Origin of the sequence: Colwellia sp. E2M01 (assembly GCF_018860585.1) — a bacterium.
Taxonomy (GTDB): Bacteria; Pseudomonadota; Gammaproteobacteria; order Enterobacterales; family Alteromonadaceae; genus Colwellia.
Map to the genome: position 1 here is coordinate 73,398 of NZ_JAHKPR010000015.1, position 45,536 is coordinate 118,933.

Here is a 45,536-nt window from a genome sequence, read left to right on the forward strand (position 1 = left end):
ATCGCTTACCTGCTGGTTTAAGATATGTGGTTCAATTCCACGTCGACAAACTTCTACTTCTGGCAACTCAGGCATAATTTCTTCTTATTTCGGTAACGCTAATTCTATTGATGTATATGAATATTGATTGATGTGAATAATGGTTTGAATATTTAAAGCGAAATAGGTAATAACTGTTTAGCTAATGCTGCAGCTAGAGCTAACCATTGGTCTTCTTGGTGTTGATAAATTAATAATTGGTCATTAAGTGGATATAATGTGTAAGTACGTATTTGAGTTTCTCCTGCTAAAGCAATATTAACGGTTAGCCCCTGTTTTTCGTCAATCACAATATCTGCCGCTTGTACTAACCCGATACTTTGCTGCCAAGCAAACATCATTTGTTCAATTTGTTGTTGGCTTTTTTCAAGTGTTAACCCTTGCGTAGTTAATTGCCAACTTCGCCCTACACGCTCTATGAATACTTGTTGGCTTGCAGAGTACTCTACCGACATAGTTAAAATAACAGCGTGTTCAGGTAGAATGAGCTGCTCCGCATGAGTCGAATTTTCATTATCTGGAAACAATTTATCATTAGTCACGTTGATCATTAAAATAATAATCATAACGGAGAAAATAATGACATTATTCCAGCCGGTTTTAGAAAGTTTCATATCAAAAGTCCAAATTACCTAGTACGGATATCATACTGAAATTTTTAAGTAATACCAATTTAGGGTCTGTTGACCTTTCGAGATTACTTTCACAGCAACTTTTACATACAAATACATACGATACCAATAGACTGCTAAATTTTAGATATAAAAAAACCCGGTATAAACCAGGCTTTTTAACAAAACAAAAATTAATTACTTAATTTTAGCTTCTTTGTAGATTACGTGCTTGCGAATGGTTGGATCAAACTTTTTGATTTCCATTTTCTCAGGCATAGTCTTTTTATTCTTATCAGTAGTATAAAAATGACCAGTACCAGCACTAGAAACTAAACGAATTTTATCGCGCATAGTATTTTCCTTTGAATAGTAAAGTAATTAAACTTTTTCGCCACGGGCACGGATGTCAGATAAAACTACATCAATACCTTTCTTATCGATAATACGCATTCCTTTCGGAGTTAAACGTAATTTAACGAAACGATTTTCGCTCTCAACCCAAAAACGGTGAGATTGAAGGTTAGGTAAAAAACGACGACGAGTCGCGTTTCTTGCGTGAGAACGGTTGTTCCCTACGACTGGTTTCTTGCCTGTTACTTGGCAAACTTTAGACATTTGAGTCACTCCAAAATTAATTTCAGCTCGAGCTATATTTCCCCAAGACCGTCGCCTTAGGATCCTAAAAAGGTGGCATATTATAGTGAAACTGGATAATTAATACTAGCTTTAATGAAAAAATACATTAAAAAACAGTCTTTTTTAATGTATTTCAGCAAGTTAAATAGAATAAACAATAGAAAAAACCTGTTGTTTTCTCGACTTTCGATTAAATATTATTACGTTCAAGCGTAAAAAATATTAATTTCACGCGTAAAAACTCAACAAAAACACTGTTGGCAAATAAGAAACTTTGCTTACTTTCCTCATTTTAACAATAAATAACTAAGTCATTTCATTATGCTCTGCAAAAGAGTAACACTGATGTCCGGCGACAATAATATGATCCAATACTCGTACATCAATCAGTTGCAATGCTTGTATTAACTTTTGAGTAATTTGTTTATCGGCAATACTCGGTTGTGCCATACCTGAGGGGTGATTATGGGTTAATATAACGGCCGCCGCGTGATGTTTTAATGCTTGTTCAACCACTACCCTAGGATAAACGGCTGCAGCATCAATGGTACCAAAAAAGAGTCGTTCAAACGTTAACACACGGTGTTGGTTATCTAAGAAAAGTACGGCAAATATTTCTCGGCTCTCTAAACGTAATTCACTTTGCAGAAAGTCCCGTGTAGCTTGTGAGGATGTTAATGAACAATCGGTATTTTTTATTTTTTCAGCTAAGTATCTTTTACTCATTTCTAAACAAGCCTGTAACTGTACATATTTTGCGGTACCAAGCCCATGTTTAGCACAAAAATCTTGCTGATTTGCTGAAAATATAGCCCCTAAACTGCCGAAGCTAGTTAATAACTGCCTTGATAAATCAACTACATTACAGCCTTTTACACCTGTGCGTAAAAAAATAGCTAATAACTCTGCATCACTTAAACTCGCAGATCCTAGCTGTATTAACTTTTCACGAGGACGTTCTGATTCAGGCCAGTCTTTTAATGTATGTTGTGTTATTAACGAGGCATTAATAGTTGGCTCATTAATACTTATTTTATTCGCTACTGATTTTACAGCGACCGAATCACTATTTTTTGAGTTATTTAACATCTGCGCATCCTTGCTTGTCTATTTTATATAATTATGGAGTCCAGCTTAAAGGCTTATTTAGCATCACTATTTCTAAATATTGTGAATAAATGTTATCTTATCCGCCTTATTGCTTACTTTTAAGATTAGCAGCTTATGCAAATTCTTCAGGACAAAAAAATATTACTAGGTATTTCAGGTGGCATCGCTGCTTATAAAACACCAGAATTAGTACGTCGACTTAAAGACCATGGCGCTAATGTACGCGTGGTAATGACCGATGGCGCTAAAGCATTTATAACACCATTAACTTTGCAAGCAGTCTCTGGCAATCACGTTTCCGATAGCTTATTAGACACACAAGCCGAGTTGGCTATGGGCCATATTGAATTAGCAAAATGGGCTGATTTGATTATTATAGCACCGGCGACTGCTGACATTATTGCGCGTATAACCGCAGGCATGGCAAACGACTTATTATCAACATTATGTTTGGCTACTGATGCTCCTATTGCTATAGCTCCGGCAATGAATCAACAAATGTGGCACGCCAAAGCAACCCAAACAAATATCAACACTTTACAGTCTTGGGGTCACCATATTTGGGGACCCGGAGCTGGAGAGCAAGCGTGTGGTGATATAGGTTTAGGTAGAATGCTAGAAGTTGCTGATTTAGTAACACTCACCAGTGATTTTTTTGCCGATAAATATTTACAAAATCAACATTGGGTTATCACTGCAGGTCCTACGCGCGAAGCAATTGACCCTGTGCGTTACATATCTAACCATAGCTCAGGAAAGATGGGCTACGCTATTGCTCATGCTGCGTTACGCGCAGGTGCTAAAGTTACCTTAATTTCAGGCCCAGTAGATATTCAAGCTCCTATTGGTTGTGAACTTATTAAAGTAACAAGTGCCGAGCAAATGCATCAACAAGCATTATCTTATGCCGCACAAGCTACAACCTTTGTTGCTTGTGCCGCTGTCGCAGATTATAGAGTGGCAGATATTGCCAGTGAAAAAATCAAAAAAGATAGCGACGCTATACAAATAGCGTTAGTTAAAAACCCTGACATTGTTGCCGATGTTGCTCAATTACCAGAAAAACCTTTTATTGTCGGCTTTGCTGCAGAAACGCAAAACGTTGAACATTATGCGCGCGGTAAATTAATGCGTAAAAATTTAGATTTAATTGCAGCTAATGATGTAGCTAAAGCAGGGCAAGGCTTTAACAGTAATGATAATGCCTTAACCGTGTTTAGTGCTATTGATAAAATAGAAATTCCGTTAGCCAATAAAAATATTATAGCCAAACAATTGGTGTCGTTAATTAATCAGCATTATTTATTAAAACAGTCAAAAAAATAAGTAACAATAGATTATAGTAATTAGCATTAGCACATAAAAAATTCATTTATTTCAAATGCTCTTATTAATTGCTATAACTATATGTACAGCACAATAGAGAATATTTTATATGGTCGCCCCACAAACTAAAAACCCAAAACCAAATCGTAAACACCAAATATTAGAATGCTTAGCGTTAATGCTACAAAACAGCCCCGGTCAGCGTATTACTACAGCTAAACTTGCTGCAGAAGTCGGTTTTTCAGAAGCCGCTTTATACCGACATTTTCCATCAAAGGCTCGTATGTTCGAGGGGTTAATCGACTTTATTGAAGAATCTATTTTTTCTCGTATCAACTTAATCTTAGCCGACCATAAAGAAACCTTAGTTCGCTGCCACCATATACTACACGTATTATTAGTATTCGCAGAGCGTAATCCAGGTATGTGTCGTATATTAGGTGGTGATGCGTTAATGGGCGAAAATGAACGCTTACGCGATAGAGTACATCAATTTTTTGAGAAATTAGAATCACAATTTAAGCAAGTATTACGCGAACGAAAGTTACGTGAAGGTAAAACATTCAGTATTAGCGAAGCAGCACTGGCTGGTTTATTGGTATCTTTTGCTGAAGGTAAAATGAGTCAATATGTTCGCTCTGGCTACAATAAAAAACCAAGTGCTGATTTTGCTGAACAATGGCAATTTTTAATGGCTGATAAATAAATTCACTAATTATAATCGCTACCAGCATATAAATAGTCACACAGCAACTAAGCTTCTCTATTCGTTATACTTATCGGTAAGTAACAACACTTGTTACTTACCGTCTATTCTTCTAAATTATTGAGAAACCCATGAGTAATATCTCACAATTAGCACCTGCCAACTTGTGGCAATTATTCGATAAAATTTGTAGCATTCCTCGTCCATCAAAACATGAACAAGCTATTTCTTTATGGATCCAAACTTGGGCGAAACAATTAGGCTTAAGCGTTAAAGAAGATACTGTTGGCAATTTAATTATTCAAAAAGCCGCTACCGCAGGGTTAGAAAATCGTAAAGGCATTATTTTACAAGCGCATATGGATATGGTGCCGCAAAAAAACAATGGTGTTGAACATGATTTTTTAACCGATCCTATCAAACCCTATATTATTGATAACGAAGGTAATCCTGCTGATAATAATGACAATGGAATATGGGTTACCGCCCAAGGCACAACATTAGGAGCCGACAATGGCTTAGGGTTAGCCTCTGCTCTTGCGGTTTTAGCTAGTGATGATATTCCCCATGGTCCTATCGAAGTACTGATAACTATCGATGAAGAAGCAGGAATGACAGGCGCTTTTGGTTTAGCATCAGGTTGGCTTGATGGTGATATTTTAATTAATACTGACTCAGAGCAAGAAGGTGAAGTATACGTGGGGTGTGCTGGCGGCATTGACGGTAAAGCCTCTTTCTCTCTAGCTTTTGAAGAAGTCCCTAATAATTATCAAGCGTTTAACTTATCTATTTCAGGTTTGAAAGGCGGCCATTCTGGTGTAGATATTGATACCGGTCGCGCTAACGCAAACAAGTTATTAGTTCGCTTTTTATTAACCGCCTGTAACGAGTTTGATATTAGGTTAACAGAGCTAAATGGCGGTAGTTTACGTAATGCTATCCCTCGTGATGCAGATGCAAGCTTTGTTATTGCTACAGAGAATGTTGCAGCTTTAAAACTCGCGTTAGCTGATTACCTAACCACAATTAAAGCCAATTATAGTGTTGTAGAAAACAACCTAGAGCTGTTATTAATTTCACCTGAAGACTTTGCACAGTGTTGGACAAGAGCCACACAAGCTGCCATTTTACGCGCGCTTAATGCTTGCCCTAATGGTGTTATAAGAATGAGTGATGATATTGCAGGTATTGTTGAAACGTCATTAAACTTAGGGGTAATGCAAACCCGTGGTCGTAAATTTAATGCTATGGTTTTAATTCGTAGTTTACATGATGATGGCCGCTTAGAAACACAACAAATGGTGCAATCGGTATTTGAACTTGCTGGTGCTGATGTTAATTTTTCAGGGGCATACCCTGGCTGGAAACCAGATAATGAGTCTGCCATCATGCAGCTAGTTGTCGATACTTACCAAACATTATTTAATAAGATGCCAGAGATAATGGTAATTCATGCTGGCTTAGAATGTGGTTTATTTAAAGATGCTTATCCACAATGGGATATGGTGTCTATTGGCCCAACAATTAAATACCCGCACTCCCCCGATGAAAAAGTTGAAATTGCGAGTGTTACCAAGTATTGGCAACTGTTAAAAGCGGTATTAGCTAATGCTCCAACTAAATAAATTCAGTAGCGTTTAAATTTTTACAACAACTATTTACCAAAATGGTTTAAGCGCTGAGTAACCTGAACTCGATTTAAAATATTTTAAGTGCTTGAAATAATAGGTAATAGGATGTTTAGTTATTTAGAACTAACAACTACATTTCTTCCTGAATTTTTTGCTTTATAAAGTAATGCATCAGCTAACTCATAAGCTTTTTCTAAAGTTAAATCTTGCTGGGCATGAATAAATAACAAGCCTGCAGAAACCGTTATTTGTCTTTCTAAATCACAATTTTTATCTAAATTAGCTACCGACTTTCTAATATCTTCAATAACTTGTAATGCGTCATTTTCATTTTTAGTTTGATATAGTAAGGCAAACTCTTCGCCACCTATACGAAAAATAGTATCAGTAGAGCGTTTCATTTGTGCTTTTAGTAAATCAGCTAAAGAGATTAATGCAAAATCCCCCGCAGGATGACCAAAAGTATCGTTATAGCTTTTAAAATTGTCAATATCGATAATAACTAAAGCCAACAACTCTTTTCTTCTATTGGCATTACTCATTTTATTAGGGAGCATTTCATCAAAATGACGACGATTAAAAAGTCCCGTTAAGGGATCTGTTTTAGTTAAAGCCACTAACTGAGTCTTTGCATCGATTAATTTTTCGAATGTTCGAGCGATTAAAGCTTCTGTTAAATAAGCAAAAAACACAATAAAAACAGAAACAATCACAAATCGGATTAGCTCCATCATAGTAATGCTTTCATTTACAAATAACGATAATATGTAAAAGAGTATCGATAAAAAAACGATACAAATTCTCACCCCGATTTTATCTCCATATAAAGACATAACGATAAAAATATACAGAAAAGACCAAATAGGCGTGTATTCTTTAGCTTGTTGTATATAAACCACAAACAAGATACCCAAAGCCATGAAATGCAGAATAAAATGAGGGCCATAACGACGTCTATGGCCTGAAATAGACAATAATATTGACATGCCAATAAATAAAACTAAATTGACATAAAAAAGTGCTATATTTCCGTAAATTAAATTTCCGATCATAAAAATTAATGGTATCGAAAAAGACAATAATAGGATAAATTTGCTGGTGACTATTTTTCGATAGGCATTGTTGTCAATACCGTTATCTAACTCTAGATAAGCTTTAAACCACTGCTTCATTAAAAACATCCTTTTACTAATAACACTCGTTCAACTTTATCATAAAACGTACAAAATAAATAAAGTTTAGTACTCAAAAACATTTCATCAAAATAAAAATTAAAAACCTAAAAATACGCTTAGTTAACTAATCTGAGTGCGATTTAATAAACTTTGTTATTCAATTTTTTTCCGTTAGAATGAGTAATCATTTTTTAGGAAATTAGTTATGATTCAGCCAGAAAAAATAATAATAGCTGACGATCACCCTCTATTTAGACAAGCTTTATTAGGGACATTACAAGCTAAACTAATGTCTACTGCTTGGTTAGAGGCTGAAACAATTGAAGAGCTTGAACAGCAACTTAGCACTAATACTGACAGTGATTTACTGTTATTAGATCTCAATATCCCTGGTGCACATGGTTTTAATACACTTATTCATGTACGCAATCATTTTCCGCAAATTCCTGTAGTTATTGTTTCAGCACATGAAGATCACAATACTATTAGTAAAGCTATGTCTTATGGCGCTGCGGGTTTTGTACCTAAATCAACACCTGTTGATGATATTTATTCAGCAATTATTGCTGTGTTATCAGGAGATATTTGGCTACCTCCTTCATTTGATCAATCGCAAAGTGAGCATAATATTGACGATATCGCCGAACGAGTTGCCAGCTTAACTCAGCAACAATATCGTATTTTAATGATGTTTGCTCAAGGCATGCTCAACAAACAAATTGCATATGACTTAAATGTATCAGAAGCAACGATTAAAGCACATGCCACAGCTATTTTTCGTAAACTTGATGTGCGTAATAGAACGCAAGCAGTTATTGCTATTGCACAATTAGATTTAAGCGAAGCAGGCTTTCAGCAAGCCTAAACACTTACATCCTTTAAGTACTCAGAAAGCAAAAAAGCACATCATCGATGTGCTTTTTCATCTAAACAAAATAAATAATATTCTATTTATTTTGTTTATCTACCAACTTTTTATTAGATATATGCAAACGCGTCAGCATACATGTGCTCTAGCTTAGCGCCTCGTTCAACAAAGTCACTACGAATTGCGCCAACCATATCAAAGCGCCCTGCTAAATAAATATCGTATGCTTCAAAGTTTTCAATATCTTGCATAGCAACTTGGTGTACTAAGCCTGTTTTACCTTGCCATGGTGTAGCTGAATCTTTATCTATATTTTCAATAACCGGAATAAATTTAGCATCACCTAACTTTGCCAAGGTTGCTGTAGTTTCAGCAAGTTCATAAACAGCATTCTCTTCACGCAACCCCCAATAAACAACAACAGAACGTTTTGAGTTGGTTTCCGCTAGATACTCAAACATAGATTTAATATAAGAAAAACCTGTTCCGCCTGCTAATAATACTAACGGTCGTTCGCTATCAGTACGTAGTTGAGCTGCACCTAATGGGATCTCTACGGTGATGGCTTCACCCGAAGCTTGGCTTGCTTTAATACGTTCAATAACTTGCATTGGGTAGCTGTCAGCAACAAAAGCGCCTATTTGTAATTCAATTAACTCGCTATTAGGAGAACTAGCAATTGAAAATGGGCGTTTGTCTTGATCTGTCATGATAAAGTTTAAATATTGACCTGCAATAAAATCAATTTTTTCACTCGGCTTTAATAACACTTTATACACATGTGTCGTTAGTGGTGTTAACGACTGTACTTGGCAACTCACTGTTTTCATTGTTCAAACCTTACTTATAAAATATCTAATTCATCCCAAAGTGTATCAACCTGTGATTTAACTTCTTTGGTCATTTCAATGGGCTCGCCCCATTCTCTATTGGTTTCGCCTGGCCATTTGTTGGTAGCATCTAAGCCCATTTTTGAGCCTAAACCTGATACCGGTGAAGCAAAATCAAGATAATCAATTGGCGTGTTTTCTATTAAGACAGTATCACGACTTGGATCCATACGCGTGGTCATCGCCCAAATAACGTCTTCCCAACTGCGCGCATTAACATCATCATCACAGACAATTACAAATTTGGTATACATGAATTGTCGTAAGAATGACCAAACTCCCATCATCACGCGTTTTGCGTGACCCGCATATTGTTTTTTAATGGTAACAACAGCAAGCCGGTATGAACAGCCTTCAGGTGGTAAATAAAAGTCCTGAATTTCAGGAAACTGCTTTTGTAAAATAGGCACAAACACTTCGTTCAAAGCGACACCTAAAATAGCTGGCTCATCTGGCGGACGTCCGGTATAAGTACTGTGGTAAATAGGGTTTTTACGCATAGTAATATGTGTAACGGTCATCACCGGAAAGTTATCAACTTCATTGTAATAACCTGTGTGATCGCCATAAGGACCTTCTGGTGCCATTTCTTCTGGATCTAAATAACCTTCTAAGATTATTTCAGCGGTTGCCGGAACTTCTAAATCATTGCTGATTGATTTAGCTACTTCGGTTTTAGCGCCGCGTAATAAACCTGCAAAAGCATATTCAGATAAAGTATCTGGCACTGGCGTTACCGCGCCTAAAATAGTAGCCGGATCTGCACCTAATGCGACTGAAACAGGATATTTTTCGCCTGGATTTTCTTTTTTAAACTCTTGAAAGTCTAACGCACCACCACGGTGTGATAACCAACGCATGATCACTTTATTTTTACTTAACACTTGTTGGCGATAAATCCCTAAATTTTGACGGGCTTTATGAGGACCTCGAGTGACTGTTAAACCCCAAGTAATAAGTGGCGCAACATCGCCTGGCCAACAGGTTTGAATAGGTAATTTTGTTAAATCAACTTCATCTCCGCTTAATACAATTTGCTGACAAAGTGGCTTTTTAATCACTTTAACTGGCATATTTAGCACTTGCTTGTACACAGGGTATTTATCAAATGCATCACGAAAGCCTGTTGGTGGCTCTGGCTCTTTTAACATAGCCAATAATTTACCCACATCACGCAAAGCGCTAACATTCTCTTGCCCCATAGCTAAAGCAACTCGCTCTGGCGTGCCGAACAAATTAGTAAGCACTGGCGTACCATAGGGTTCACCATTTTCATTAACGGCATTTTCAAATAATAATGCAGGACCTTTAGCGCGCAAAGTTCTATCACTAATTTCAGTCATAGTTAAATGCGTAGAAATAGGTTGGGTGATGCGTTTAAGCTGTCCTATTTTTTCTAGCTGACTGATAAAGTCTCTTAAATCGTTATATTTCATAGTAACTACCTAACATAGGCTAAATAAGGAATTAATAAAGTGGGAGATAAAATAAAAAAACCAGCCGTGTAGACTGGTTTTCATCATGACTTTTTTGACAAATAAAACCTCTATTTATCGAGTAATAAATGATTACTGACGTTTCATCGAGTCAAAAAACTCATCATTAGTTTTGGTCATGGCTAATTTATCAATTAGGAACTCTATCGCGCCTATTTCATCCATTTCGTGAACAACTTTACGTAAAACCCACATTTTTTGTAATTCATCAGGTTTAGTAATTAGCTCTTCGCGACGAGTACCACTGCGGTTAATGTTAATAGCAGGGAAAACTCGTTTTTCAGAAATTTTGCGTGACAGGTGTAATTCCATATTACCTGTACCTTTAAATTCTTCGTAGATAACCTCATCCATTTTAGAACCTGTTTCTACTAACGCGGTAGCGATAATAGTTAAACTACCACCTTCTTCAATGTTACGTGCTGCACCAAAGAAGCGCTTTGGACGATGTAAAGCGTTAGCGTCAACACCACCGGTTAGGATTTTACCTGACGATGGAATTACCGTGTTATAAGCACGTGCTAAACGGGTGATTGAATCAAGCAAAATGACTACGTCTTTTTTGTGTTCAACTAGGCGTTTGGCTTTTTCAATTACCATTTCAGCCACTTGTACGTGACGACTTGCTGGTTCATCAAACGTTGAAGCTATAACTTCACCTTTAACAAGGCGCTGCATTTCTGTTACTTCTTCCGGACGCTCATCAATTAATAACACCATTAATTCAGCGTCTGGTTGGTTGTAAGCAATGCTTTGTGCAATATTTTGCAGTAAAAGTGTTTTACCCGCTTTTGGTGGCGCAACGATTAGACCACGTTGGCCTTTACCAATTGGTGAAGCCAAATCTAAAATACGCGCAGTAATATCTTCGGTAGAGCCATTACCACGTTCCATCGACAAACGATCGGTTGGGTGAATCGGCGTTAAGTTTTCAAATAAGATTTTATTGCGGGCATTTTCTGGACGGTCAAAGTTAACTTCAGTAACTTTTAATAAGGCAAAATAACGTTCGCCTTTTTTCGGTGAACGGATTTTGCCTTGAATGGTATCACCTGTTCGCATACTAAAACGGCGTATTTGGCTTGGTGATACGTAAATATCATCTGGGCCTGCTAAGTATGAAGAGTCTGCAGAGCGTAAAAAGCCAAAACCATCTTGTAGAATTTCTAAAACGCCACCGCCGAAAATATCATTATCGCCTTCAGCATGGGCTTTTAAAATAGCAAAAATTATGTCTTGTTTACGTGTTCTAGCAAGGTTTTCAAGCTTCATTGTTTCGGCAAGCTTAACCAATTCATTAATGGATTTTTCTTTCAGTTCGGTAAGGTTCATAGGGGTTTCTTAAACTATTTTAAGTGATAGTGTCTTTGGGAATTGCAGACACGAGTGTGTTTTCAATATTGTTTGTATTTATTAAATTAATGAGAATAGAGATAAAGCGATGTTATTTTGTACTCAGGAGGTAAATTTAGCACTAAATCTTAGCTAGGTAAAGGCTGAATAATTATGTAACTAAATATTTTATTCAGCTGTTATAAAAAAGCCTGCTAACTTAAGGGTAAGTTCTCAGGCTTTTATGTTCAATTTATAAATTTTTATCTAAAAATTCTTTTAATTGAGTTTTAGATAATGCGCCAACTTTCGTATCAGCAATTTCACCATCTTTAAAAAGTAATAATGTTGGAATACCGCGTACACCATATTTAGGAGGTGTAGCTGAGTTATCGTCTATGTTTAATTTACCAACAGTAACTTTGCCTTCATATTCATTGGCAATATCGTCAAGTACTGGGGCAATCATTTTACAAGGACCACACCATTCAGCCCAAAAATCAACTAATACTAAACCTGATGCTTTTAATACATCTGCTTCAAAACTATCATCAGTTAGCTGAACAATTTTATCGCTCATTATATTCTCCGTTTGTTGTGGCGAAACCGCCTTTAAAAGTAATTATACCGTGATTTTTCACTTTTCCAATACTGTTTTAAGTAACAATTAGTATTACTTATATCGGTTCAGTGAATTATTTATTTAATAAGCAACCATTTCGCAAACAAAAATGTTAAGCTAGCGCCATGAAAAAAACACACTTAACAGAAACGAAATTCGCTGACCTAAATCTTGCTCCGCAAGTTGTTACCGGATTAGAAGCCATGGGCTTCAATTATTGTACCTCTATCCAGGCACAGTCTTTACCAATTTTGTTGCAAGGCACTGATATTGCAGGCCAAGCACAAACAGGTGAAGGTAAAACTATTGCCTTTTTAGCAGCTACTTTCCATCATCTGCTTCAAAAAGAAGCGCCTACCCATAATCAGCCGCGTGCTTTGATTATGGCGCCTACGCGTGAGCTAGCCATTCAAATTGCTCGTGACGCAGAAGAAATGGCAAAAAGTACAGGATTACGCCTTGGTGTAGTTTATGGGGGCGAAGGTTACGAAAGTCAACGCCTAGTACTTGAACAAGGTGTTGATATTCTTATCGGGACTTGTGGTCGTTTAATTGATTACATGAAACAAGGTATATATAACCTTAATAACATTGAAGCGATTGTGCTTGATGAAGCCGATAGAATGTTCGATTTAGGCTTTATTAAAGATATTCGTTATATGTTTAATAAAATGCCACCTGCGACAGAACGCTTAAGCATGCTATTTTCAGCAACCCTATCATTCCGTGTTAAAGAACTTGCGTTTGATCACATGAATGAGCCAACAAGTGTTGAAATAGCGCCTGAGCAAAAAACAAACACTCGCATTAGTGAAGAATTATTTTATCCATCAAACGAAGATAAAATGACTTTACTACAAACGCTAATCGAAGAGGATTGGCCTGAAAAAGCGATTATTTTTGCAAACACAAAACATGTTTGTGAAAAAGTATATGATCATTTAGTAGCTGACAAATTACGTGTTGGTTTATTAACCGGTGATGTTCCACAGAAAAAACGTGTAAAAATACTCGAAGAATTTACCGCAGGTAAAGTTGATATTTTAGTAGCAACTGATGTCGCTGCGCGTGGTTTACATATTCCAAGCGTTACTCATGTATTTAACTATGACTTACCTGATGATTGTCAAGATTACGTACACCGTATTGGTCGTACTGGTCGTGCTGGTGAAACAGGCCATGCTATTAGTTTAGCCTGTGAACAATATGTTTTTAATTTACCTGAAATTGAAACCTATATTGAGCATGAATTACCGGTAACTAAGTATGATCATGATGCATTACTAACTGACTTACCTAAACCAAAACCTCGTCAACGCCGTCCTAGAGGCAATAACTCTAGAACAGGTAACAGACAAGGTGGACGTTCTAATTCTCGCTCACAAGGTAATCGTGGCGGAAATAGTCATAACGGAAACAGAAGTTAAAACTTAACTTTTTATGGGTATTCAGTACATTGAGTGATCTAGCTAGCCTAAACCAAGCCACACCTGAAGCAATAAAAGTGGCAATTCCACAGTATGATGAATCCCATTATGCTGTGGTTGATTTAGGCTCAAATAGCTTTCATCTCCTTATTACTCAATTAGTTAATACACCTACAGGTAAAACAATTCAAACGGTTAATAAAGTTAAGCAAAAAGTACGCTTGGCTGCGGGTTTAGATAGTAACAACCTACTAACCGACGATGCCATTGAACTTGGTCTTGATTGTCTTAGAAATTTCGCCTTATATCTCAACACCATCCCTGTTAACAATATATTAATTGTTGCTACTGCGGCATTACGCATTGCCACAAACAACCAGTTATTTTTTGACGCTGCGGCAAAAATTTTGCCTAAGCCAATTAAGTTACTTTCAGGCGAGCAAGAAGCTGAAACCATTTATGCCGGTGTTGCACATACTGCAAAATGTAATTTACAAGCTGCTCAAAAGCAATTAGTTATTGATATCGGCGGTGCTAGTACCGAAGTTATCGTAGGCGTTGGTTGCAGCGCTAAAAAAGTTGTTAGTTTAAATATCGGCTGTGTGAGTTTTATCGGACAATTTTTTTCTAATAACACTTTATCACAAGAAAATTTTAACTCTTGTATTAGTGCGGCTGAAGCTATTATCACGCCTATTAAAGACGAATTTATTCAACTAGGTTGGCAATATGCGGTAAGTAGCTCTGGTACCATGCAAGCTTGTGTTGAAATTTTACAAGCTCGGCAACAAAACCCCGTTGTTACTCTCGACTTTCTATTAGAAATTAAAGCCGCGCTTATCCAGTGTAAAACCATAAATAATATTAAAATAGAAGGTCTTAGAGACGATCGCGCAGCAGTACTCGCCAGTGGTTTAAGTATATTAATTGCGTTGTTTACTTGTTTAAATATTAAAGAGTTATGCCTGTCTAGTGGCGCATTGCGTGAAGGTTTATTTTTTGAATTAGTGCCTGACGCTAAAATAATATAATCCTACTCGGCTTTAAAATTTCGAACTGAACTCATAAAAAACGCGACATAATTGTCGCGTTTTTTATAGCTAACATTTTAAAATCAATATTCTGAATTAAAGTCTTAAGTTACTTCTCTTCTTTTAACCAGCGCGCTACTTGTTTAGCAAAATACGTTAAAATACCATCTGCACCGGCACGCTTAAAGGCCAATAAACCTTCCATTACGCATGGTTTTTCAGCTAACCAGCCATTTTGAATGGCGGCCACATGCATGGCATATTCACCACTGACTTGATAAGCGTAAGTTGGTACTTGAAAAGTATCTTTAACGCGACGAACAATGTCTAAATATGGCATACCAGGCTTAACCATAACCATATCAGCACCTTCAGCAATATCTTGGGCAACTTCATGTATTGCTTCATTACTATTCGCAGGATCCATTTGGTAAGTGTGTTTGTTGCCACCTTTGATATTACCCGCTGAGCCAACCGCATCACGAAATGGACCATAGTAGTTGGACGCATATTTAGCTGAGTACGCCAATATTTTGGTGTTCACAAAGCCGTTTTGTTCCAAACCTTCTCTAATGGCGCCAACACGTCCATCCATCATATCTGATGGCGCGACAATATCAGCACCCGCTTCAGCGTGAGAAAGTGCTTGTTTCACTAGAATATCTTTAGTTACATCGTTAACAACATAACCGGTTTTACCCGCTTTGTTGTCATCACTTTCACTTAAAATGCCATCTTGCCCGTGCGTAGTAAAAGGGTCTAAGGCAACATCTGTAATAACAGCAAGCTCAGGAAAATTGGCTTTTAGAGCACGAACTGTGCGCTGTGCTAAACCTTCTGGGTTATACGCTTCCTCTGCCATTAATGATTTTTTATCACTCGGTGTTACTGGGAAAATAGCAATAGCAGGAATACCTAAATCCACTAATTCTTGTGCTTCTACTAATAATAGGTCAATACTTTTACGCTCTACACCGGGCATTGAAGTAATAGCTTCTCTTTGATTTTCACCTTCTAAAACAAAGACAGGGTAAATTAAATCATTTACTGTCAGTTGTGACTCTGCCATTAAGCGGCGAGTGTGATCATCTACGCGCATTCTACGCATTCTTCGCGCAGGAAACTGCCCAAAGTTAGAGTTACCATTGTGGTACATAAAAATTCCTAAATTTATTCGGTGAAAAATTGTTTATTCGGTTATCGCCTGTTGTTGCGTTTGGTTCCGTCCATTATGTTTAGCTTGATACAAAGCTTTATCGGCAGCAGCAAAAATTTCTTCTGGGCCAATACCTTTTTGTTTGAAGTAGGTACTAACACCACAACTAATTGTTAATGGGATTTCAGTATCTTGAAATTGAAACGCTTGCTCACATACCTGTAAACGTAATTGTTCAGCCATAAGTAATGCACCATCAGCGTCGGTGTTAGGTAAAATTAAGCAAAATTCTTCTCCGCCGTAACGGAAGGCTTTATCAGTACTGCGCTTTAAGCTTTTAGTAATTATTTTTGCCAGCCAAACCAAGCAGTTATCACCCGCAATATGGCCATGATTATCATTAACCGATTTAAAGTGATCAATATCAATCACCACTAAACTCAGTGGTGTTATATTGCGACGACTGCGACGATGTTCAGCTAATATTTTTTGATCATAAAAGCGGCGATTATGTAAACCAGTTAATTCGTCTAATATATTCTTACGTTCTAGCTCTTGATTCGCACTTTCTAACTCTTGTAGAGCGATATTAAGTTCAATAGTTCGCTCTTGTACACGCTCTTCTAACAAGTCTTGATTGTCTTGTTGTTCTATCGCTAACTTATCCATTGCTTGTTGAATCACTTTAGCGTTTTTTTTTGCTGATTTAAGTTTTTGCATCATTTTTTGATATTTATGACGATTGTGACGGTGCAAATATTTAAAAAATAGACTCGATATAAGTATGCCGATTAAAAACCCTAAGCCTAAGTTTAATGATGTATTGCTTTCAGCGACCATTGCTGTAGCCACAGGTACATAACTCAGCAATAAAGCTGCGCCACTAACTATCCGAAATAAAAACAATAATTTCATTAAAAGGATTCTTTTATGGCTGGTAAATTAAATACATTTTGTGCATTCATACGAGTTTGCCTAGCAATTTCTGCCTGGTCAATACCTGTAATATTAGCTATTTCTTTCAATATATAAGGGAGATAACTAGGCTCATTACGGCTACTTTTAGGTTTAGGGCGAATTGTTCTTGGCGTTAAGTATGGTGCATCGGTTTCAATCAATAGCCTATTTAATGGTATTAAACCTACAATGTCTCGTAATGCTTGCCCACGGCGTTCATCGCAAAGCCAGCCCGTGATACCGACATACATATCGGCGGCTAAACACTGAATTAATTCATCTTTAGTACCGGTAAAACAATGCGTTATCATTGCAGGAATTTTGCCAACATAAGGTGACAAGGTTTTAAACCATGGTTCAAAAGCATCACGTTGATGTAAAAATAACGGCATATTTAACTCAGCCGCTAATACTACTTGCTCAGCAAATACTTTCTGTTGTTGTGCTGGAGCTGAAAAATTTCGATTGAAGTCTAAACCGCACTCACCAATAGCCTTAACTTGTTCATTGTCAGCTAAAGCTTTAAGTTTATCTAAATAATCATCACAAACATGATCAGCATCATGAGGGTGAACACCTGCAGTACAATACAGGTAATTTGGAAAGGTATGCTGATACTGCTTACATAAAGCTAGTGCTTTTTGGCTTTCAAAAACACTAGTGCCAGTAATTAATAAATGACTTAATTTTGCCTGTTGGCTACGTAAAATAACGTCTTCACGATCTTTGTCAAAGCGTTGATTAGTCAAATTAACACCAATATCTATCAAGCTAATATCAGCCTGATCACTCATAGTAGTATCTGCAATGGTATGGCTTAAAATAGTGTTATTCAAAGTAACCTCGCGCTATTGGAGTCTTTTGACTTTTATACGTTTAGTGGTATTTTCTTTTTGCAAATATATAGCACTTAATGCCCCTTTAGTTAGCGTAACACGCTGACCTACTTTCAAGCTTAATTGGTTACTATCTTTTTGCTGCCATTTTTGTTGGTTTTCAAAATAAATAATCCACTTACCGTAAGGATTTTTACTTAAGTCACTAATGGTTAAAGTGACTTTTTTTATTTCGTTAGCTCGCTCTACATCACTTTTTTTTAAGTGCTCTTTGGCAAAATTATCTTTAATTTGATTAGGTTGAATAGCTATCTCGTCAAAACAGGCTAACCGTGCTGAATTCTCTATTACTTTATTACACACCACTAGTTGCTGATTTAAAGAGATTTCATCAGCAACCCCGTTATGTGTATATAAACTTACCAATAAGTAGAAAAAAATACAGCCGACCTTATATCCGCCGCGAGTTAATAATGCTTTTTTACTATTGCTGAGTAGTTTCATTGGTAATTTCTTCATCATCTTTATGATAAAGGGAGGCAATAACAATGCCTATTTCGAATAAAATGAGCATAGGTACAGCAAGCATAGTTTGCGAAATAATATCAGGCGGAGTTAATAACATGCCAATAACAAACGCACCAACAATAACATAAGGACGTTTTTCTCTTAAACTTGCCGGTGTTGTTATACCTGTCCAACACATTAAAATAATGGCAATAGGTATTTCAAACGCAACCCCAAAAGCAAAGAATAATTTTAGAATAAAATCTAAATAACTACTTATATCTGTAGCAATAACCACCCCTTCTGGCGCAACCGAGGTAAAAAAAGCAAATACGACAGGGAACACAATAAAATACGCAAAGGCTATACCTGCGTAAAACAGCATGGTTGAACCAAGCATTAACGGTGCAATTAAACGCTTTTCATTACTATATAATCCTGGCGCTACAAATGCCCACACTTGATATAAAACAAATGGCATAGCAATAAATAATGAGAGCACTAAGGTAAGTTTAAAAGGCGCAAAAAAAGGAGATGCAACATCTGTAGCTATCATTTGGGAGCCTTCAGGCATCACGGATAATAATGGCTGCGCTACGTATTGGTATATGTCTTGTGCAAAGTAAACTAAGCAACAAAAAACAATAAGCACCCCTAAAACAGAACGTAATAGACTATTACGTAATTCTAAAAGATGATCAAACAGACTGGCAGGTTGTGTTGGAGGCGTACTCATAATTGAGGTTTATCACTTACTTCATTTTGCGGTTGATCTACAGGCTTGGTTGTCGTCTTACCGACTGCGCTAATTTTTTTTTCTTCAGGCGAAGGCTCACTTGGGTTAATCTCTGCCTCTTGAGTATCCACTTTTTTAAACGGTTCAGTTACTGAATCTGCAGCTTCGCGCAATGTTTTTAATGACGCTGCAACCTCAGGGCTAAGATTTTGTAAGTTACTTTCTTCTGCTTTTTTCAAGTTAGTATGCAGTTCATGAACACGTAACTCTTCTGTTAATTCTGCTTTTACAGTATCGCTAAATTTACGCGCTCCAGATATCCAACCACGAATGGTGCGAATAGCAACGGGTAAACGTTCTGGACCTAGAATAACTAAGCCCATAATTGCAATGAGTACTAACTCCCAAAAACCAACATCAAACATAAATTAAGCCTGATCGTTTTCTTTAGTTTTATTGGCAGAGGCCGTATTAATATCTTCAGCTGACTTAGTGCTTGTATCTGCAATAGTATCTGCAGGCTTTTCATCGTCACTTTGCTTTTTATCTTCACCTATAGCACTTTTAAAGCCTTTAACAGCTGAGCCTAAATCACCACCTAAGTTACGCAACTTTTTAGTGCCAAATAAAAGTACAATAATAACGGCAATAATAACTAGTTGCCAAATTCCGATTCCACCCATAATAACTCCACTCCTAATATTTGATGTTCACAAGACTAATTTCTGTTTAGCCTATGTTATATGTATTTGCATTATATACCCAAATTGACTTAGGAAACGAGCAAAAGCCTTAATGAATGGCTAACTTATGCGTTAAAAAAAACTTTAACGTATATGTTGCCAACTCTTTATTTAAATTGAACTAAATTTTAGATATAAAAAAACCGACATTGTGTCGGTTTTTTTAATAATAAGATTATAAGCGCTAATCAAAAACCATAGTATTTTTTAATTTAGATAACGCATTTTTTTCTAACTGTCTTACACGCTCTGCTGAAATATCATATTTATTCGCAAGCTCTTGTAATGTTGTTTTATCTTCGGTTAACCAACGCGTTTTGATAATATCTTGGCTACGTTCATCAAGTGCTACAAGCGCTGTTGATAAGCGTTGATTCGCATGATCTTCCCAGTTATTATTTTCAACTTCAACCGCTAAGTCTGACTGCTTGTCTTCAAGGTATTGTGCTGGAGAAAAACTACCCGCTCCAACATTATCGTCATCATCATTTGATAATTCAAATGCTTGGTCATGGCTACTCATACGAGATTCCATTTCTATTACATCTTTAGTCGTTACACCAAGAGTTTCAGCTACTGTACTCACTTCTTCAGCGCTAAACCAACCTAAACGTTTTTTATTTTTACGTAGGTTAAAAAATAATTTACGTTGCGCTTTTGTTGTCGCAACTTTAACTATGCGCCAGTTTTTAAGCACATATTCATGAATTTCAGCTTTGATCCAATGCACAGCAAATGAAACTAAACGTACACCTACTTCTGGATTGAAACGTTTAACGGCTTTCATCAAGCCGACGTTGCCTTCTTGTACTAAGTCAGCATGTGGTAAACCATAACCAGCATAGCCTTTTGCAACATGAATAACAAAACGTAAGTGCGACATGATTAATTCTTGTGCCGCTTGTAAATCATTATTTTCGTATAGGCGAGTAGCCAGATCATGCTCCTTATCAGCTGTTAACATTGGAATGTTATACGCTGATTGCATGTATGCTTCGATACTACCGCTTTTAGGTAAAGTAAGTTGCATTGACTGATCCATAATGACTCTCCTTTATTCTCTTCATTCTTTAATTATTTCTTGAAATCACCCGAGGTAAATAACATGTCGTCAAGAACATATTTTGCCGAACTATCAGCAACGGGGATATGAACATTAGCTCAATAAACAGGGTGGTACAAGGTGATCTTACATTTTTTTAATGAATTAAATGTGACTATTTGTAATCATATTTAATTATTAATATTAAACAGTAGCTTACACTTATTAGTGAGTACTTTTTTATTGCTCATGTTTACATACTAATGTTAAATGTCAGGCTTATTATGAGCAATTCCGGCTAATCTGCATTAGGCTCTATGTCTTTAATATGTTGGTTCACAGAAATATAGCTACCCACTAAAGCTAGTGTAATAGCAAAAACAATTAACATTAACGCTTCACTGCCGTTCAAACCAACTAATTGAAAGTTACTTTGATATAACTCACTTAAATCATTAATTGCATAACCTAAATACCAAGCGAGTATTGTTACGGTAATACATGAAAGAATACCGCCAAAAATCCCATACCAAATACCTGAGTATAAAAATGGACGTTGAATAAAGCTGTCGGTTGCACCGACTAGCTTCATAATAGCAATAGCATCTTTTTCATTTAAAATTGCTAAACGAATGGTATTACCAACAATCAATACAACTGACAAACACAGTAACAAAGCAACACCAATAACAATATCTTCAATTAAACGTGTCATTGCCTCTAAACGTGTTAACCACTCTAAATCAAGCTTACCCTGATCTACTTCTCGTTCATTACTTAGCTTTGCCAATAAATCATTAGCCGCTTCCGCCTGGCTAGCTCTTTGCGTCGGAGTAACAAGCACTGTTGCTGGTAGCGGATTTTTATCTAAATATTCAAGTGATTGGCCAAACCCTGATAATACTTTAAACTCTTTTAATGCTTGCTCTGCAGAAATATACTTTACTTCAGCAACATCATTATCAAGACCAATACGTTTAACCAAATTTTGAGCGCTTTTTTCACTAGTAGACAACTTTAAAAACAAGGTAATTTGTGAAGCGCTGTCCCACTGCTCACTAACCTGCTCAGCATTCTTGATGAAAAGATGTAAAGTTGCCGGTAAGGCTAAACTAATACCCAATACAAAAATGGTCATCACAGTCGTAAAAGGTGTACGCCATAATCCTCCTAAACTGCCTATTGCTTGTTGTGCGTGCCTAATAGGCAAAGTCATTAAACGTCGAAACATACTTGAACGCTGATGTAAGCCACTACGATGTAAATTACTCATCAGCAACACCTCGCGCTTGTAAGCCATCAACAATACCATCGTTGATCATGGTGCCTTCTTTTAAGGTTAAGGTGCGATATCTCATGCGAGCAATCAAACCTAAATCATGAGTAGCAATTAATACGGTTACACCGGCAGCATTAAATTCTTCAAATAAACGAATGATGTCTAAAGATAGTTTTGGATCTAAATTACCAGTAGGCTCATCGGCAAGCAAAATAGGTGGTTTATTAACAATAGCGCGAGCAATACCAACACGTTGTTGTTCACCGCCTGAAAGCATGTGTGGATAACATTTTAATTTAGTCGTTAAATGTACTTTTTCTAACGCTGTTTCAACACGTTTTTTAATTTCTTTACTACTAACACCTTCAATAATAAGCGGTAAAGCAACGTTGTCAAAAACGGTTCGATCTTTAAGTAAGTTATGACTTTGAAATATCATGCCAATACCGCGACGCACATAAGGTACTTGCTTGTATTGAATGTCTGACAATTCAGTATGGTTAACCTGAATACTACCCGAGCTTGGCTTTTCCATTAATGAAATTAATTTTAATAAAGTACTTTTACCTGCGCCAGAATGACCCGTTAAAAACGCCATTTCACCACTTTCAAGACTAAAACTCACTTGTTTTAATGCTAGAAAACCGCCAGGGTAGGTTTTGTTCACCTTATTGAATTCAATCATATTATTTTATTTATTATCCAAGTAAGTAAGCTTAATGAGTAATTTAAGCAAGAGAATAATTTAACACAGTTATTCTAGTATCTCTAATTACTAAAAATAGCATCAATAAACTCTTCACCATTAAATGGCCTTAAATCATCTATTCCTTCACCAACACCTAAGTATCGAATAGGAATATTATGTTTATCGGCAATAGCAAAAACAACGCCACCTTTAGCAGTACCATCAAGCTTAGTAATGGTTAGCCCTGTCAAACCAACAGCATCATCAAATAATTTTGTTTGGCTTAAAGCGTTTTGGCCAGTACCTGCATCAAGGGTAAGCATCACTTCATGTGGCGCATTTACGTCTAACTTTTTCATTACACGCACTACTTTTTTCAACTCTTCCATTAAATGCGCTTTGTTTTGTAAACGCCCTGCCGTATCGGCGATAATCACATCAACTTTACGTGCTTTGGCGGCACTAATAGCATCAAAAATAACAGAAGCGCTATCTGCACCAGTATGTTGAGCAATAACAGGAATGTCATTCCGCTCACCCCAAACTTGCAGCTGCTCAACAGCAGCGGCTCTAAAAGTATCTCCTGCAGCAAGCATTACCGATTTACCTTGTGCTTGAAATTGCTTAGCGAGCTTACCAATGGTGGTAGTTTTACCAACACCGTTCACACCAACCATTAACATAACAAAAGGACCGTCACCTTCGGGAATAACTAACGGCTGGCTTACTTCTTCAATAACTTTTTTCAATTCTATTTTTAATAAATCATATAAAGCTGAAGCATCTTTTAACTGTTTACGACTAGCACTTTGCGTTAATGAGTCGATAATTTTCATGGTGGTTTCTACACCCACATCAGCCATAAGTAAGTGAGTTTCTAACTCTTCAAATAAGTCATCATCTATTTGCTTACCACGAAACAGATCAGCTAAACCACCGCCTAAGTTTTGTCGTGTTTTACTTAAGCCTTGCTTTAAGCGCGCGAAAAACCCTAGTTTTTCCTCAACTTCTTCCGCCTCTGCAATTACAGCTGGCTCGTCAATAGCGTTAACGTTTTCATTTAGCGCTACAGACTCAGTAATGTTATTTTCTTCCTCAACAATTTCTTCAACTGTTTTTTCAGCGTCTTTTTCAAAATGCTCCGCATCTTCAACAGCCTCAACTGCTTTTGCTGTGTCATTAACGTCGGCTGTAACTGTAGTATTGTCCTGCTCAACCGGCTCAACTTCTTGCTCGGTAACAATATCAACTGTTTTATCAGCAGGTTCAATTTCCGTTACAGGTGCTTGCTCCGCAACAACGACTGATTCTTTGTCATTTTCTTCAGTGCTTGATTGCTTTTCTTTCTGACCAAAGCCTAACCAAGACAACATACCTTTTTTCTTCGACACTTTTGACTACCTAACTATATTTCAGTATGAATTTGTTTGGTATAAGAGCCAAACAAGGATAAAATTGCCGTTATATTAGCACTTAAATAGTAAAATTGTCAGTGATATGAAGCATGCAAAGAAACAAGTAACGAAAAATAGTCTATCTCGATCGGGCCAAGGCACTCCTGCTGGTAAAATTCGTATTATTTCAGGAAAATATCGTGGTCGAAAGTTGCCCGTATTGATGGCTGAAGGTTTACGGCCTACGACCGATCGAGTGAAAGAAACTGTTTTTAATTGGTTAATGCCTTATTTACATGACGCAAACTGTTTAGATTGTTTCGCAGGCTCTGGTAGCCTAGGCTTTGAAGCCTTATCACGTGGTGCTAGTGAGGTAACTCTCATTGAATTAAACAGAACAGCAGCAAAACAATTGTCTGCCAATAAAGAATTACTTAAAGCAGAAAACCTCAATGTGATTAATAGTGATGCGCTTTCTTTCCTGAAAGAGAAACAAACCGCTACATCATCGATAATTGATGCAAAACCGTATGACTTAGTTTTTATTGACCCACCATTTAGAAAGCAATTAGTAGAGCAAACAGCGCTATTATTAAATCAAACCTACTTAGCTGACCAAGCACTTATTTATGTAGAAATGGAATCAGAAAGTAGCCAAGTTATTCCCGCTAACTGGCAGTTATTAAAAGAAAAAGTTGCCGGCCAGGTGATATATCAGCTTTACCAATATCAAGCTTAATCCATTTATACTTTTCATAATAACTACTGAGGCCTGCATAATGTTCATTGATTATCTCGACACACCATTAGGTTTATTTGAAATAATGGCGACCGAAAAAGGCATTTGTCAGGCGATATTTTGTGGTGACAAACTTGTTTCTGCACGAACACATGAGACTAAAGTAAATGATATTACTAGGCAGTGTAAGCAGCAATTAGTTGAATATTTTTCGGGTGAACGTCAAACATTTACTGTGCCGTTAGATGCTCAAGGAACCCCTTTTCAACAAACTGTTTGGGACTGTTTACTCAAAATACCTTTTGGCGAGGTGAGGTCCTACGGAGACGTTGCGCAGCAACTCAATAAACCTAAAGCATCACAAGCGGTTGGTGGTGCAAATGGTAGAAATCCTATTGCGTTAATTGTACCTTGCCACCGTGTAATTGGTGGTAATGGCTCATTAACAGGTTATGCAGGAGGAGTTGAACGTAAATTATGGTTGTTACATCATGAGGGTGTTGAATTAAAAGATAACACTGCTAAGTTAGCTTCAGAAAAGCCGCTTAATATTAATAATATTATTCATAAACGCCAAGCAAAAACACAATTCCTACGATAGAAACTCATTATCGTTACAGCCATAAACATAACGATATAACGACACTACCAATTAGTATTAAGTAGAGATGATAGTTATGCTATTTCTATACCTAAGCTAGAAAGCCCTTCAGATAAGCTCATGTTTTTAGCCATACCACAGCTCTTTTTATCTTCGGCGGCAAACTTCAAGAAATCAAAAAGCTCATTTTGCGTATCTTTTTCCCATTGCACTAATGGATGTTCATTCATTTGTACTTCACTAATAACAATCTCTTCGCCATCATTAACAGCTTCTGACTCATAAGCTTCATCAAGTAAAAGTAACTCAACGTAATAGCTAACACTGTTGAATGAAAGACGACTAATGCTTTTGATATCTTCTATATCAATGTCTGCGGGTTTATTCTTTTTAGGGGCTTTTAATTGCATAAGTTGCCATAAAGCCGTTAATGCCATACAAGCATCAAGCGCAGGAAATACACCAAAGGAATCAAATACTTCAGGATCAGGTGTTTGTGGTTCCAGCTTCAATAATTGCGCATCAATATTAATTTTTACCGCATTACGATTAGCAAGCCACTGCCAAATAATATCAAGTTGATTACGTAACACTTTCGCGTCACCAAAATCAGATGCCTCACTAAACATTTGATAATTAGGTAACATGCGCTCAAGCAGTGCGGCAGAAAAGGCAATTTGTTGCCAATGACTTAGTTTGACAAAAGGAAGGTGAAGAGACACTTAGATATACTCTATTGTAGAATTGACACTGTGTATAATTAACACGCTAACAACCAAGCTCATTAAACATTTCAATAAACTTGGTTGTTACCGTTATTACATACTCAAAAACTAATTAGCTAGCTGTTTTTGCGCATATTCGAATTTCAAGCGATACTCTGTTAACTTATGCTCTAACTCATTAAGTTGAGCTGTAAACTCTGCTTTTTGTTCAGCACTAGCCGTAATTAGCTCATGGTTTTCATCACGTAAGAACTTAATAGTATCCCTGACTTTATTGTTTTCTGCTTCTTGTTTATCACGATTATTATTAAAGCGTTGTAAGGTACTTTCTTGGCTATCTTGAGCGACTTTTAATTGCTCATTAAGTACGGTAACTTCTTGCTGATAGTTTTCTATTTCTTTTTGTCCAGCTTCGAGTTTATTGATTAGTTGTTCTTGAGCTTTTTCTAACTCAATAATTTTTTGCTGTGCTGAAGATTGCAAGATCTTAGCTTCTTCACCAGCTTTATTAATGGCACTAATCTCATCCAGGTGTTGCTGTTTAACTTTAGCGGTACCTTCATTAAGTGCTTTAATTTGATCAAGCGACGTTTGCTTGTCTTTAGCTGCTTGCTCTGTAAGCTTTGCAATTTGCGCTTGGTAATCTTTATCGCGCTGCTCTGCTTGTTTGTTTTTATCTTGCTCAGTATCAATTGCTTTTTGCTGCGCAGACAGCTGCTGTTGTAATTCAGCCTTACCGTTTTGCTCTTGCTGAATTTGTTCAGTTAATTGAGCTATTTTTTGATCAAGCTCTTTTACTTTATTATCACTGCTTTGCTGTGCTTCAGCCTTAACTTTCGTAGCTTCGCTTTCAAGTTGTTTAATTTTTTCATTTAATGCATCAACTTGCTGTTTAGCTGATGCTTCTGCTTGAGCCTTACTTTCCGCAATAGCTTCTGTTTTTTGTTTTTCATTGAACTGTGCACTTTCTTTAGCTGCAACGAGTTCTTTATTTAAACTTTGCTCTTGTTCAGTTAACACCATGACACGACCTTTTAAACCATCAATTTGATGATCTTGATCTGTCAGTTTTTTCTCAGCTTCAAGTAGTTTTTCTTGTAACTTATTATCAGCGCTTTGTTTATCAACAACTTTCTTATCATCATTTTGTTTTAACTGATTGAGCTCTTTACGTAGAGCTTCGATTGTCTCAGTATAATTGATGGTTTTTTGTGTCAGCTCTACTTGAAAATTTTGTTTGGCTGTACTTTCATCCGCACTTTTTTCTGCTAATAGCTGTTTAAGTTGTTCAATTTCTTTAGCTTGTAATTGTTGCTGCTCTGCAAAGTTTTTTTGCAATGATTGTTCTTTATCAGACAATCCTTTGCTTTCTTGAGTGGTATTTTTACTCAATTCTACTTTTACAGCCGTAGCGATCAAATGTGTTAATTTTTCTTCTACTTGTATATAAACATCACTTGCTAAACTCTGTATTTGCTCTTCAATATCTTTAGAGAGCTTATTATTATCGACCATATTATTATTCTCACTACTATAATTCATCACGAATAGGATTCATCATTACTGATCCTAAATTAACACAGGCTTATCTTTACAGGTATATTAAAATAGTTTTATTTTAAATAAAGCACAAAAAAGGGGCAAAAGCCCCTTTTATTTACATTTAATTAACTATTATTTACAGCTTAATTAACTCGCTGTAGTTTCAGCTTCTGCTGCCGCTTCTTCTTTCTTAACCGGAACAATTTGAATTGTTGAAATTTTTCTGTCTTCTGTCTCGTTACGAAGTTGAACTAAACGATTAATTTGTGCAAGTGAACTTAACATTGAATAGATTGGAACGAAAATACCACGTTTATGAAAATCTAATACTTTTTCATCAGACAATGCTTTTAATTTAGCTTCATCAATAGTGAAGATACCAGTAAGTTTTTTCTTCTCACCTGAAGCAAAAGCCATATTTAATTCAAGCTCTTGCAATAAGTCATTCTCTACAAGCTCTTTAATTAAATTCTCTGTTCTTTTTTCGTTTTCGTATAAACGACCAAGAGAATTTTGTACATTATTTAATAATTCTGTTTCTTTACCTTCTTCATCAAATAAAGGTAGTTCTTTGTCTTCGCCAACAAACTCACTATCTAAGTTGATATAAGGTACTAAAGTGTTCTCTTGATCAGGATCTAATCCTAATGAAAATGGTGCTAAACCTGCATTTTTAGGTAGCATTAAACCAATCCATTCATCATTTTTGTAATATAAATTTTCACTTGTTTCCAAGCCTAACATCGCAACACTTTGGTGACGTGGTGAATCAGGAGTTTTAACTAACACAATAGGGAAGCTTGAAGAAGCCTGCGCATATTCATCTGCAGTAACTGAAATGATGTGCTGTTTTGCAATATGCCCAAGATGACGTTTACTTGCAATTTTAGTGTTTTGTAATTGTTCTTTTCTAATTGGTACGAAGTTAGCCATAATTATTCTCTTATTAATGCCTCTGTTGGACATATTTATTAATACTGTAATTTATACGATGAAATTACTGCGTTGTTATAAGTTATGGAGACACAAAATTAACTTTCAATGCTAAACTTAATTTTATTTATATAAATTCTTTAAATTTAATAACGGCCTTTTAAAATGACAACAAGATTTCTAACATTTTTCACACTAATATTACTGACCATAATAATGTCAAGCGCCGTATTAGCTATGCCTAAAATAAGTATTAAGCACCAAAGAAATACAAATGGTTTTGCGCAAGTACAAGTTCAAAATGAAACCACAGAAAATTTACTTTGCCACATAGAAATAGACGGTTATAAACTTCGTTTTCGCTTAAAACCTAGGGCATTTTCTAATTGGCATACAGCAACAGATACTCGATTTAATCACACCCATTTTAGTGTTTGGTGTGATTATTTAAGACTATACCCTCAGCACCAATAGCCCTGAATATTTTGCATAAATATTAACCACCAAGATTTAAACGTCATTTTATTGTAAACTAGCGCCGTTTTTAATTATCTTCACGGACGTTTATTTTGCATACTCTTTCTCAACTTCGCTCTGGCGAGCTTAATGGTGTTAAGCGGCTAACATTATCTGAAAACTTATTTTGCTTTCCTTTAGAGATATTAACACTCGCAAACAGCTTAGAGATTCTCGACTTATCAAATAATAACCTTTCTGAGTTGCCTGATGAATTAACTCAGCTAACTAAGCTGAAAATTATTTTTGCTTCTCAAAATAATTTTGATCATTTGCCTGAAGTGTTAGGAAAATTACCTAATTTAGAGATGATTGGTTTTAAATCAAATAAAATTAAAACCGTTGCCGAAGAGTCGTTACCTAAAAAATTACGCTGGTTAATATTAACCGACAATCAAATTGAATTGTTACCAAACAGTTTGGGAGAACGACCAAGATTGCAAAAACTCGCTTTAGCTGGAAACCAGTTAACTGACTTACCGCAAACCTTAGCCAATGCCCACAATCTAGAGCTAGTGCGAATTTCTGCCAACAAACTGACTGAATGTCCTGAGCAATTATTAAACTTACCTAAGTTGGCTTGGTTTGCTTTTGCCGGTAATCCGTTTAGTGCTATTAAAGAGACTCATAATACTAAGTCAGTTCCAAGTCTTTCCTCAGCAAGTTACACCCTAGAAAATGTATTAGGCCAAGGTGCTTCTGGTGTTATTTCAAAGGCTCACTGGAATACGCCGCAAACACAATTTCCTGATGAAATAGCGGTAAAAGTATTTAAAGGGGAAGTCACTAGCGATGGTTACCCGCAAGATGAGTTACAAGCTTGTTTGCAAGTAGGTATTCATCCCAATTTAGTGCAATCATTAGCCTTGGTTAAGGAAGCAAATACCTTAGCTTTAATAATGAACTTAATTCCATCGCACTATAAAAACCTCGGTTTACCGCCTTGTTTTAACAGTTGTACACGCGATACCTTCCCTGAAAATTTCAGTCTCTCTATTACTTTAATTGATAAAATTGTTAAGCAAATGGAACACGTTTTTACGCATTTGCATCAAAACCAAGTGTGTCATGGTGATTTATATGCTCATAACACTTTATATGATACCGAAACTGGCGATATGATTTTTGGCGATTTTGGCGCAGCGACAAGCTACCAAATGCTAACGCCGGCACAGCAACAAAAAGTACAAGCTATTGAACATCGTGCGCTTAATCATTTTATTGATGATCTATTAAGTGTTTGCGTAGAAGAAGATAAAGAAAATGAATTGTTTATCACGTTAAGGCAACGCATAGCCTCTTAGAAATAGGATTTAATATGAGATTAAAAGGTAAGTTAGTGCAATGGAATACCGATACAGCCTTCGGTTTTATTGCGCCTAATGGTGGCGGTTCGCAAGTATTTATTCATAAAAACGCTTTTGTAAACAGAAAAAGAATACCTCAAATAAATGATGTAATAACTTTTTCTATTACAAAGGATAATCAAGGCAGAAATTGCGCTGCTCAAGCAACATTTTCAGGTGAGAAATTAGTAAAGAAACAGGCTAAAAAAGTAAATCGATTTTCACTGTTGTTATCAGTATTTTTTCTTGTCTTATTAAGCGGTGCTTACTTGTTAGAGCACTTACCTCAAAAGTTACTATTTCTCTATTTAGGTGCTAGTTTTATTACTTTTTTTAGCTATGCCAACGATAAATCAAAAGCACAACGTAATGCATGGCGAACACCAGAAAGTACACTGCATTTTTTAGCGTTAATAGGTGGTTGGCCAGGTGCTGCATTTGCACAACAGTTTCTGCGCCATAAATCGAAGAAAACTGAATTTAGGAATGTTTTTTGGTTAACCGTTGTCGTTAATATTTCAGCATTCGCTTGGTTAATGTCTTCACACGGAGAAGTGATTTTAAACCTATTTATTTAATAACTTACTTAATGGCTTAAGTTATTAAGTAAATAAAACCATCAAGGAAAATAGACTCCCGACAAGACACCTCGGGAGTGACGCTTCACCTTGATATAAACTCAACTCCTAGCACAGTCATTCCCGCGTTCTCTTGGCGGGAATCCATTAGATTGTTTTTTTTAAGCTTATTTAACAAACTAAAACATATCGCTAAACGAAAAATCGCCTATAAAGATAGCCGACTTTCATTAATGATTTCTGAACTTAAATAAAATCACATCTTAAATTCAAAAGAGAAATTAATTCACTTCTATAACAATTTTTCCGCGCGTTCTGCCAGTCTGGCTTTGTAAATGTGCGTCTGCTAGCTTTTCTAACGGAAAACTATTTTCAATAAACGGAATTAATTGTTCTTGTTCAACTAAAGCATTCAGTTCTTCTAAAATACGACGACTTGGCTGAATAAACACAAAAGCACCTTCCACGTCATGTGCTTTTGCAATAGCTTCATCAGGCTGATCAACCACAGAAACCAGCATACCGCCTTTTTTCAATAACGGCCAAGATTGTGCTTGTACTTCACCACCCATAGTATCAACCACTAAATCAACGGGTTCTATCTGTTCAAGCAAAGTGCCTTGACTATAATCCACCGCTTGATCAGCACCTAACTCAACAAGTAGTGCTTGATTTTTAGTTGAAGCTGTTGCAATAACGGTAGCACCTTTAGCTTTCGCTATTTGAATAGCTAAATGACCAACACCACCTGCGCCAGCATGAATTAAAACACGTTGCCCATCTTGAATATTGCCGACATCAACTAAACATTCCCATGCCGTTATACCAGCAAGAGGCAGCGAAGCCGCTTGAGCAAAATCTAATTTTTTTGACTTAAGCGCCACTTCATCAGCTTTCACCGCAATATAATCAGCAAAAGTACCACTACGCGTAATATCAGGGCGGCTAAACACTTCATCGCCAACCTTAAAATCAGTAACATCACTACCAACAACGGTCACAACTCCTGCCACATCCCAGCCTAAGGTAAGTGGTAGTTCATATGGAATAAAGTCTTTTAAATAACCTTGTCTTATCTTCCAATCAACGGGATTAATTGATGAAGCCTTTACTTCAATTAATACATCATCAGCATTAATAGTAGGTTTATCTATTTGATCTACTTGAAGTGCTTCAATTCCACCGTATTGGTGAATTCTAACTGCGCGCATAAGTTGTTCCTTGATGAATTGAAAAAGATATAGTACTTAATAGCACTATACCTTTCTTAGGTGTTCGTCACTGCTTTATCGTTATAACGCTACACCATTAACGATTAACTTCACATCAAGATTACCACGAGTAGCATTTGAATACGGGCAGACTTGGTGCGAAGTTTTAACTAATTGCTCTGCTTCTGCTTGGGGTAAATCTAATTCAACTGATAAGGTTACTGCTAAAGCGAAACCGCCTGTTTCATTTGGACCAATACCCACAGTTGCGGTTGTTGGTGCTGATTTAATAGCTACTTTACCTTCACTCGCTACGTGTAAAATAGCGTTAGAAAAACACGCTGAATAACCCGCTGCAAATAATTGTTCAGGGTTAGTACCTGCACCACTACCACCCATTTCTTTTGGGTAACTTAATGCTAAATCTAATTTATTATCGTCAGTAGTTACTTGTCCATTACGGCCTGCTTGTGCTGTTGCTGATGTAGTATATAAAGTAGTCATATTTGTATATCCTTTTTCTGTAAATGATTTAAGGGAGTAATTTGTGTCGTGAATTATCGCACAATATAAATTGACAACAACTAAATTGTGCACAATTTATTTAAGGTTAATATAATTGATGTTTTTGTAAAACGCAAGTATATTGTGCACAATTTAATTTAAAGAGGATAAATTATGGCTAAGCAACTCAAAGCTAAAGAAAGCGAATCTTCAAACTTAATGTTAGACAAACAAGTATGTTTTTCACTTTACAGCGCCTCAAATGCAATGAGTCGAGCTTATCGCCCTCTATTAAAAGAGTTAGATTTAACTTACCTGCAATATATTGTCATGATGGTGTTGTGGGAGCATTCAACCATGAATGTGAAAGAGCTTGGCATTAAAATCCATTTAGACTCAGGTACTTTAACGCCTTTGTTAAAACGTTTAGAAGCAAAAGAGTTAGTGACAAGAACCCGTAGTCAGGAAGATGAACGCGTAATGATTATTCATATTACTGCTGACGGAGTCGCGTTAAAACAAAAAGCAGAAGCTATACCTAATAGCATGATGTGTAAATCAAAAATGGCATTAGAAGAACTAATAGCCCTTAAACAAGGTTGCGATCGTTTACTCGCCAACTTGAGTGAATAACAAAGCTAATTAACCTGAGCTCGGTCATTATTAGCATTACGGTTAAACACAACTAACACATCTTTTCCGCCAGCAATATCTTGTGTGCTATATTGCCATTGATATTGCTGCACTATGCGTTTAGTTAAACTTAAGCCTAAGCCAAAACCTAAATTATCTTGCCTCAGTGTATTGTCTGTTGTCTCGTCAGCGTTATTTTGATTAATAATAGCTATTTGGTAACCACTTTGTTTTATTACCACAAAGCCCTCACTGGTGTGTTGTAAGGCATTTCGAACAAGGTTTGCAATAATTATTCTACACACACTTTCAGGAAGCTCGCATACGGTATTATCGGTTTCTACACTAACATCAACGGTTTTATCTATCGTTAAGTAATTAAGTTCGCTCACCAGTTGTTTAGTTAACTCGCCTAAATTAAATTTTTGCGCGACAAGTTTTTTATCTTCACTACGATTTAGCCAGAGTAAAGTTTCGGTTAAATCAGTCATGTTCACATTCGCGCGTAATATTCTCGCTAATACCGTTAACTGTTTATCTTTAGGTGCGTCTGCTGCAATTAACTTTTCTAATAATTCAGTATTAGAGCGTGAGGTGGCAATAGGAGTCCGAAGCTCATGACTTGCATAACCTAAGAATTTTTTCTCTCGCGCTAAACTCTCTTGTACTGAAGTTAAACTATTGCGTATTAACGTCGCTAAGGTGTTTAATTCGCTGTAATGAAAATCAGGTGTCGGTTGCAATAACTGTTCATTATTTAAATTTTTAGCCCAATTTTTTAGGCGTGTAACGGGCAAAGTAATTTGTCGCATAACAAAAAATAAAATTAACGCAAATAGCGTGATTACCAGTAAGCCTGTTACAGTAATAACGACAGCATGACTTATATTTGACAAATTTTTAAGGTTTGAGTCTGTTTTTGAAATAACTAACGATACGTAATACTCTTCATGGTCTTTGATGATTTTCATCATGAACGAGCCAGTTTTAGGTCGCTCAATTAACGAGGGTATTTCTAAATGTTTATAAAGCGTATTCAGTGAAAGCTCATCAACCTTGTATTCTTGTTGAAAAATCACTGGTACATTTTCCCAGTCTTTCACTAATGAGTAGGTGATAATACGATCTGTTGGCGCATCAACAGCTTCTGCAGTACCTTGAAAACTCAATTCATTCTCGCCTGTTTGCTGTTGGGCGAAAGCAAACATGCTATTACGCATCGATATTTCCATGCCTGAAATAAAGTAATAATTACTCAATACAGACAACCCCCATATAATAGTGATCCCTGTCATTAGCATGGAGAATAAAACAAAAATTTTAATACTTGGTGCTATTTTCATGCACTTTTACCTTCTCTCATCGCAAAACCAGATCCAGATATAGTATGGATTAATTTATTAGCTGCATTTCCATCAAGGTGTTTTCGCAAATTAAAAATATGTACTTTTAAACTATTACTATCAGGTTGCTCGTCACCCCAAATACGTTGCATTATTTTTTCACGGGATACCGGCTCTGGGCTGGCCCGCATTAATAGCTCTAATATTTTTAATGCCGTTGGCGACAAGTTTAATGCTTCGCCATGACGAAAAGCTTGCTTCTGCTTTAAATCTAACATGACATCAGCAACAGACAGTTGTGATACTTGCCCGCTGCGGCGCTTGGCTAATACTTTTGCTCTAACAATCAGTTCTTCCATAGCAAAAGGTTTTACTAAGTAGTCGTCAGCGCCTTTTGAAAAACCAGTAAGCTTATCGTCGAGTGTATCCCGTGCGGTTAACATTAAAATAGGCGTATCAACACCACTTGCCCGTAATTGAGCACAAACCTCTAAGCCACTTATTTTAGGAAGATTTAAATCTAAAATAATCACATCATAAGCATTAGTGTTTATTAGATTTAATCCTGCAGCACCGTTAGCTGCATGATCACATTGCATACCTTCAAGCTCCAAGTAATCAATAACAGCCGCGGCAAGATCAATATTGTCTTCTACTAAAATAAAACTTAACTTTTCAGACTTCATAACGTTCTCTTTTAAGCGTTCTTTTCAGTTTCAGTTTTGAATAACTTAACAATTAATACAAAAAACAATGGCGCAAAATAAATAACTAATAATGTTGCCGCTATCATACCGCCCATTACCGAAGTACCAATAGCATTTCGTGCATTAGCACCAGCGCCCGTGCTAATAACTAATGGCAACACACCCAAGACAAAAGCTAATGACGTCATAATGATAGGACGTAAGCGCATTTCACAGGCTTTAATACTTGCGTCAATTAGGCTCATGCCTTTTTCCATCAACTCTTTGGCAAATTCTACAATTAAAATAGCATTTTTAGCGGATAACCCTATGGTGGTTAATAAGCCTACTTGAAAGTAAACATCGTTTTCCATGCCTCTAAACATAATAGCTAATACTGCGCCTAATACGCCTAAAGGCACCACTAGAATAATCGCAATAGGAATACTCCAGTTTTCATATAATGCTGCTAAGCATAAGAAAACCATCAATAATGAAATACCATATAAAATGGGTGCTTGTCCTCCAGACTCTAGCTCTTGGTACGACATTCCTGTCCAGCTTACTTGAATATCACTTGAAAGCTCAGCCGCTAGTTTGTCTATTTCAGCCATAGCGTCACCCGTACTGTAACCTTCAGCCGCTTCACCTAATATTTCCACAGCAGAGTTACCGTTATAACGTGACAATTGCGGTGAGCCTTTACCCCAATGGGTGCTACTAAATGCTGATAATGGCACCATTTCATTTTGGCTATTTCTAACAAACCATAAGTTAAGATCTTCAGGAGTCATTCTAAATTCAGCGTCAGACTGAATATAAACCTTTTTAGAGCGGCCTCTATCAATAAAGTCATTAACGTAAGCTGAACCCCATGCTATTGATAGCGTGTTGTTAATGTCTGATATCTCTAACCCTAATACTTTCGCTTTTTCATAATCAATATCAAGAAAAAACTGAGCATTATCTTCTAAACCGTTTGGTCTTACTTTCTGCAAAATCGGGCTTTGAGCCATTTTTGCTAATAACTGATTACGTAGCTCAATAAGTTTGTCATGACCAATATTACCAACGTCTTGCAAGTAAAAATCAAAACCACTGGCTTGACCTAATTCGCGAATAGGTGGCGTGTTAAAGGCAAATATTGATGCTTTTTTATAATTAGCAAAATGTGCAGTAGTGCGTTGAATAATAGCGTCTATATCAGTGCCTTCATTGGTTCGCTCAGACCAGTCTTTTAAGCCAATAAACGCCATGGCTGCATTCTGCCCTCTACCTGCAAAATTAAACCCAGAAACGGTAAAGGTAGTATTCACCGTATCAGCTTCATGTTCTTCAAAATATTGTTGTACGTCTTCCATCACCGAAGCGGTTTGATTTAGCGTTGAGCCATTAGGTAATTGCACCATTACCATCATTTCACCTTGATCTTCATTTGGTAAAAATGAACTAGGTAACGAGGCAAATAAATAACCGCAAATAGCCAGTAATAACACATAGATTAAGCCAAAACGAATAGGTCGAGTTAGCACATGCTTTATTGACGAAGTATAACGAAATAAAGTTGCATCAAAAAAGCGGTTAAAAGCATTAAAAAAATTAGAATTAGACTTTTCAGCACTCGGTTTAAGTATTGTTGAACACAATACCGGCGTAATGGTTAATGCGACAAATACCGACAATACCATGGCTGACACTATGGTTAATGAAAACTGTTGATAAATAACGCCAATAGAGCCGCCCATAAATGCCATAGGAATAAATACCACGACCAGTACCATGGTAATACCTATCAGTGCACCAGTAATTTGTTTCATTGAACGTTTTGTTGCTTCTAACGCTGAAACATTATCTTCGTGCATAATACGCTCAACGTTTTCTACAACAACAATGGCATCATCTACCAGTAAGCCAATCGCTAACACCATACCAAACATAGTTAAGGTATTAATTGAAAAGCCCAATACTGACATAATAGTAAAGGTACCTAGCAATACTACAGGTACCGCAATAGTAGGAATTAACGTTGCGCGTAAGTTTTGTAAAAACAATAACATAACAAGAAAAACCAAGCCGACAGCTTCAAAAAGTGTTTGTACAACTTCAGAAATAGATAAACGAATAAACGCATTACTGTCTGTTGCTTTTTGCAGCTTTAAACCATCAGGAAAACCTTTTTCTAATTGCGCAAGTTTTAAATCAACTGCCTCTTGCGTATCTAATGAATTAGCCCCTGAGGCTAAGGTAATCGCAATACCCGACGTACCATAGCCATTAAACACCGGAATAACGCTTGAATCTTCACTGGCTAATTCAACCCTAGCAACATCTTTTAGGCGAATTTGCGAGCCATCACTATTAACCGAAATTAAAATACTCTTAAATTCATCTACGCTGGTTAATAAGCTTTGTGCGGTAATGGTGGCGTTAATTAATTGCGAGTCAGTTGCAGGCGTGCCGCCTAATTGCCCTACCGTTACTTGGCTATTTTGCTCCGACACAGCACTAGAAATATCAACCGGCGTTAAGTTATAGCTATTTAATTTAGCGGGATCTAGCCATATTCTCATTGCATACGAAGGACCAAAAATAGTGACTTCACCTACGCCATCGACACGGCTAATAATGTCTTTAATACTTGAGTTAGCATAATCTTGAATATCTTCGGTACTCATTGTGCCATCAGGTGAATAGATATTAGTAACCGACATAAAGCCAGATGAACTTTTAGTCACTGATGTCCCTTGGCTTTGTACTGTTGCCGGTAATCTGTTGGTTATTTGCTGAAGGTTATTTTGTACTTGTACTTGTGCAGTGTCTGGGTCTGTTTCGGCACTAAAAGTTAAGGTAACCGAAGCATTTCCTGAAGAGTCACTAAGTGATGACATATATAGTAAGTTATCAAGCCCCGTCATACTTTGCTCTATGACTTGAGTCACACTGTCTTCAATTGTTTTTGCTGAAGCACCAGGGTATGAGGTACTTACTTTAATTGATGGCGGAGCAATAGAGGGATATTGTGCTATCGGTAAATTAAGTACTGAGGCAATACCCGATAACATAATTACAATGGCAATAACCCACGCTAAAACGGGTCTATTTATAAAAAATGTAGACATAAATTACCCCTTATTAAGTTGTGCAATGTCAGTTGTATTGCTATCAACAATAACGTTTTGGTTATTTTTAACTTTTAGTAAGTTATTAATAATAACCTTATCGCCTACCGCTAAACCTTTCTCAACTACCCAGCCGCTATTTACTTCTCTACCTAAAATAACCATTTGTTTACGCGATAACCCTGCTTCATCGACAATAAATACAGAAGGCTCACCTGACTGACTTCTCACTACGGCTGATTGCGGCACAACTAAATAAACTTTTTCAGTGGGTAAAGCTATATGCGCGCGTACAAAAGTACCAGGTAATAAAACATTTTCTGGATTTGGCATTAAAGCGCGTAAAGTTACACTACCTGTAGAGCTGTCTACATGAGAGTCTGCAAATTCTAAATAACCAACTTCGTTGTATTGAGTCCCATCTTCTAAGGTTACGGTCACTGGTACTGTCGGCTTTTCTTTGATTTGTTTTTTAAACTCCTGTCTTAACTTATATAACGAAACAGAAGATTGCTGCATATCAACGTAAACTTGGTCTGATTGAATAATCGTTGTTAGATATGAAGCTTGTCCAGAGGTTAACAAAGTACCTTCATTTATTTGGGAGATACCAATACGACCACTAATGGGTGCTTTAATGTCAGTGTAAGACAGTTGAATTTGCGCATTCTCTAATTCTGCTTGTCTAATAGCTACTTCGGCTTGTGCTTGTAGGTAAGTTGAAAATGACTCATCGTAAAGTTGTTGGCTGGTTAGCTTTTGTTTAAGTAACTCAGCGTAACGATCGGCTATTTTTTTTGTCGATTCTTCATTTGCCAACGCTTTATCTAATTCCGCTTTGTTACTGTTAACCGCAGCTTGATAAGTTGTTGGATCAATTTTATATAAAACTTGTCCACGCTCAACAATGCTTCCCTCTTTAAATTCACGGCTTTGCACAATACCCGAAACTTGCGGGCGTACTTCCGCTTCTTTAAATGCTGAAATTCTTCCTGGTAATTCATTTGTTAGTCGTAAGGTAGTGGCCGACATGGTTAACGTGTCTACGTGAACAGCTTGTGCCATTGGCGGTGCCACTTTTTCAGTAGCGTCACAACCAAGTAATAAGATAGGAAGTAGTAAAAATATAATATTCTTTGCATACTTCTCAAAGTGAGTAGGGGTAAACATAATAACGCCTTAATAAAATCAACAAGTCCAATATGGCTATCAAAATATCAAACTGAGGGTTAAGGCGAGGTTAAGGTGTATAAAATATTTTACTTTGTAGATATTATTTATTTGAGAACATTCATTTGAGAGCAATATTGCCAAATGTTATTTACAAACTTACCGGTAAATCAGTGATCAATTGCTGCGAAAACTTAGCTGCCGCAACAGGTAAAGTGCGCCCTTTTAATTGTGCTAAATACAAAATACCTGCAGGCACATCACGTTCATCAATGGGAATGGCTTTTAAATTCATCACATCGAGATGTTTAGGCAAACCTATTTCAATTTGAAAACTAATATATTCACCAAAACGTGTACTGTGACGTAAAAACTCAAAACTGTCAGACTCAATCATTGGCTCTAACTTTAGCCCTAAGCTATCGGCCTTTTTATTCAAAATACGACGTAAACCATATTGCCCTGTCGGTAAAGCTAACGGATATTGCAAACAATCACTAAATTTAATTTTTGATTTACTCACTAACGGGTGATCTTTCGACACTAAGGCATAAGTTGGTTGCCGTGATATTGATAATATTTGAAAATCCGCCAAAGATTGTGGCTCAAAAACAACGGCTAAATCTGCACTCATATCTCTTAATGACTCTTCCGCTAAACCACGATCTCGCTTTTTAACATTAAAGGTCACCTTAGGATGTAAGTGACGATATTTGGCAATTTGCTCAGGCAAGAAAAAAGGCAATAATGCTTGGCTACAAGCAATATTAATGTGACCTCGTCGCTCTCCGTATAAATCAGAAATTTGACTTTTTACACGCTCTATATCAATTAACTGCTCTCTCACATGATGTAAAAACACTTCACCTGCTGACGATAACCTCACCCCTTTAGGTAAGCGCTCAAATAACTCAACCCCTAACTCCTCTTCTATTGCAATTAATCGTCTATTTAACGCAGTAGAGGTAATCGTTAATGAGTCAGCCGCTTTTCTAATAGAGCCCGCACTCGCAATAGTTTTAAAGAATAAATAATCTTGTAAATGGCGCATATTATGGATAATCCAAGCGTTAAATTGGTCGGTACAGATACATTGACACTAGCGGTGCATTTTTTGCACACCTATCATGTAAAATAAACAGTATACATAAAATGATGTGATTGGTTAAATGAGTAATTAACTAACATAATTCGGGACGACCCGAACAGTCATCAATGAAACATCATTTATCACTGCATTAATCTGGACGACCAGCATTCACTCTATGCTTAATAAAGGAGCAAAAGATGACAGCACTTGTAAAAAACACCCATACCGCGTTTACCGAACTACCAGTAGTTGATATCTCATTATTATTTTCAGATGATCTTGATAAGCGCATTACCGCAAGCAAAAGCTTAGGTAAAGCCGCTCAAGATGCAGGTTTTTTATTTTTAAAGGGACACAATGTTAGCCCTGCCTTGATTGAAAACTTAAAACAGTCAGCAAAAGCTTATTTTATCGAAGAAGATGAAGACACTAAAATGTCTAATTACATCGGCTTATCCAAAAATCACACAGGTTATGTCCCTATTGGCGAAGAAGGTTTTTACAGCACAGAAAAGAAAAAACCTGATTTAAAAGAGGCCTATGACATTGGCCCAGACTCACCGAGCTTATTAAGTCGCTTTGAAAAAGAAGCGAGCACTCAATGGCCGAGTAATGACAACTTCAAAAAAGGCGTGAAACCTTACTACGAAGCAATGCTTGAATTAAGCCGTGTATTATTTAAAGGCTTTGCGCTTGCGTTAGATTTACCTGAAGATACATTCACTAAACACCTCACTCAGCCACCTAGCCAGCTTCGTCTAATTCATTATTTTGACAACCCTGAAGCCAAAGAAACCGATTCAGGTATTGGCGCGCATACTGATTATGAATTTTTTACTATTTTATTACCTACTGCGCCCGGTTTACAGGTACTAAATGGTGCTAGCGAATGGATAAATGTACCGATAGTTGACGGTTGTTTTGTCATTAATATTGGCGACATGATGGAAACGGTAACTAACGGTCGCTACGTAGCAACATCACATAGAGTAAGACAAGTCAAAGAAGAACGTTATTCATTTCCATTTTTCTCAAGTCTTGATTACAACACAATTGTTGAACCTAATACTACCATTATGAATGACGATGAAAAGCCATCTTACGAAGCTATTATTTGTGGCGACCATTTACTGGCTCAAACCATACAAACCTTCAGCTATTTGCAAAAAAAAGCCGCACGCGGCGAGGTGAATTTACCTGACAATGCCCGTTCGCTTTTATCTTTTGGCCAAGCTGCAATTAAAGAAGGTTAATCACATGCATATTCAACAATTACTTGAACAACACCAAATCATCGCAAAAAACACAGTACCAGAGTGGATGATTGGTTGTTTCAAACGCCGAAGTATTTCATTTGCTAGTGGCGAAACCGACTTACAAACCCATGTATTTTGGCTACAAGGAAGAAACTTAACCATAGATTTACGCTTGCCCATTGAAAGTGAAATGGTGACAAAAGCATGGGACAAATGCGACGAACAAGAATTGTATCAACTGGCTAATTATGAAGGTTGGTCGGCTGATAGCACTTGGCAAAACGAGCAACTAAGCTGGTCTGGCGGAACATCATTTCAAGTACATAATCGTTGGCCAGAGCCAGCCATACTCTCTCGTGTTGGCGACTGTATGATAGAAGCCTCGCCTTATGAATCTTACATTGAAGATTGGCGAATTACCTCGCGTAATGCCGGTGCTTTACTTAGCCTAGAACTAATTAATGAAACAAACCTCACTACCGGTGAAATACGTCATCAAGGCGGCGCGCTCATTATTAATAGTGAATGGGCCGGTTTAGTATTAGGTCGAGCAAATGAACTTTCATTATCAGAGCAAAGTAACGCATTAAGAGAGCAAGTTAAAAAATCAGTTAACGACAAAAATTTTCTCACGCAAGTGTTTAATTTTGAAACCTCTATTGCAAAAGGCAATTTAACCACTGGCTTTGATGTACAATTTTCTACGCAACCTGAGCGCGTTGGTAAAACGCTTTTCAGTCTTGAAGGGTTTGAGTTTGATGAGCAAGCCAATGAAATAACCCAATGCTTTTTGGAAGGCGATCAACAAATAAAACGTCGTTTTTCAATTGACACCATAGAAGCAAGTTTTGCTTATTCAGGAAAAACCCAATGGAACAAAAGTGCTAAAAAGTGGTTTGATGCTGAACAAGAAACCATTGGTCGCTATTTGCAGAAACTAACTTAAAAAACGCACCTTATATTTAATACCTTAGGTTATCTTTATTCTCAGCCTTTATCTGAACACTATTCAAATAAAGGCTTTTTTATGAGTATAAGCTTCCACTTAAATATGAGAGAAAACATTATGTTTATATGACTTATCTAACGTCCAGAATGATACGATAACGGACGTTAGCTTTCTTATCGAAGAACTATAGATTCGGCATAGACACCTCATCTTTAGTTAGATTTTGGTGTCCGTTTTATCGAGGGATGATCATTGTCCGTTTGATTGCCTTGTTAGTTGGTTGATAGTTAAACACATTTTACTCACCAACAACACTGAAATTTAATGGAGTAAATAAGAACTAAAAAGCACAGCACAACTTGCCGCCAACCGTGAATTTGAGCCTTAACACTTTTGCCAATTGGATTTACCAAACTAGTTTGGCGAAAACTATTTAGCAAAGAATACTAAACTACTTTTTCACGAAAAAATTAGCCACATAAAAGAACTGAAACAAATGCAGTTTATGCGAGATAACTTTCCTATTTACACAAAATTATTCTTGAACAAGTTGTGCCAACTAACGCCACAATAAGCGGCTAATTGCAGTTGGCTAAAATAGTGAGGCACGAACGGCAGCCAACTGTAATTTGTCCGTTTGATTGCCTTGTTAGTTGGTTGATAGTTAAACACATTTTACTCACCAACAACACTGAAATTTAATGGTGCAAGTAAGAACTAAAAAGCACAACACAACTTGCCACTAACCGTGAATTTGAGCCTTAACACTTTTGCTAATTGAATTTACAAACCGAGTTAGGCGAAAACTGTTTAGCAAAAAATATTTAACGCGTTAGTGACAAAAAAGTTAACCACATAAAAGAACAGAAACAAGTGCAGTTTATGCGAGATAACCGCCCTATTTACACAAAATTATTCTTGAACAAGTTGTGCCAACTAACGCCTCGTTAAGAGGCAAATAATATGTTGGCTAAAATAAGCGACGCAGGAGCAAAAGCCAACTGTTATTTGTCCTGCTTTAACGACTTGTTAGCATTCATTTCCCCGGTGTCTTTGTGTTCTTAACATCTACACTGAACAACAATTGAGAAATATCACATGAACGCAATTCTTTTTCAGACATTCCTACTGATTTTCGGATCTCCATACATAGCCGAGTAAAAGATAAAATCTCTAGTTCAGTTTGTAATGTACCGCCTTCTCGAAGAAATTCTGCTAAATGATGGACTACATTGGAATCACCATAAACACAAATTCTTGATTTGGCATCAGCTAAATTTGAAAGTTCTTTTTCAACGGTAGAACGCTGATCCTGTCGTTGTGCGACAGCAATTTTTGAAGCTGCATTTAAGAAGTCGGCGTAAGCTGAATTTTGTAACTCTGAGAGGTTATTTACTTTTTGATTTTTACGGTTAAAAATTGCTTGGACTACCGCACCAATGATAACTCCTGAAAATCCAATTATAGGAACAAGTATGCTTAACTCTTCTTTCACACCAAACCTTCCATGAATGCTAACGCCTCGCTAACGGGCGCAAAAATTGTTGGCTAAAATTAGCGAAGAATGAGCGCAAGCCAACTGTTTTGCGTCCACTTTGAGCGACTTGTTAGCTTTTCATATGGCATGAATAAGTTATATCAAGTGAACCACTTTCTTTTCCTTTGTACTTTCCTGAAGGATACACTACGTTAGATTTTTTAAGACTAACAGCCCAGTAATCTTTTTTATCATAGTTGTCTGATAAAAGAAGAAATGTTTTATTTTCAAAGGTAAAAGGAGAAACGCGAACTAACATCATAGAAACGGTTGAGCCAGGCCAAACTTTAAATGGCCAGTGGTACATCGATTGAAAATACGGCCTATCTCGAACATAACTCAAACTAAACTTTTGTTCTGGTTTATTTTTGTAATCAATTTCTTTGTTGTGTATAACAAGTTCATCACTGCAAATACCTCGTAACATACTACACCTAAGAGAGGCGGTGATGAGACTTCCATCATTAAAAAAATCTCCCTTCATCCATTTCACTTTAAGAGACGCTTTATGCCCATCGACAGAGTTATATGAGTATCTACCAGAAGTTTGGGTTATTAATGAAATTCCATCTTGTATATTTGATTCTAATGGTGCTTGAGGCTTGTTGGATATCCTATCTTTTAGGTTACTACACAGTCTATCATTGGTACTATTTACGATTTTTACATCTATTTTTTTTAAATCTAGATCTGAAGCGACAACAAGGTTGGGCATAAATATAATTAGACCATAAAGAATGTTTTTCATATTGAATGTGCTACTCAAGTTAAAGATGTAAAGCTAACGCTTTGCTAAGCGGCTAAGTACGGTTGGCTA

47 protein-coding genes (1 of these 47 only partly in view) are annotated in these 45,536 nt (G+C 36.8%); 14 read left to right on the top strand and 33 right to left on the bottom strand.

Annotation, left to right across the window (positions count from 1 at the left end):
* The 5 genes from mutM to radC form a co-directional block, all read right to left on the bottom strand.
* Positions 1-75, bottom strand: the start of a protein-coding gene (gene mutM / locus KO502_RS02410) for a bifunctional DNA-formamidopyrimidine glycosylase/DNA-(apurinic or apyrimidinic site) lyase (RefSeq protein WP_216020968.1). The gene continues 741 nt to the left of window position 1, outside the view; only the first 75 of its 816 coding nucleotides appear in the window; the start codon lies at positions 73-75; its stop codon lies beyond the left edge, outside the window.
* A gap of 77 nt (positions 76-152) precedes the next feature.
* Positions 153-653, bottom strand: coding sequence for a hypothetical protein (locus KO502_RS02415; protein WP_216020969.1), 501 nt, complete (start codon positions 651-653; stop codon positions 153-155).
* A gap of 195 nt (positions 654-848) precedes the next feature.
* Positions 849-1,004 (bottom strand): 50S ribosomal protein L33, encoded by a 156-nt coding sequence (gene rpmG, locus KO502_RS02420; protein ID WP_011041084.1) that lies wholly within the window; start codon positions 1,002-1,004, stop codon positions 849-851.
* Positions 1,005-1,031: 27 nt separating this feature from the next.
* Positions 1,032-1,268 (bottom strand): 50S ribosomal protein L28, encoded by a 237-nt coding sequence (gene rpmB, locus KO502_RS02425; protein WP_216020970.1) that lies wholly within the window; start codon positions 1,266-1,268, stop codon positions 1,032-1,034.
* 327 nt (positions 1,269-1,595) lie between these two features.
* Positions 1,596-2,378 (bottom strand): DNA repair protein RadC, encoded by a 783-nt coding sequence (radC, locus tag KO502_RS02430; protein ID WP_216020971.1) that lies wholly within the window; start codon positions 2,376-2,378, stop codon positions 1,596-1,598.
* A 135-nt stretch (positions 2,379-2,513) separates the two neighbouring features.
* On the opposite strand from radC, the gene coaBC reads away from it, so the two are divergent.
* The 3 genes from coaBC to KO502_RS02445 all read left to right on the top strand — a co-directional run bounded on the left by coaBC (position 2,514) and on the right by KO502_RS02445 (position 6,056).
* A complete protein-coding gene (gene coaBC, locus KO502_RS02435) occupies positions 2,514-3,725 on the top strand; it encodes a bifunctional phosphopantothenoylcysteine decarboxylase/phosphopantothenate--cysteine ligase CoaBC (RefSeq protein WP_216020972.1) in 1,212 nt (403 codons plus the stop codon).
* A gap of 109 nt (positions 3,726-3,834) precedes the next feature.
* Positions 3,835-4,431, top strand: coding sequence for a nucleoid occlusion factor SlmA (gene slmA, locus KO502_RS02440; RefSeq protein WP_216020973.1), 597 nt, complete (start codon positions 3,835-3,837; stop codon positions 4,429-4,431).
* Between the two features lie 131 nt (positions 4,432-4,562).
* On the top strand, positions 4,563-6,056 hold the full coding sequence (locus KO502_RS02445; RefSeq protein ID WP_216020974.1) for an aminoacyl-histidine dipeptidase: 1,494 nt from the start codon (positions 4,563-4,565) through the stop codon (positions 6,054-6,056).
* 119 nt (positions 6,057-6,175) lie between these two features.
* Here KO502_RS02445 and KO502_RS02450 read toward each other — a convergent pair whose 3' ends face one another.
* Positions 6,176-7,234 carry a diguanylate cyclase gene (locus tag KO502_RS02450; protein ID WP_216020975.1) on the bottom strand — a complete coding sequence of 353 codons (1,059 nt, stop codon included), beginning with the start codon at positions 7,232-7,234 and terminating at the stop codon, positions 6,176-6,178.
* A gap of 208 nt (positions 7,235-7,442) precedes the next feature.
* Here KO502_RS02450 and KO502_RS02455 point away from each other — a divergent pair, with 208 nt between their 5' ends.
* Complete coding sequence (locus KO502_RS02455; RefSeq protein ID WP_216020976.1) at positions 7,443-8,102, top strand: response regulator transcription factor; 660 nt, start codon at positions 7,443-7,445, stop codon at positions 8,100-8,102.
* 113 nt (positions 8,103-8,215) lie between these two features.
* Here KO502_RS02455 and fre read toward each other — a convergent pair whose 3' ends face one another.
* From fre to trxA, 4 genes are all read right to left on the bottom strand, one after another.
* The gene (gene fre / locus KO502_RS02460) at positions 8,216-8,935 is read right to left on the bottom strand and encodes an NAD(P)H-flavin reductase (RefSeq protein WP_216020977.1); all 720 of its coding nucleotides are present in this window, start codon (positions 8,933-8,935) and stop codon (positions 8,216-8,218) included.
* A gap of 14 nt (positions 8,936-8,949) precedes the next feature.
* The gene (gene ubiD / locus KO502_RS02465; protein ID WP_216020978.1) at positions 8,950-10,431 is read right to left on the bottom strand and encodes a 4-hydroxy-3-polyprenylbenzoate decarboxylase; all 1,482 of its coding nucleotides are present in this window, start codon (positions 10,429-10,431) and stop codon (positions 8,950-8,952) included.
* A gap of 132 nt (positions 10,432-10,563) precedes the next feature.
* Positions 10,564-11,823: a transcription termination factor Rho gene (gene rho / locus KO502_RS02470; RefSeq protein WP_216020979.1), complete on the bottom strand. Its 1,260-nt coding sequence runs from the start codon at positions 11,821-11,823 to the stop codon at positions 10,564-10,566.
* A gap of 253 nt (positions 11,824-12,076) precedes the next feature.
* Positions 12,077-12,403 carry a thioredoxin TrxA gene (trxA, locus tag KO502_RS02475; RefSeq protein ID WP_216020980.1) on the bottom strand — a complete coding sequence of 109 codons (327 nt, stop codon included), beginning with the start codon at positions 12,401-12,403 and terminating at the stop codon, positions 12,077-12,079.
* A gap of 167 nt (positions 12,404-12,570) precedes the next feature.
* Here trxA and rhlB point away from each other — a divergent pair, with 167 nt between their 5' ends.
* The gene (gene rhlB, locus KO502_RS02480; protein ID WP_216020981.1) at positions 12,571-13,872 is read left to right on the top strand and encodes an ATP-dependent RNA helicase RhlB; all 1,302 of its coding nucleotides are present in this window, start codon (positions 12,571-12,573) and stop codon (positions 13,870-13,872) included.
* A gap of 29 nt (positions 13,873-13,901) precedes the next feature.
* Positions 13,902-14,903, top strand: coding sequence for a phosphatase (locus KO502_RS02485; protein WP_216020982.1), 1,002 nt, complete (start codon positions 13,902-13,904; stop codon positions 14,901-14,903).
* A 109-nt stretch (positions 14,904-15,012) separates the two neighbouring features.
* Here KO502_RS02485 and hemB read toward each other — a convergent pair whose 3' ends face one another.
* The 11 genes from hemB to ftsY form a co-directional block, all read right to left on the bottom strand.
* A complete protein-coding gene (gene hemB / locus KO502_RS02490; RefSeq protein WP_216020983.1) occupies positions 15,013-16,059 on the bottom strand; it encodes a porphobilinogen synthase in 1,047 nt (348 codons plus the stop codon).
* Positions 16,060-16,092: 33 nt separating this feature from the next.
* The gene (locus KO502_RS02495; RefSeq protein ID WP_252730456.1) at positions 16,093-16,974 is read right to left on the bottom strand and encodes a diguanylate cyclase; all 882 of its coding nucleotides are present in this window, start codon (positions 16,972-16,974) and stop codon (positions 16,093-16,095) included.
* A complete protein-coding gene (locus tag KO502_RS02500; RefSeq protein ID WP_252730457.1) occupies positions 16,974-17,852 on the bottom strand; it encodes a TatD family hydrolase in 879 nt (292 codons plus the stop codon). The genes KO502_RS02495 and KO502_RS02500 overlap by 1 nt, the downstream gene beginning before the upstream one ends.
* A gap of 12 nt (positions 17,853-17,864) precedes the next feature.
* Complete coding sequence (locus tag KO502_RS02505) at positions 17,865-18,356, bottom strand: hypothetical protein (protein WP_216020984.1); 492 nt, start codon at positions 18,354-18,356, stop codon at positions 17,865-17,867.
* Complete coding sequence (tatC, locus tag KO502_RS02510; protein ID WP_216020985.1) at positions 18,337-19,095, bottom strand: twin-arginine translocase subunit TatC; 759 nt, start codon at positions 19,093-19,095, stop codon at positions 18,337-18,339. The genes KO502_RS02505 and tatC overlap by 20 nt, the downstream gene beginning before the upstream one ends.
* Entirely contained in the window at positions 19,092-19,520 is a 429-nt protein-coding gene (gene tatB, locus KO502_RS02515) for a Sec-independent protein translocase protein TatB (protein ID WP_252730458.1), read from the bottom strand. The genes tatC and tatB overlap by 4 nt, the downstream gene beginning before the upstream one ends.
* Before the next feature lie 3 nt (positions 19,521-19,523).
* Entirely contained in the window at positions 19,524-19,778 is a 255-nt protein-coding gene (gene tatA, locus KO502_RS02520) for a twin-arginine translocase TatA/TatE family subunit (protein WP_216020986.1), read from the bottom strand.
* Positions 19,779-20,022: 244 nt separating this feature from the next.
* Positions 20,023-20,880 carry an RNA polymerase sigma factor RpoH gene (rpoH, locus tag KO502_RS02525; protein ID WP_216020987.1) on the bottom strand — a complete coding sequence of 286 codons (858 nt, stop codon included), beginning with the start codon at positions 20,878-20,880 and terminating at the stop codon, positions 20,023-20,025.
* A 298-nt stretch (positions 20,881-21,178) separates the two neighbouring features.
* Positions 21,179-22,153 carry a permease-like cell division protein FtsX gene (gene ftsX / locus KO502_RS02530; RefSeq protein ID WP_216020988.1) on the bottom strand — a complete coding sequence of 325 codons (975 nt, stop codon included), beginning with the start codon at positions 22,151-22,153 and terminating at the stop codon, positions 21,179-21,181.
* Positions 22,146-22,844, bottom strand: a complete 699-nt coding sequence (gene ftsE, locus KO502_RS02535; RefSeq protein ID WP_216020989.1) for a cell division ATP-binding protein FtsE — start codon at positions 22,842-22,844, stop codon at positions 22,146-22,148. Before ftsE ends, ftsX begins: the two co-directional genes overlap by 8 nt.
* A gap of 83 nt (positions 22,845-22,927) precedes the next feature.
* Positions 22,928-24,220, bottom strand: a complete 1,293-nt coding sequence (gene ftsY / locus KO502_RS02540) for a signal recognition particle-docking protein FtsY (protein ID WP_216021014.1) — start codon at positions 24,218-24,220, stop codon at positions 22,928-22,930.
* 124 nt (positions 24,221-24,344) lie between these two features.
* On the opposite strand from ftsY, the gene rsmD reads away from it, so the two are divergent.
* Complete coding sequence (rsmD, locus tag KO502_RS02545) at positions 24,345-24,980, top strand: 16S rRNA (guanine(966)-N(2))-methyltransferase RsmD (RefSeq protein ID WP_216020990.1); 636 nt, start codon at positions 24,345-24,347, stop codon at positions 24,978-24,980.
* Positions 24,981-25,020: 40 nt separating this feature from the next.
* The gene (locus KO502_RS02550; RefSeq protein WP_216020991.1) at positions 25,021-25,581 is read left to right on the top strand and encodes a methylated-DNA--[protein]-cysteine S-methyltransferase; all 561 of its coding nucleotides are present in this window, start codon (positions 25,021-25,023) and stop codon (positions 25,579-25,581) included.
* 74 nt (positions 25,582-25,655) lie between these two features.
* On the opposite strand, the gene KO502_RS02555 is transcribed toward KO502_RS02550, so the two are convergent.
* The 3 genes from KO502_RS02555 to KO502_RS02565 all read right to left on the bottom strand — a co-directional run bounded on the left by KO502_RS02555 (position 25,656) and on the right by KO502_RS02565 (position 28,781).
* The gene (locus KO502_RS02555) at positions 25,656-26,303 is read right to left on the bottom strand and encodes a YjaG family protein (RefSeq protein WP_216020992.1); all 648 of its coding nucleotides are present in this window, start codon (positions 26,301-26,303) and stop codon (positions 25,656-25,658) included.
* 111 nt (positions 26,304-26,414) lie between these two features.
* Positions 26,415-27,821, bottom strand: coding sequence for a hypothetical protein (locus tag KO502_RS02560; RefSeq protein ID WP_216020993.1), 1,407 nt, complete (start codon positions 27,819-27,821; stop codon positions 26,415-26,417).
* A 174-nt stretch (positions 27,822-27,995) separates the two neighbouring features.
* Complete coding sequence (locus KO502_RS02565; RefSeq protein WP_216020994.1) at positions 27,996-28,781, bottom strand: SapC family protein; 786 nt, start codon at positions 28,779-28,781, stop codon at positions 27,996-27,998.
* 216 nt (positions 28,782-28,997) lie between these two features.
* Between KO502_RS02565 and KO502_RS02570 the strand changes: the two genes are divergently transcribed.
* The 3 genes from KO502_RS02570 to KO502_RS02580 all read left to right on the top strand — a co-directional run bounded on the left by KO502_RS02570 (position 28,998) and on the right by KO502_RS02580 (position 31,221).
* Positions 28,998-29,255, top strand: a complete 258-nt coding sequence (locus tag KO502_RS02570; protein WP_216020995.1) for a hypothetical protein — start codon at positions 28,998-29,000, stop codon at positions 29,253-29,255.
* A gap of 95 nt (positions 29,256-29,350) precedes the next feature.
* On the top strand, positions 29,351-30,601 hold the full coding sequence (locus KO502_RS02575; RefSeq protein WP_216020996.1) for a leucine-rich repeat-containing protein kinase family protein: 1,251 nt from the start codon (positions 29,351-29,353) through the stop codon (positions 30,599-30,601).
* Positions 30,602-30,615: 14 nt separating this feature from the next.
* Positions 30,616-31,221: a cold shock and DUF1294 domain-containing protein gene (locus KO502_RS02580; protein WP_216020997.1), complete on the top strand. Its 606-nt coding sequence runs from the start codon at positions 30,616-30,618 to the stop codon at positions 31,219-31,221.
* Between the two features lie 281 nt (positions 31,222-31,502).
* Here KO502_RS02580 and KO502_RS02585 read toward each other — a convergent pair whose 3' ends face one another.
* Together KO502_RS02585 and KO502_RS02590 are read right to left on the bottom strand one after the other, a co-directional pair.
* Complete coding sequence (locus KO502_RS02585) at positions 31,503-32,432, bottom strand: NADP-dependent oxidoreductase (protein ID WP_216020998.1); 930 nt, start codon at positions 32,430-32,432, stop codon at positions 31,503-31,505.
* A gap of 81 nt (positions 32,433-32,513) precedes the next feature.
* A complete protein-coding gene (locus KO502_RS02590; RefSeq protein WP_216020999.1) occupies positions 32,514-32,936 on the bottom strand; it encodes an organic hydroperoxide resistance protein in 423 nt (140 codons plus the stop codon).
* 174 nt (positions 32,937-33,110) lie between these two features.
* Here KO502_RS02590 and KO502_RS02595 point away from each other — a divergent pair, with 174 nt between their 5' ends.
* Positions 33,111-33,569 carry a MarR family transcriptional regulator gene (locus KO502_RS02595; protein WP_216021000.1) on the top strand — a complete coding sequence of 153 codons (459 nt, stop codon included), beginning with the start codon at positions 33,111-33,113 and terminating at the stop codon, positions 33,567-33,569.
* Between the two features lie 5 nt (positions 33,570-33,574).
* Here KO502_RS02595 and KO502_RS02600 read toward each other — a convergent pair whose 3' ends face one another.
* From KO502_RS02600 to KO502_RS02620, 5 genes are all read right to left on the bottom strand, one after another.
* Complete coding sequence (locus KO502_RS02600; RefSeq protein WP_216021001.1) at positions 33,575-34,912, bottom strand: HAMP domain-containing sensor histidine kinase; 1,338 nt, start codon at positions 34,910-34,912, stop codon at positions 33,575-33,577.
* Complete coding sequence (locus KO502_RS02605) at positions 34,909-35,598, bottom strand: response regulator transcription factor (RefSeq protein WP_216021002.1); 690 nt, start codon at positions 35,596-35,598, stop codon at positions 34,909-34,911. The genes KO502_RS02600 and KO502_RS02605 overlap by 4 nt, the downstream gene beginning before the upstream one ends.
* 11 nt (positions 35,599-35,609) lie before the next feature.
* Entirely contained in the window at positions 35,610-38,717 is a 3,108-nt protein-coding gene (locus KO502_RS02610) for an efflux RND transporter permease subunit (RefSeq protein WP_216021003.1), read from the bottom strand.
* A gap of 3 nt (positions 38,718-38,720) precedes the next feature.
* Positions 38,721-39,887 (bottom strand): efflux RND transporter periplasmic adaptor subunit, encoded by a 1,167-nt coding sequence (locus KO502_RS02615; protein ID WP_252730459.1) that lies wholly within the window; start codon positions 39,885-39,887, stop codon positions 38,721-38,723.
* A gap of 151 nt (positions 39,888-40,038) precedes the next feature.
* A complete protein-coding gene (locus KO502_RS02620; RefSeq protein ID WP_216021004.1) occupies positions 40,039-40,938 on the bottom strand; it encodes a LysR family transcriptional regulator in 900 nt (299 codons plus the stop codon).
* A gap of 236 nt (positions 40,939-41,174) precedes the next feature.
* Here KO502_RS02620 and KO502_RS02625 point away from each other — a divergent pair, with 236 nt between their 5' ends.
* Together KO502_RS02625 and KO502_RS02630 are read left to right on the top strand one after the other, a co-directional pair.
* Entirely contained in the window at positions 41,175-42,230 is a 1,056-nt protein-coding gene (locus KO502_RS02625) for a 2OG-Fe(II) oxygenase family protein (protein ID WP_216021005.1), read from the top strand.
* Positions 42,231-42,234: 4 nt separating this feature from the next.
* Complete coding sequence (locus tag KO502_RS02630) at positions 42,235-43,179, top strand: hypothetical protein (RefSeq protein ID WP_216021006.1); 945 nt, start codon at positions 42,235-42,237, stop codon at positions 43,177-43,179.
* A 1,039-nt stretch (positions 43,180-44,218) separates the two neighbouring features.
* Here KO502_RS02630 and KO502_RS02635 read toward each other — a convergent pair.
* Both KO502_RS02635 and KO502_RS02640 read right to left on the bottom strand, forming a co-directional pair.
* On the bottom strand, positions 44,219-44,677 hold the full coding sequence (locus tag KO502_RS02635; protein ID WP_216021007.1) for a hypothetical protein: 459 nt from the start codon (positions 44,675-44,677) through the stop codon (positions 44,219-44,221).
* A gap of 112 nt (positions 44,678-44,789) precedes the next feature.
* The gene (locus tag KO502_RS02640) at positions 44,790-45,467 is read right to left on the bottom strand and encodes a hypothetical protein (protein ID WP_216021008.1); all 678 of its coding nucleotides are present in this window, start codon (positions 45,465-45,467) and stop codon (positions 44,790-44,792) included.
* Positions 45,468-45,536 lie beyond the last annotated feature (69 nt).

Bases quoted from the DNA above. Each gene is read 5' to 3' on its own strand.
- hemB (WP_216020983.1), bottom strand. From the start codon at position 16,059: ATGTACCACAATGGTAACTCTAACTTTGGGCAGTTTCCTGCGCGAAGA.
- KO502_RS02630 (WP_216021006.1), top strand. From the start codon at position 42,235: ATGCATATTCAACAATTACTTGAACAACACCAAATCATCGCAAAAAAC.
- KO502_RS02415 (WP_216020969.1), bottom strand. From the start codon at position 653: ATGAAACTTTCTAAAACCGGCTGGAATAATGTCATTATTTTCTCCGTT.
- KO502_RS02590 (WP_216020999.1), bottom strand. From the start codon at position 32,936: ATGACTACTTTATATACTACATCAGCAACAGCACAAGCAGGCCGTAAT.
- rsmD (WP_216020990.1), top strand. From the start codon at position 24,345: ATGAAGCATGCAAAGAAACAAGTAACGAAAAATAGTCTATCTCGATCG.
- KO502_RS02570 (WP_216020995.1), top strand. From the start codon at position 28,998: ATGTCAAGCGCCGTATTAGCTATGCCTAAAATAAGTATTAAGCACCAA.
- tatA (WP_216020986.1), bottom strand. From the start codon at position 19,778: ATGGGTGGAATCGGAATTTGGCAACTAGTTATTATTGCCGTTATTATT.
- rpoH (WP_216020987.1), bottom strand. From the start codon at position 20,880: ATGGATCAGTCAATGCAACTTACTTTACCTAAAAGCGGTAGTATCGAA.
- rpmB (WP_216020970.1), bottom strand. From the start codon at position 1,268: ATGTCTAAAGTTTGCCAAGTAACAGGCAAGAAACCAGTCGTAGGGAAC.
- ubiD (WP_216020978.1), bottom strand. From the start codon at position 10,431: ATGAAATATAACGATTTAAGAGACTTTATCAGTCAGCTAGAAAAAATA.
- KO502_RS02505 (WP_216020984.1), bottom strand. From the start codon at position 18,356: ATGAAACTACTCAGCAATAGTAAAAAAGCATTATTAACTCGCGGCGGA.
- coaBC (WP_216020972.1), top strand. From the start codon at position 2,514: ATGCAAATTCTTCAGGACAAAAAAATATTACTAGGTATTTCAGGTGGC.
- KO502_RS02455 (WP_216020976.1), top strand. From the start codon at position 7,443: ATGATTCAGCCAGAAAAAATAATAATAGCTGACGATCACCCTCTATTT.
- KO502_RS02445 (WP_216020974.1), top strand. From the start codon at position 4,563: ATGAGTAATATCTCACAATTAGCACCTGCCAACTTGTGGCAATTATTC.
- fre (WP_216020977.1), bottom strand. From the start codon at position 8,935: ATGAAAACAGTGAGTTGCCAAGTACAGTCGTTAACACCACTAACGACA.
- KO502_RS02565 (WP_216020994.1), bottom strand. From the start codon at position 28,781: ATGGCTAACTTCGTACCAATTAGAAAAGAACAATTACAAAACACTAAA.
- rpmG (WP_011041084.1), bottom strand. From the start codon at position 1,004: ATGCGCGATAAAATTCGTTTAGTTTCTAGTGCTGGTACTGGTCATTTT.
- KO502_RS02605 (WP_216021002.1), bottom strand. From the start codon at position 35,598: ATGAAGTCTGAAAAGTTAAGTTTTATTTTAGTAGAAGACAATATTGAT.
- KO502_RS02610 (WP_216021003.1), bottom strand. From the start codon at position 38,717: ATGTCTACATTTTTTATAAATAGACCCGTTTTAGCGTGGGTTATTGCC.
- ftsX (WP_216020988.1), bottom strand. From the start codon at position 22,153: ATGAGTAATTTACATCGTAGTGGCTTACATCAGCGTTCAAGTATGTTT.
- ftsY (WP_216021014.1), bottom strand. From the start codon at position 24,220: ATGTTGTCTTGGTTAGGCTTTGGTCAGAAAGAAAAGCAATCAAGCACT.
- KO502_RS02580 (WP_216020997.1), top strand. From the start codon at position 30,616: ATGAGATTAAAAGGTAAGTTAGTGCAATGGAATACCGATACAGCCTTC.
- ftsE (WP_216020989.1), bottom strand. From the start codon at position 22,844: ATGATTGAATTCAATAAGGTGAACAAAACCTACCCTGGCGGTTTTCTA.
- KO502_RS02600 (WP_216021001.1), bottom strand. From the start codon at position 34,912: ATGAAAATAGCACCAAGTATTAAAATTTTTGTTTTATTCTCCATGCTA.
- KO502_RS02495 (WP_252730456.1), bottom strand. From the start codon at position 16,974: ATGAAATTATTGTTTTTATTTCGGATAGTTAGTGGCGCAGCTTTATTG.
- KO502_RS02625 (WP_216021005.1), top strand. From the start codon at position 41,175: ATGACAGCACTTGTAAAAAACACCCATACCGCGTTTACCGAACTACCA.
- KO502_RS02620 (WP_216021004.1), bottom strand. From the start codon at position 40,938: ATGCGCCATTTACAAGATTATTTATTCTTTAAAACTATTGCGAGTGCG.
- rhlB (WP_216020981.1), top strand. From the start codon at position 12,571: ATGAAAAAAACACACTTAACAGAAACGAAATTCGCTGACCTAAATCTT.
- KO502_RS02560 (WP_216020993.1), bottom strand. From the start codon at position 27,821: ATGGTCGATAATAATAAGCTCTCTAAAGATATTGAAGAGCAAATACAG.
- slmA (WP_216020973.1), top strand. From the start codon at position 3,835: ATGGTCGCCCCACAAACTAAAAACCCAAAACCAAATCGTAAACACCAA.
- KO502_RS02450 (WP_216020975.1), bottom strand. From the start codon at position 7,234: ATGAAGCAGTGGTTTAAAGCTTATCTAGAGTTAGATAACGGTATTGAC.
- radC (WP_216020971.1), bottom strand. From the start codon at position 2,378: ATGTTAAATAACTCAAAAAATAGTGATTCGGTCGCTGTAAAATCAGTA.
- rho (WP_216020979.1), bottom strand. From the start codon at position 11,823: ATGAACCTTACCGAACTGAAAGAAAAATCCATTAATGAATTGGTTAAG.
- KO502_RS02640 (WP_216021008.1), bottom strand. From the start codon at position 45,467: ATGAAAAACATTCTTTATGGTCTAATTATATTTATGCCCAACCTTGTT.
- KO502_RS02550 (WP_216020991.1), top strand. From the start codon at position 25,021: ATGTTCATTGATTATCTCGACACACCATTAGGTTTATTTGAAATAATG.
- KO502_RS02595 (WP_216021000.1), top strand. From the start codon at position 33,111: ATGGCTAAGCAACTCAAAGCTAAAGAAAGCGAATCTTCAAACTTAATG.
- KO502_RS02615 (WP_252730459.1), bottom strand. From the start codon at position 39,887: ATGTTTACCCCTACTCACTTTGAGAAGTATGCAAAGAATATTATATTT.
- KO502_RS02585 (WP_216020998.1), bottom strand. From the start codon at position 32,432: ATGCGCGCAGTTAGAATTCACCAATACGGTGGAATTGAAGCACTTCAA.
- tatC (WP_216020985.1), bottom strand. From the start codon at position 19,095: ATGAGTACGCCTCCAACACAACCTGCCAGTCTGTTTGATCATCTTTTA.
- trxA (WP_216020980.1), bottom strand. From the start codon at position 12,403: ATGAGCGATAAAATTGTTCAGCTAACTGATGATAGTTTTGAAGCAGAT.
- tatB (WP_252730458.1), bottom strand. From the start codon at position 19,520: ATGTTTGATGTTGGTTTTTGGGAGTTAGTACTCATTGCAATTATGGGC.